General features: G+C 65.9%; 58 protein-coding genes and 1 pseudogene (1 of these 59 only partly in view). 39 read left to right on the forward strand and 20 right to left on the reverse strand.

Features of this window, described 5'->3' with window-relative positions; translation table 11 throughout:
* The first annotated feature begins 9 nt into the window (after positions 1-9).
* Positions 10-765, forward strand: a complete 756-nt coding sequence (gene aat / locus AC58EF_RS01395; protein WP_497273870.1) for a leucyl/phenylalanyl-tRNA--protein transferase — start codon at positions 10-12, stop codon at positions 763-765.
* A gap of 35 nt (positions 766-800) precedes the next feature.
* Here the strand turns inward: aat and AC58EF_RS01400 are convergent.
* From AC58EF_RS01400 to AC58EF_RS01415, 4 genes and pseudogenes are all read right to left on the reverse strand, one after another.
* Positions 801-1,238 (reverse strand): annotated as a pseudogene (locus AC58EF_RS01400) (DUF2155 domain-containing protein); the annotation flags it as partial.
* The gene (locus tag AC58EF_RS01405) at positions 1,217-1,615 is read right to left on the reverse strand and encodes an NADH:ubiquinone oxidoreductase subunit NDUFA12 (RefSeq protein ID WP_497273872.1); all 399 of its coding nucleotides are present in this window, start codon (positions 1,613-1,615) and stop codon (positions 1,217-1,219) included. The gene AC58EF_RS01405 and the pseudogene AC58EF_RS01400, both read right to left, overlap by 22 nt.
* Positions 1,616-1,804: 189 nt before the next feature.
* A complete protein-coding gene (locus AC58EF_RS01410; protein ID WP_497273873.1) occupies positions 1,805-2,341 on the reverse strand; it encodes a DUF192 domain-containing protein in 537 nt (178 codons plus the stop codon).
* A gap of 90 nt (positions 2,342-2,431) precedes the next feature.
* Positions 2,432-3,406: an extracellular catalytic domain type 2 short-chain-length polyhydroxyalkanoate depolymerase gene (locus AC58EF_RS01415; RefSeq protein WP_497273874.1), complete on the reverse strand. Its 975-nt coding sequence runs from the start codon at positions 3,404-3,406 to the stop codon at positions 2,432-2,434.
* 342 nt (positions 3,407-3,748) lie between these two features.
* On the opposite strand from AC58EF_RS01415, the gene AC58EF_RS01420 reads away from it, so the two are divergent.
* The 8 genes from AC58EF_RS01420 to cobA all read left to right on the forward strand — a co-directional run bounded on the left by AC58EF_RS01420 (position 3,749) and on the right by cobA (position 14,880).
* Positions 3,749-4,330 (forward strand): ANTAR domain-containing response regulator, encoded by a 582-nt coding sequence (locus tag AC58EF_RS01420; RefSeq protein WP_497273876.1) that lies wholly within the window; start codon positions 3,749-3,751, stop codon positions 4,328-4,330.
* A complete protein-coding gene (locus AC58EF_RS01425; protein ID WP_497273877.1) occupies positions 4,327-5,541 on the forward strand; it encodes a CmpA/NrtA family ABC transporter substrate-binding protein in 1,215 nt (404 codons plus the stop codon). The genes AC58EF_RS01420 and AC58EF_RS01425 overlap by 4 nt, the downstream gene beginning before the upstream one ends.
* A 247-nt stretch (positions 5,542-5,788) precedes the next feature.
* Positions 5,789-7,033, forward strand: coding sequence for a nitrate/nitrite transporter (locus AC58EF_RS01430; protein WP_497273878.1), 1,245 nt, complete (start codon positions 5,789-5,791; stop codon positions 7,031-7,033).
* 89 nt (positions 7,034-7,122) lie between these two features.
* The gene (locus AC58EF_RS01435) at positions 7,123-8,331 is read left to right on the forward strand and encodes a hypothetical protein (RefSeq protein ID WP_497273880.1); all 1,209 of its coding nucleotides are present in this window, start codon (positions 7,123-7,125) and stop codon (positions 8,329-8,331) included.
* 210 nt (positions 8,332-8,541) lie between these two features.
* A complete protein-coding gene (gene nirB / locus AC58EF_RS01440) occupies positions 8,542-11,049 on the forward strand; it encodes a nitrite reductase large subunit NirB (RefSeq protein WP_497273881.1) in 2,508 nt (835 codons plus the stop codon).
* Positions 11,050-11,054: 5 nt separating this feature from the next.
* On the forward strand, positions 11,055-11,390 hold the full coding sequence (gene nirD, locus AC58EF_RS01445; protein ID WP_497273882.1) for a nitrite reductase small subunit NirD: 336 nt from the start codon (positions 11,055-11,057) through the stop codon (positions 11,388-11,390).
* 111 nt (positions 11,391-11,501) lie between these two features.
* Positions 11,502-14,111, forward strand: a complete 2,610-nt coding sequence (locus AC58EF_RS01450; RefSeq protein ID WP_497273884.1) for a molybdopterin-dependent oxidoreductase — start codon at positions 11,502-11,504, stop codon at positions 14,109-14,111.
* Complete coding sequence (cobA, locus tag AC58EF_RS01455; protein ID WP_497273886.1) at positions 14,098-14,880, forward strand: uroporphyrinogen-III C-methyltransferase; 783 nt, start codon at positions 14,098-14,100, stop codon at positions 14,878-14,880. The genes AC58EF_RS01450 and cobA overlap by 14 nt, the downstream gene beginning before the upstream one ends.
* Positions 14,881-14,968: 88 nt before the next feature.
* Here the strand turns inward: cobA and mobA are convergent, their stop codons facing one another.
* Complete coding sequence (mobA, locus tag AC58EF_RS01460) at positions 14,969-15,493, reverse strand: molybdenum cofactor guanylyltransferase (RefSeq protein ID WP_497273888.1); 525 nt, start codon at positions 15,491-15,493, stop codon at positions 14,969-14,971.
* A gap of 61 nt (positions 15,494-15,554) precedes the next feature.
* Between mobA and AC58EF_RS01465 the strand changes: the two genes are divergently transcribed.
* The 6 genes from AC58EF_RS01465 (at position 15,555) to fdhD (ending at position 22,596) form a co-directional block, all read left to right on the forward strand.
* Positions 15,555-16,457, forward strand: a complete 903-nt coding sequence (locus AC58EF_RS01465; protein WP_497273890.1) for a LysR family transcriptional regulator — start codon at positions 15,555-15,557, stop codon at positions 16,455-16,457.
* 98 nt (positions 16,458-16,555) lie between these two features.
* Complete coding sequence (locus tag AC58EF_RS01470) at positions 16,556-17,008, forward strand: NAD(P)H-dependent oxidoreductase subunit E (RefSeq protein ID WP_497273892.1); 453 nt, start codon at positions 16,556-16,558, stop codon at positions 17,006-17,008.
* Positions 17,005-18,621 (forward strand): formate dehydrogenase beta subunit, encoded by a 1,617-nt coding sequence (locus AC58EF_RS01475; protein WP_497273894.1) that lies wholly within the window; start codon positions 17,005-17,007, stop codon positions 18,619-18,621. Before AC58EF_RS01470 ends, AC58EF_RS01475 begins: the two co-directional genes overlap by 4 nt.
* Positions 18,618-21,464, forward strand: coding sequence for a formate dehydrogenase subunit alpha (gene fdhF / locus AC58EF_RS01480; protein ID WP_497273895.1), 2,847 nt, complete (start codon positions 18,618-18,620; stop codon positions 21,462-21,464). The genes AC58EF_RS01475 and fdhF overlap by 4 nt, the downstream gene beginning before the upstream one ends.
* A 9-nt stretch (positions 21,465-21,473) precedes the next feature.
* Entirely contained in the window at positions 21,474-21,779 is a 306-nt protein-coding gene (locus tag AC58EF_RS01485; protein ID WP_497273897.1) for a formate dehydrogenase subunit delta, read from the forward strand.
* Positions 21,780-21,789: 10 nt separating this feature from the next.
* On the forward strand, positions 21,790-22,596 hold the full coding sequence (gene fdhD / locus AC58EF_RS01490; protein WP_497273899.1) for a formate dehydrogenase accessory sulfurtransferase FdhD: 807 nt from the start codon (positions 21,790-21,792) through the stop codon (positions 22,594-22,596).
* A 99-nt stretch (positions 22,597-22,695) separates the two neighbouring features.
* On the opposite strand, the gene AC58EF_RS01495 is transcribed toward fdhD, so the two are convergent.
* Positions 22,696-23,115: a GtrA family protein gene (locus AC58EF_RS01495; RefSeq protein ID WP_497273900.1), complete on the reverse strand. Its 420-nt coding sequence runs from the start codon at positions 23,113-23,115 to the stop codon at positions 22,696-22,698.
* Positions 23,116-23,158: 43 nt separating this feature from the next.
* Here AC58EF_RS01495 and AC58EF_RS01500 point away from each other — a divergent pair, with 43 nt between their 5' ends.
* Positions 23,159-25,057, forward strand: a complete 1,899-nt coding sequence (locus tag AC58EF_RS01500) for a hypothetical protein (protein WP_497273902.1) — start codon at positions 23,159-23,161, stop codon at positions 25,055-25,057.
* Here the strand turns inward: AC58EF_RS01500 and AC58EF_RS01505 are convergent.
* Both AC58EF_RS01505 and AC58EF_RS01510 read right to left on the reverse strand, forming a co-directional pair.
* Complete coding sequence (locus AC58EF_RS01505; RefSeq protein ID WP_497273904.1) at positions 25,019-25,477, reverse strand: nucleoside deaminase; 459 nt, start codon at positions 25,475-25,477, stop codon at positions 25,019-25,021. The genes AC58EF_RS01500 and AC58EF_RS01505 overlap by 39 nt on opposite strands.
* 38 nt (positions 25,478-25,515) lie before the next feature.
* Positions 25,516-25,737, reverse strand: coding sequence for a hypothetical protein (locus tag AC58EF_RS01510; RefSeq protein WP_497273906.1), 222 nt, complete (start codon positions 25,735-25,737; stop codon positions 25,516-25,518).
* A 147-nt stretch (positions 25,738-25,884) separates the two neighbouring features.
* On the opposite strand from AC58EF_RS01510, the gene rpmB reads away from it, so the two are divergent.
* Positions 25,885-26,178, forward strand: coding sequence for a 50S ribosomal protein L28 (rpmB, locus tag AC58EF_RS01515; protein WP_009822595.1), 294 nt, complete (start codon positions 25,885-25,887; stop codon positions 26,176-26,178).
* A gap of 186 nt (positions 26,179-26,364) precedes the next feature.
* On the opposite strand, the gene AC58EF_RS01520 is transcribed toward rpmB, so the two are convergent.
* Positions 26,365-27,360 (reverse strand): esterase-like activity of phytase family protein, encoded by a 996-nt coding sequence (locus AC58EF_RS01520; RefSeq protein WP_497273908.1) that lies wholly within the window; start codon positions 27,358-27,360, stop codon positions 26,365-26,367.
* A 191-nt stretch (positions 27,361-27,551) separates the two neighbouring features.
* Here AC58EF_RS01520 and AC58EF_RS01525 point away from each other — a divergent pair, with 191 nt between their 5' ends.
* A complete protein-coding gene (locus AC58EF_RS01525) occupies positions 27,552-27,986 on the forward strand; it encodes a hypothetical protein (protein WP_497273910.1) in 435 nt (144 codons plus the stop codon).
* Positions 27,987-28,037: 51 nt separating this feature from the next.
* Here the strand turns inward: AC58EF_RS01525 and AC58EF_RS01530 are convergent, their stop codons facing one another.
* Positions 28,038-28,307 (reverse strand): hypothetical protein, encoded by a 270-nt coding sequence (locus tag AC58EF_RS01530; protein ID WP_497273911.1) that lies wholly within the window; start codon positions 28,305-28,307, stop codon positions 28,038-28,040.
* 75 nt (positions 28,308-28,382) lie between these two features.
* On the reverse strand, positions 28,383-28,601 hold the full coding sequence (locus AC58EF_RS01535; protein WP_497273912.1) for a circumsporozoite protein: 219 nt from the start codon (positions 28,599-28,601) through the stop codon (positions 28,383-28,385).
* A gap of 214 nt (positions 28,602-28,815) precedes the next feature.
* Here AC58EF_RS01535 and AC58EF_RS01540 point away from each other — a divergent pair, with 214 nt between their 5' ends.
* The 9 genes from AC58EF_RS01540 to AC58EF_RS01580 all read left to right on the forward strand — a co-directional run bounded on the left by AC58EF_RS01540 (position 28,816) and on the right by AC58EF_RS01580 (position 38,612).
* Positions 28,816-29,787: an ArsR/SmtB family transcription factor gene (locus tag AC58EF_RS01540; protein WP_497273914.1), complete on the forward strand. Its 972-nt coding sequence runs from the start codon at positions 28,816-28,818 to the stop codon at positions 29,785-29,787.
* Positions 29,784-30,689: a methylenetetrahydrofolate reductase gene (metF, locus tag AC58EF_RS01545; protein WP_497273916.1), complete on the forward strand. Its 906-nt coding sequence runs from the start codon at positions 29,784-29,786 to the stop codon at positions 30,687-30,689. The genes AC58EF_RS01540 and metF overlap by 4 nt, the downstream gene beginning before the upstream one ends.
* A gap of 93 nt (positions 30,690-30,782) precedes the next feature.
* Positions 30,783-31,829, forward strand: coding sequence for a homocysteine S-methyltransferase family protein (locus AC58EF_RS01550; protein WP_497273918.1), 1,047 nt, complete (start codon positions 30,783-30,785; stop codon positions 31,827-31,829).
* A 118-nt stretch (positions 31,830-31,947) separates the two neighbouring features.
* Positions 31,948-34,545 carry a methionine synthase gene (gene metH / locus AC58EF_RS01555; protein ID WP_497273920.1) on the forward strand — a complete coding sequence of 866 codons (2,598 nt, stop codon included), beginning with the start codon at positions 31,948-31,950 and terminating at the stop codon, positions 34,543-34,545.
* A gap of 319 nt (positions 34,546-34,864) precedes the next feature.
* Complete coding sequence (locus AC58EF_RS01560) at positions 34,865-35,299, forward strand: DUF488 domain-containing protein (protein WP_497274176.1); 435 nt, start codon at positions 34,865-34,867, stop codon at positions 35,297-35,299.
* Between the two features lie 179 nt (positions 35,300-35,478).
* The gene (locus AC58EF_RS01565; protein ID WP_497273921.1) at positions 35,479-36,510 is read left to right on the forward strand and encodes a DUF2971 domain-containing protein; all 1,032 of its coding nucleotides are present in this window, start codon (positions 35,479-35,481) and stop codon (positions 36,508-36,510) included.
* Between the two features lie 226 nt (positions 36,511-36,736).
* Positions 36,737-37,051 carry a LysR family transcriptional regulator gene (locus AC58EF_RS01570; RefSeq protein WP_497273923.1) on the forward strand — a complete coding sequence of 105 codons (315 nt, stop codon included), beginning with the start codon at positions 36,737-36,739 and terminating at the stop codon, positions 37,049-37,051.
* 301 nt (positions 37,052-37,352) lie between these two features.
* The gene (locus tag AC58EF_RS01575; RefSeq protein ID WP_497273925.1) at positions 37,353-38,291 is read left to right on the forward strand and encodes a right-handed parallel beta-helix repeat-containing protein; all 939 of its coding nucleotides are present in this window, start codon (positions 37,353-37,355) and stop codon (positions 38,289-38,291) included.
* A gap of 126 nt (positions 38,292-38,417) precedes the next feature.
* A complete protein-coding gene (locus tag AC58EF_RS01580) occupies positions 38,418-38,612 on the forward strand; it encodes a hypothetical protein (RefSeq protein WP_497273927.1) in 195 nt (64 codons plus the stop codon).
* A gap of 110 nt (positions 38,613-38,722) precedes the next feature.
* Here AC58EF_RS01580 and AC58EF_RS01585 read toward each other — a convergent pair whose 3' ends face one another.
* Together AC58EF_RS01585 and AC58EF_RS01590 are read right to left on the reverse strand one after the other, a co-directional pair.
* Positions 38,723-39,742: a class 1 fructose-bisphosphatase gene (locus tag AC58EF_RS01585; protein ID WP_497273928.1), complete on the reverse strand. Its 1,020-nt coding sequence runs from the start codon at positions 39,740-39,742 to the stop codon at positions 38,723-38,725.
* A 195-nt stretch (positions 39,743-39,937) separates the two neighbouring features.
* A complete protein-coding gene (locus AC58EF_RS01590; RefSeq protein WP_497273930.1) occupies positions 39,938-40,444 on the reverse strand; it encodes an Lrp/AsnC family transcriptional regulator in 507 nt (168 codons plus the stop codon).
* 82 nt (positions 40,445-40,526) lie between these two features.
* Between AC58EF_RS01590 and AC58EF_RS01595 the strand changes: the two genes are divergently transcribed.
* The 8 genes from AC58EF_RS01595 (at position 40,527) to AC58EF_RS01630 (ending at position 46,369) form a co-directional block, all read left to right on the forward strand.
* Complete coding sequence (locus AC58EF_RS01595) at positions 40,527-41,486, forward strand: DMT family transporter (protein WP_497273932.1); 960 nt, start codon at positions 40,527-40,529, stop codon at positions 41,484-41,486.
* Between the two features lie 44 nt (positions 41,487-41,530).
* Entirely contained in the window at positions 41,531-41,929 is a 399-nt protein-coding gene (gene crcB, locus AC58EF_RS01600) for a fluoride efflux transporter CrcB (RefSeq protein ID WP_497273933.1), read from the forward strand.
* The gene (locus AC58EF_RS01605; RefSeq protein ID WP_497273934.1) at positions 41,926-43,266 is read left to right on the forward strand and encodes an RluA family pseudouridine synthase; all 1,341 of its coding nucleotides are present in this window, start codon (positions 41,926-41,928) and stop codon (positions 43,264-43,266) included. The genes crcB and AC58EF_RS01605 overlap by 4 nt, the downstream gene beginning before the upstream one ends.
* A 10-nt stretch (positions 43,267-43,276) precedes the next feature.
* A complete protein-coding gene (locus tag AC58EF_RS01610) occupies positions 43,277-43,885 on the forward strand; it encodes an FMN-binding negative transcriptional regulator (RefSeq protein WP_497273936.1) in 609 nt (202 codons plus the stop codon).
* Complete coding sequence (locus AC58EF_RS01615) at positions 43,882-44,541, forward strand: HAD-IA family hydrolase (RefSeq protein WP_497273937.1); 660 nt, start codon at positions 43,882-43,884, stop codon at positions 44,539-44,541. The genes AC58EF_RS01610 and AC58EF_RS01615 overlap by 4 nt, the downstream gene beginning before the upstream one ends.
* The gene (locus AC58EF_RS01620) at positions 44,538-44,798 is read left to right on the forward strand and encodes a hypothetical protein (protein ID WP_497273939.1); all 261 of its coding nucleotides are present in this window, start codon (positions 44,538-44,540) and stop codon (positions 44,796-44,798) included. Before AC58EF_RS01615 ends, AC58EF_RS01620 begins: the two co-directional genes overlap by 4 nt.
* Positions 44,795-45,490 carry an ATP12 family chaperone protein gene (locus tag AC58EF_RS01625; RefSeq protein WP_497273941.1) on the forward strand — a complete coding sequence of 232 codons (696 nt, stop codon included), beginning with the start codon at positions 44,795-44,797 and terminating at the stop codon, positions 45,488-45,490. The genes AC58EF_RS01620 and AC58EF_RS01625 overlap by 4 nt, the downstream gene beginning before the upstream one ends.
* Before the next feature lie 78 nt (positions 45,491-45,568).
* Complete coding sequence (locus AC58EF_RS01630; RefSeq protein ID WP_497273942.1) at positions 45,569-46,369, forward strand: hypothetical protein; 801 nt, start codon at positions 45,569-45,571, stop codon at positions 46,367-46,369.
* A gap of 56 nt (positions 46,370-46,425) precedes the next feature.
* On the opposite strand, the gene AC58EF_RS01635 is transcribed toward AC58EF_RS01630, so the two are convergent.
* From AC58EF_RS01635 to AC58EF_RS01655, 5 genes are all read right to left on the reverse strand, one after another.
* Positions 46,426-47,586 (reverse strand): mechanosensitive ion channel family protein, encoded by a 1,161-nt coding sequence (locus AC58EF_RS01635; RefSeq protein WP_497273944.1) that lies wholly within the window; start codon positions 47,584-47,586, stop codon positions 46,426-46,428.
* A gap of 34 nt (positions 47,587-47,620) precedes the next feature.
* Complete coding sequence (locus AC58EF_RS01640; protein WP_497273946.1) at positions 47,621-48,628, reverse strand: DNA topoisomerase IB; 1,008 nt, start codon at positions 48,626-48,628, stop codon at positions 47,621-47,623.
* A gap of 77 nt (positions 48,629-48,705) precedes the next feature.
* Positions 48,706-49,413: a hypothetical protein gene (locus AC58EF_RS01645; protein ID WP_497273948.1), complete on the reverse strand. Its 708-nt coding sequence runs from the start codon at positions 49,411-49,413 to the stop codon at positions 48,706-48,708.
* Positions 49,410-50,774, reverse strand: coding sequence for a putative O-glycosylation ligase, exosortase A system-associated (locus tag AC58EF_RS01650; protein WP_497273950.1), 1,365 nt, complete (start codon positions 50,772-50,774; stop codon positions 49,410-49,412). The genes AC58EF_RS01645 and AC58EF_RS01650 overlap by 4 nt, the downstream gene beginning before the upstream one ends.
* Complete coding sequence (locus tag AC58EF_RS01655) at positions 50,767-50,904, reverse strand: hypothetical protein (protein WP_497273952.1); 138 nt, start codon at positions 50,902-50,904, stop codon at positions 50,767-50,769. The genes AC58EF_RS01650 and AC58EF_RS01655 overlap by 8 nt, the downstream gene beginning before the upstream one ends.
* 91 nt (positions 50,905-50,995) lie before the next feature.
* Here AC58EF_RS01655 and AC58EF_RS01660 point away from each other — a divergent pair, with 91 nt between their 5' ends.
* Entirely contained in the window at positions 50,996-52,222 is a 1,227-nt protein-coding gene (locus tag AC58EF_RS01660; protein WP_497273953.1) for a TIGR04063 family PEP-CTERM/XrtA system glycosyltransferase, read from the forward strand.
* A 54-nt stretch (positions 52,223-52,276) separates the two neighbouring features.
* Positions 52,277-53,218 carry a hypothetical protein gene (locus tag AC58EF_RS01665; RefSeq protein WP_497273955.1) on the forward strand — a complete coding sequence of 314 codons (942 nt, stop codon included), beginning with the start codon at positions 52,277-52,279 and terminating at the stop codon, positions 53,216-53,218.
* A gap of 13 nt (positions 53,219-53,231) precedes the next feature.
* Here AC58EF_RS01665 and AC58EF_RS01670 read toward each other — a convergent pair whose 3' ends face one another.
* Positions 53,232-53,603, reverse strand: coding sequence for a hypothetical protein (locus AC58EF_RS01670; RefSeq protein ID WP_497273956.1), 372 nt, complete (start codon positions 53,601-53,603; stop codon positions 53,232-53,234).
* Positions 53,600-53,788, reverse strand: coding sequence for a hypothetical protein (locus AC58EF_RS01675; RefSeq protein WP_497273958.1), 189 nt, complete (start codon positions 53,786-53,788; stop codon positions 53,600-53,602). Before AC58EF_RS01675 ends, AC58EF_RS01670 begins: the two co-directional genes overlap by 4 nt.
* 116 nt (positions 53,789-53,904) lie before the next feature.
* Between AC58EF_RS01675 and AC58EF_RS01680 the strand changes: the two genes are divergently transcribed.
* Together AC58EF_RS01680 and AC58EF_RS01685 are read left to right on the forward strand one after the other, a co-directional pair.
* Positions 53,905-54,576, forward strand: a complete 672-nt coding sequence (locus AC58EF_RS01680; protein ID WP_497273959.1) for a S24 family peptidase — start codon at positions 53,905-53,907, stop codon at positions 54,574-54,576.
* An 86-nt stretch (positions 54,577-54,662) separates the two neighbouring features.
* Positions 54,663-55,213: the 5' portion of an XdhC family protein gene (locus AC58EF_RS01685; RefSeq protein ID WP_497273961.1), read on the forward strand. 367 nt of this gene lie beyond the right edge of the window; 551 of the gene's 918 nt are visible here — the first part of the coding sequence; its start codon is at positions 54,663-54,665; its stop codon lies beyond the right edge, outside the window.

Consider the following 55,213-nt stretch of genomic DNA (forward strand, 5'->3'; position numbering starts at 1 on the left):
TGATGGGGCATGATGATCGACCCGCTGATCCTGTTGCAGGCCTATTCCATCGGCGTCTTCCCCATGTCTGACGATCGCGACGCGCGGGAAGTCTATTGGGTCGAACCCAAATATCGCGCCATTCTTCCGCTCGACGGCTTCCACCTGTCGCATTCGCTGGCGAAGGTCATCCGGCGCGAGCGTTTCCATGTCACCGCCAACCGCGCCTTCGGGGCGATATTGGCGCTCTGCGCGCAGTCGGCGCCGGACCGCCCATCGACCTGGATCAACCATGAGATAGAGCGCGCCTATCGCGATCTCCATGCGCGCGGCTTCGCCCATTCGGTCGAGGTGTGGGAAGGGCAGGAACTGGTCGGCGGCCTCTATGGCGTGGCGCTGGGCGGGGCCTTTTTCGGCGAATCCATGGTGTCGCGCCGCACCGATGCGTCGAAAGTGGCGCTGGCCTGGCTGGTGGCGCGGATGCGCTTTGCCGGCTTCACCCTGCTCGACTGCCAGTTCATGACCGATCATCTCCGCAGCATGGGCGCGATCGAAATCAGCCAGCGCGACTATCTTCAGTTGTTGGGCGCGGCGGTCGGCGGCGTGCCGCTGGGCGTGGGGGCGGACCCGTTGTCGGCCGGCTCGGGCGTCGCCGCCGAACGGGCGTTCGCGCCGCTTGCGGGGGAGGCGTCGCCGGACACCGGTTCGCCCTTGTCGCCCAGCTTCACCGTGTCGGGGCCGGTTTCGGGCCACTCCATCGCGCAGCTCCTGACCCAGACGTCATAGATGGGGTGCTGCACGACATTGCGGTCGGGCCGTTCGCGGAACAGCCAGCCGGAAAAGGCGCGGCGCCATTTGTTGTCGGAACTGGAGCGCACGTCCAACTGTACGAAGGCGCCGGTTTCCTGGACATTCTCCCAGGGCGCGCTGGTTTCGCAGGCCTGGAGGCGGACGATCGCGTCGCCGACGCGCAGCGCCTCGCCCGGATTCATGGTCAGGTCGCGGGTCAGGCCGTTGCGCTTGTTGAGCAGGCCGATGACGGCCGTGCGCTCGGCCATGGGCGTGCCCTGCACAGAAGCGTTGGCACCCGTCTGGATCGGGCTGCCCTCGACCTTCACCGGGCCGGACTGATTCGCGGCCGGCAGGTCATTCTTCCCGCAGCCCGCCAGCGCCAGCGCGCAGGAGAGGACGGGAAGAACATGCAGGATCGGCGGGAAACCCCCCGCCGGACGCCGGGTCATGCCGCGTCGGGGCTCCATGCCTCATAATCGCCGGTCGCCTTCTGGCGCTGGCCGCCCTTTTCGAGCGCGCCCGACGGGCGATAGGCGTTGACGGTGCCGGTCGCGTTGGGGGTGGATTCCTTTTCCCAGATGCGCGGCGGCGGCAGGAAGCTCTCCGGCGCGCCCTCGATCGAATGATGCAGCCAGCCATGCCATTCGGCCGGCACGCGGCTCGAATCATTGGCGCCCTTGTAGATCACCCAGCGGCGGGTCAGGCCATTGGGATCGACGCCGCCCTCATAATAGACATTGCCCTGATGGTCTTCGCCAACCTTGGTGCCCTTGCGGGTCGTGAAGAGCCAGGTGCCGAAGGTGGCGCCATTCCACCAGGTGAAGATGTTAGCCAGGATTCCCATGGGTCCTGCGCTTAGCCGCTGCGAGAGGCGCGGGCAAGGCGTTTTGGGAATGCGCTGTCGTGCATTCCGCCGCACCAGCCCTCTCCCCCACCCGGCCACCCAACGGAAATATCATATGGGTGGCCGGGTGGGGGAGAGGGCTGGTGCGGCAACCAAAAGGCGCTCTTCCGCGCCTTTTGCAAAAGGCCGCTATGGTGCCGGGGCGGGACAGAAATTAAGGTCGGTCGCGACCTTGTCCTGCGGCACGGCGCAGCCGCCCCAGGCGATCCGGTTGCCCTCCTTGATCCCCAGTTCCGCCGCGCGGCCGCCGCGCAGTTCCAGCACCGCCGCCACCGGCACCCCGGCCGACACCGGGATGCGCGAATAAGGTTCGGCATTGGCCTTCAAGAAGGCGATGGTCCCGTCGGCATGGACGAACAGCATGTCGAGCGGGATCAGCGTGTCCTTCATCCAGAAACTGGCGGTGCGCGGCGGGTCCATGGGGAAGAGCATCCCGCTATCGGCCGCCAGTTCCTTGCGGAACATCAGCCCCTTTTCCTGCTCCTGCGGGGTGCGGGCGACCTCCACGTCGAAACGGTGCGCGCCCGTTGCGGTGCGGATGACGAGCGGGAGCGGGGCGGCGGCCTGCGGCTGCGCCTGAGCCTGAGCATTATTGTCGGTGGCGGCCTGTTGGCCCGAACAGGCGGCGAGAAGGAAGAGGGCGAACAAGGGGGCGATGCGGATCATGGCGCCCTGCCTAATGCGATTCGCGCCGCAAGGGGAGGGGCGCCGAACCCGCAAAATGGCCGCGCCCGGCACGGCGCGGCCACTGGGACGCTATTGGCTGATCAGTTGCTGCACCATGGCATGGACCGCCGACAGTTGCGGCCCGCCCTTGGTCTGGAAATTGAGGCCGCTATAGCCCCACCAGTCCCAGCAGCCCTGGGGGTTGAAGGGGATGCTGCTCTTGTCGACCTGCGGATAGAGGATGATGATATTGTTCGTATCCGCCCACTCATTGTAGCCGAGCTTGGCATAGACCGCGTCGCCGACCGTATCCGCGCTCTGTAGGCAGCCGTGGAAGACCACATGCAGGGCGCATTTGGCGGACGTCTTCTGGCAGCTTGCGGGAATATAGACATAGCCCGACGCCGCCATGCCGGTCAGCGCGCTGGCGAAGCGGCTCTGGTCGAAGGCGACCGGCTGGGCCGACAGGCTCTTGGCCTTGGGCTTCAGCGGGCCGTAGATCTGCGTCAATATGGCGCCCGGCTGGTCGTAGAGCGTGCCGTCGACCGTGCATTCGTTGACGAACGGTGCCTGGGTGATGTCGCAGCCATTGCCAAAATCGTCGGAAATGAAGGCATGTCCGGCGGAGGTGCCTTTCACATACTGGATGCTGGCGGCGGGCACCTGCGCGGCGCTGTAGAAATCATGCACGGCGTTCATCACCGATTGCTTGACGGTCGTGTCCTTAGTGCCGCTGAACAGATAGATTTTCTGCCCGGCGATATGGCTGACCGGATCGATCTGGCCGAGCGCGGCAAAGCCGATGGCGGCCTGATAGGAGGCTGCCCCCATGGGCGCGCCCTGCATACAGGTGTAGATGCCGCCGACATTGACATAGGCGCAATTATAGGGGCCGCCCGCGACCACGCCGACGCCGATGGTGCTGGCGGAAAAGGCCACGTCATATTGGATCGCCATGAAGGCGCCCGATGACAGGCCCGAAATGGAGATTTTGGCGGGATCGGCGCCCAGCGCGGGCAATTTGTCGCCAGCGGCGGACGCCGTGATCGGGGTCAGGATAAGCAAAAACGGAAGTAACGATCTGATTAGTCGGCCAATACGCATGATTGCCTCCTAAAGCGAACCTGTCACGGTCGCATTGAAATCCGAATCGCCTTTCATTTCCTCTCGATTATTATTTCGATATCGATAGCATTTTTCGCGAACGCGGCAAGAATATTAGGATAGTAACGGAAAGATTGTTCGATAGTTAATGCTGTCTAAATGAGCTAATTTATTGCCTTTCAGACGTTTATTATTTGGCAAAAGAAGCGCGCGCCAGGCACGTCGCAAACCCGCCTTCGTCGGCCATCGCGATTGACGCAGCGCAGCATCGCCGCCACTTACGGGACAAAAGAGGCAGGGTAGATGCGAATCGTCATCATCGACGACAGCGGGTTGCGCGCGACGGTCCTGGAGGAAGGGCTGCGCGAGGCGGGCTATGACGATATCCATATCGTTCCCCCGCGCGGCGCCTTCGTCGCGCGGCTGGAGCGCATGGCGCCCGACGTGGTGCTGATGGACCTGGGCAGTCCCAGCCGCGACACGCTGGAGGAGATGCTGACCGTCAGCCGCGCGCTCGCCCGGCCGATCGCCATGTTCGTCGACCAGTCGGACGACAGCATGATCGGCGCGGCGATCGACGCGGGGGTGTCCGCCTATGTCGTCGATGGCCTCCGCAAGGAGCGGGTGAAGCCGGTGCTGGAACTGGCGGTGCGGCGCTTCAACGCCTTCGCCAAAATCCAGACCGAACTGGATGAGGCGCGCACGGCGCTGTCCGACCGCAAGATCATCGATCGCGCCAAGTCGATCCTGATGAACCAGCGTTCCCTGAGCGAGCAGGACGCCTATGCGCTGCTGCGGTCGAGCGCGATGAACCAGGGCAAGAAGATCGTGGATGTGGCGCAGGCGCTGATCACCGCCAGCGACCTGCTGGGAGGAGGGATATGACGACCGAGTTGAAGATCGCCTTCCTGCCGCTGAACGACGCCGCCGTGCTGGTGGCCGCGCGGGAGAAGGGCTTTGCGGAGGAGGAAGGGCTGTCGCTCGACCTGATCCGCACGACCAGCTGGGCGACTTTGCGCGACCGGCTGGTGTTCGGGCAGGTCCATGCCGCGCAGATGCTGGCGCCGCTCGCCGTGGCGGTGACGTTGGGCCTCAGCCAGCAGCCCGCTGCGCTCGCCGCCCCCTACAAGCTGGGCGTCAACGGCAATATGCTGGTGATGGCCACCGACTTCGCCAAGGCGCTGGAGCCTGATGTCGCCGCGCGGCTGGCCGATCCGCTGGGCACCGCGCATGATTTTGCGGCCGCAATCGGCCTGTGGCGGCGCAAGCCGGTGATCGGCGTCGTCCACCGCTTTTCCAGCCATGCGCTGATGCTGCGCTACTGGCTGGCGAGCGCGGGCGTCGACCCGGACAGGGATGTGCTGCTGCGCGTGCTGCCCCCGTCGCTGACGGTGGAGGCGATGCGCGCGGGCGAGATTGACGGCTTCATCGCCGGCGAACCCTGGGGCAGCGCCGCGGTCGAGGAAGGGCTGGCCGAAACCGCGGCGATCGGCGAGCGCATCTGGCGGCGCGGGGTGGAGAAGGTGCTGGCCTTCCGCGAAGTCTGGCTGGAGGACAATCCCGATACGGTCGACCGGCTGCTGCGGGCGCTGGCGCGGGCGGCGGCCTGGTGCGACGATCCGGCCAATCATGCGGCGCTGGCCGACCTCTTGGCCGATCCGCGCTATGTCGACCAGCCGGCCGAACTGATCCTGCGGGCGCTGTCCGGTCAGATCGTCGCGCGCGCCGGGGAAGCGCCGATCGCCAGTCCCGATTTCATGCTGTTCAGCCGGGAGGCGACCCCCTTCCCGTGGCGCAGCCAGGCGCTTTGGATCTATTCGCAGCTCGTCCGCTGGGCCATGGTCGACCATGATGCCGCAACCGCAGCAAAGGCGGGCGCGGTGTTCCGGCCCGATATCTACCGCCGCGCGCTGGCCGACAGCAATGTCGCCATGCCGGGGGCGAGCATGAAGCTGGAGGGCGCCGTCAATCTGCCGCTCGCGGTCGGATCGCGCCGGGGCGAGCTGACCCTGGGGCCGGACCGCTTCTTCGACGGGCGGGTGTTCGACCCGGAAAAGATCGAGGAGTTTCTGGCGGGCTTTGTGCCGGTGCGGTGAGTTGCCAATAACTGGAAATTGCGCATCGCCTGAAACTGCGCCCTATTTTGTGCCTTGCAACATGAAGCGTTCTGCGTGATGATATAGGAGTCGCGCGACGAAGCGCGCTTATTCGGATGCGCCATCCCAAGGGTGGGATCGCCGTCCTCACCATATTCGCAGCAAAGCCGCTGACCGGGTTCACCCAAGGGTGATGTCCGGGCTGCGGCTTTTTTCATGTCCATTTCCGTTTATTGGGGGACGTATCATGGCAACCACTTTTTGGGATCGCGAAGGACAGGACGCCGCGCCTGCGCCCGCGACCAGCTTCTGGAAGGCCGGTCACACGCCGACCTTGATCGCCGCCTTTCTCTATTTCGACCTCGCCTTCATGGTGTGGGTGCTGCTCGGGCCGCTCGCGCCGATGATTTCCAAGACGCTGATGCTGACCCCGGCCGAAAAGGGGCTGATGGTCGCCACGCCGACGCTGGCGGGCGCGCTGCTGCGCGTCGTCAACGGTCTGCTGGTGGACCGGATCGGTCCGAAATTGTCCGGCGCGATCAGCCAGTTGATCGTCATCGCCGGCCTGTTCACCGCCTGGGTCATGGGCATTGACAGCTTCGCCGGCACGCTGGCGCTGGGCGTCATATTGGGCTTTGCCGGGGCGAGCTTCGCGATCGCGCTGCCGCTGGCCAGCCGCTGGTATCCGCCAGAGCATCAGGGCAAGGCGATGGGCCTGGCGGGCATGGGCAATTCGGGCACCGTGCTCGCCTCGCTCTTCGCCCCGGTACTGGCCAAGCTGTTCGGCTGGAACGCGGTGCTGGGCCTGGCCTGCATCCCGCTGTCGATCGTCTTCCTCCTCTACATGATCATGGCGAAGGACGCGCCCAACGCGCCCGCGCCCAAGAAGATGGTCGACTATTTCCAGCCGCTGAAGCAGGCCGACGCCTGGTGGCTGATGGCCTTCTACGCCGTGACCTTCGGCGGGTTCGTGGGCCTTGCCGCCTCGCTGCCGATCTACTTCACCGACCAGTTCGGGCTGACCCCGATCGTGGCCGGCTATTGCACCGCGGGCTGCGTCTTCGCCGGCTCGCTGGTGCGGCCGATGGGCGGGGCGCTGGCCGACCGGATCGGCGGCGTCAAGGCGCTGATGATCGTCTATGTCGTTGCCGCGCTGGCGCTGACGGGCGTGTCGCAGGCGACCGGACTGGTCAGCGCGCTGGGCTTCTTCGTGCTGGCGATGCTGGCGCTGGGCACCGGCAACGGTTCGGTCTTCCAGCTCGTGCCGCAGCGTTTCCAGGCGGAAATCGGCATCATGACCGGCCTGGTCGGCATGGCGGGCGGTGTTGGCGGCTTCTACCTCGCCAGTTCGCTGGGCCTCGCCAAGCAGCTGACCGGCAGCTTCGCGCCCGGCTTCCTGATCTTCGCGGGGCTGGCGATGGCGGCCTTTCTGGGTGTCGCGCTGGTCAAGACCAAGTGGCGCGCAAGCTGGAAGACCGGCGCGCGCATCTGATTTTGGAGAGGGAGGGCGGCGGCCTTTTTCAGGAACGCCGCCCCAACTCTGGTCGCAGACTCATTTCGTCCGAGGGGGGACGATTTCCCATGAAATATTATCTTGCATCGGCGGCCGTGCTGGCCGTCGCAGGGCCGGCTTGCGCGCAGGAGATCAGCCTCAAGCCCGTCGCCGAAGCCCGGCTGCGCTATGAACATGCGGATCAGGAAGCTCTGGCCGAGGAAAAATCCGACGCGCTGACCGTCCGTGCCCGCGCCGGCGTTACAGCCAGCAGCGGCGCGCTGTCCGCCACGGTCGTGGGGCAGGGGACGCTGGCCATCATCGACGATTATTATGACGGGGTGAACGGCGCCGCCACCCGGCCGATCATCGCCGACCCGCAGAATGTCGCGCTCTACATCGCCCAGCTCCAATATCGGACGAAGGCGCTGACCCTGACCGGCGGGCGGCAGAAGATCGCGCTGGATGACGAGCGGTTCGTCGGCAATGTCGCCTTTCGCGACAATGCCCAGACCTTCGACGCGGTGCGCGCCGAACTGGCCCCGGCCAAGGGGCTGAAGCTGGACGTCGCCTATGCCTGGTCGGTGCGCACAATCTGGGGCATTGACGGCACTGCCGTGCGGCAACAGGCGGTGAGCGGCGACAATATCCTCGCCAACCTGTCCTACGCCACGCCGGTCGGCACGCTGACCGGCTTTGCCTATCTGGTCGATCAGGATGAGGCGGCGGTGCAGGGGTTCCGCCTGTCGAGCCAGACCTATGGCGCGCGGCTGGCGGGCACGCAGACTTTGTCGAAGGCGGCGAAGATCGGCTACCAGTTCAGCTACGCCCGCCAGTCGGATTATCACCGCAATCCCAACGATTACAGCGCCGACTATTGGCTGGCGGACCTGTTGCTGGACGTGAAGGGCTGGAAGCTCAACGCCGGTTATGAGGTGCTGGGCGCCAGCAGCGGAGCCGCCTTCACCAGCTTCCAGACGCCGCTCGGCACCAATTTCAAATTTCAGGGCTGGGCCGACAAATTCCTGACCACGCCCGCCAACGGTGTTCGCGATTTCTATGTCGGGGGCGGCTATGGCTGGAAGCAGATGGGGCCGCTGACCGGCCTGTCGTTGCAGGCGGTCTGGCATCGTTTCGACAGCGACCGGCTGGACCAGCATTATGGCAATGAATGGAACCTCATCGCATCCGCGAAGGTGAAGAAGACCGCCCTGTCGATCCGCTATGCCCAATATGAGGCGAAGGCGATGGCCACCGACACGCGGAAATTCTGGGTGCAGGCCGACTGGGCCTATTGATGACGAAGCCGTGACGGAATCGCTTGAGCTGGTCTGCGATTCCGTTTATGGTGCAGTGCAAGGGACAAGGTTGTCCTCCTTTTCATAGCTGCGGCGGTTCAGGGTAGGACCGGCAAGGCGCATATGATGGCAAGGCCGCCATCCAGACTTTCGGGTTTCAAACCCCGGGGGTCTGGATGGCGGCCTTTTTCTTTTCCGAAAGGGACAGGCATGGAATTGCAGGTCAGGGACGAAAGCCGGACGGACGTAGAGGACGAAGTCCTGGTGCCGTTCGAGGATGTCCGCGAACATCTGGTCGTTGTCGGCAACGGCATGGCCGGCTGCCGCGCGGTCGAAGAACTGCTGGCGCGGGACGGGACGCGCTATCGCGTCACCATCTTCGGCGCGGAACCTTATGTGAACTATAACCGGATCATGCTCTCGCCGGTGCTGGCCGGGGAAAAGAGCTTCGACGACATCATCATCAACACCCGCGAATGGTATGCCGACAATGGCATCGAACTGATCGCGGGCGATCCGGTGACGGCCATCGACCGCGCCGCCAAGATCGTCACCAGCCGGTCGGGCCGCAGCGTCGGCTATGACAAGCTGCTGATCGCCACCGGCTCTGATCCCTTCATCATTCCGGTGCCGGGCAAGGATCTGCCCGGCGTCATCAGCTTCCGCGACATGAAGGATGTCGACACCATGCTCGCCGCTGCCGATGCCGGCGGGGACGCGGTGGTGATCGGCGGCGGCCTGCTCGGCCTCGAAGCTGCGCACGGCCTCACCCTGCGCGGCATGAAGGTGACGGTCATCCACCTGATGGACACGCTGATGGAGCGGCAGCTCGATGAAGCGGCGGGCTGGCTGCTCAAGTCCGCGCTGGAAGGGCGCGGCCAGACCATCCTGACCGGCGCCAACACCGACGCCATCTATGGCGACGGCAAGGTCGAGGGTGTCCGTCTGAAGGACGGCCGCGAAATCCCGGCGAGCCTCGTCGTCATGGCGGTGGGCATCCGCCCGTCGACCGCGCTCGCCCGCGAGGCGGGACTTGAGGTCAATCGCGGCATCAGGGTCGACGACCATATGGTGACGAGCGACCCGGACGTGCTGGCGGTCGGCGAATGCGTCGAGCATGACGGCAATGTCTATGGCCTCGTCGCACCGCTCTGGGATATGTGCCGCAGCCTTGCCGACGGCCTGACCGACCAGCATACGGGTTACAAAGGTTCGGTGACATCCACCAAGCTCAAGGTCGCCGGTCTGGACGTTTTCTCCGCCGGTGACTTTTCCGGCGGTGAAGGCTGCGAGGATATCGTCCTGCGCGACGCCTCGCGCGGCGTCTACAAGCGCGTCATCGTCAAGGATGACCGGATCGTCGGCGCCGTTCTCTATGGCGACACCGTCGATGGTGGCTGGTATTTCGACCTGCTCAAGAAGGAGGAGAATGTCGCGGATATTCGCGACCTGCTGATTTTCGGTCAGGGCTACGCCTCGGGAGGAGGCGCGCTGGACCCTAAGGCGGCCGTTGCGGCGCTCTCGGACGATGCCGAGATTTGCGGCTGCAACGGCGTCAGCAAGGGCCAGGTCGTCGCCTGCATATCGGCGGGCAATTGCAGTCTCGATGCGGTGCGCGGTTCTTGCAAGGCGTCGGCCAGTTGCGGCCAGTGCACGGGTCTGGTCGAAAATCTGCTCAGCGTGGTGCTGGGCGACGATGTCGCTTCGGGTCCGAAGACGATGTGCAAATGCACCAGCTTCACCCATGACGATGTTCGCCGGGAAATCGTGGCGCAGAATATGCGCTCCATCCCCGAAGTGATGCAACTGCTCCACTGGTCGACCCCGGACGGCTGCTCCTCCTGCCGCCCGGCGCTCAATTACTATCTGCTCTGCGCGCTGCCGGGCGAGTATCAGGACGACCAACAGAGCCGTTTCGTCAATGAGCGGATGCACGCCAATATCCAGAAGGACGGCACCTATTCGGTCGTCCCGCGCATGTGGGGCGGCCTCACCAACCCGCGCGAACTGCGCGCGATCGCCGATGTGGTCGAGAAATATAACGCGCCGATGGTCAAGGTGACGGGCGGCCAGCGCCTCGACATTTTCGGCATCAGGAAGGAAGACCTGCCCGCCGTCTGGGCCGACCTCAATGCCGCGGGCATGGTGTCGGGCCATGCCTATGGCAAGTCGCTGCGCACGGTGAAGACCTGCGTCGGGTCCGAATGGTGCCGCTTCGGCACGCAGGATTCGACTGGCCTTGGCGTCAAGATCGAGCGGATGACCTGGGGGTCGTGGATGCCCCACAAGTTCAAGATCGCGGCGTCGGGCTGCCCCCGCAACTGCGCGGAGGCGACGATCAAGGATTTCGGCGTGGTCTGCGTCGACTCAGGCTATGAACTGCATGTCGGCGGCAATGGCGGTATCCATGTCCGCGCCACCGACCTGCTGTGCAAGGTCGCGACCGAGCAGGAGGCGCTCGACTATTGCGCCGCTTTCATCCAGCTCTACCGCGAGGAGGCGCGCTATCTGGAGCGCACCGCGCCCTGGATCGAGCGGATCGGCGTCGACTATATCAAGCAGCGCATCGTCGAGGATGACGCAGGCCGCGAGGCGCTCCGCGCCCGCTTCCTCTATTCGCAGAGCTTCAGTCAGGATGACCCCTGGGCCGAACGCGCCGCCGGTGCGAATGCGGAACTGCACCAGCCGCTCGCCCCTATTGCCATCGCTGCGGAGTGAACGACATGACCGACTGGATCGACATCGGAACGCTGGCCGACATTCCCCAGCGCGGCGCCCGCACGGTTCGGATTGAGGGCGAAAAGGAAATCGCCGTCTTTCGCACCGGCGACGACCATGTCTTCGCGCTGGTCAACGAATGTCCGCACAAGAAGGGGCCGCTGAGCCAGGGCATCGTCCATGGCCACAGCGTCGCCTGCCCGCTGCACAACTGGAACATCGCGCTCAAGACGGGCGAGGCGCAGGGCAATGACGAAGGCTGCACGCCCACCATCGCGGTGAAACAGGAAGGCGACCGCATCCTGATCGCCCGCCCGGTCGCAATGAAGGCGGCGGCATGAGCTTATGGTTCCTGCTCTTGCCGGCGGGGACTGGGGTGGAAGGGATAAGCTGGGCATCCCTTGCGGCATATGCCTCCACCCACTTTTTCATTCATAATCAAGAGGTAGGGCATGACTGAGGCCATCCGCACCACCTGCGCCTATTGCGGCGTCGGCTGCGGCATTTCGGCCACGCCGACCGGGCCGCGCTCGGTCGTCATCAAGGGCGACGCGGCGCATCCGGCCAATGGCGGGCGGCTCTGTTCCAAGGGCACGCATCTGGGCGAGACGGTGGGGCTGACCGGCCGCCTGCTCCATCCGATGATCGGCAACAAGCGCGCCGGCTGGGACAAGGCGCTCGACCTCGTCGCGAAGAAATTCCGCGAAACCGTCGACCGCCATGGTCCCGACAGCGTCGCCTTCTATGTCTCGGGCCAGTTGCTGACAGAGGATTATTATGTCGCCAACAAGCTGATGAAAGGCTTCATCGGCTCGGGCAACATCGACACCAACAGCCGCCTTTGCATGTCGAGCGCGGTCGCCGGCCACAACCGCGCCTTTGGCGAGGACATCGTCCCCGCCAGCTATGCCGATCTGGAGGAAGCGGACCTGATCGTCCTCGTCGGTTCCAACACCGCCTGGTGCCACCCGATCGTCTATCAGCGTATCCAGGCCGCCCGCGCCGCGCGCGGCGCCAAGCTGGTCGTCATCGATCCCCGCCGCACCGAAACCTGCGAGGGCGCCGACCTGCATCTGCCGGTGAAGCCGGGCACCGACGTTGCGCTGATGAACGGGCTGCTCGCCTGGTGTGATGCGCAGGGCGTCACCGATCCCGCCTTCGTCGCGGATCATGTGAACGCCCCCGACGGCTTCTGGGAGCATATCCGCACCGGGCATGACCTCTGGACGACGGCCAAGACCTGCGACATCGCGCCCGCGCTGCTGGAGCAATATTACAAACTGTTCGCCGCGACCCCGCGCACCGTCACCCTGTTCAGCCAGGGCATCAACCAGTCGATCCGCGGCACCGATCAGGTCAATGCGATCATCAACGTCCATCTGGCCACCGGCCGCATCGGCAAGCCCGGCGCCGCCCCCTTCTCGATCACCGGCCAGCCCAACGCCATGGGCGGCCGGGAAGTCGGCGGCCTCGCGTCCACGCTGGCCGCGCATATGGACTTCGCGCCCGACAATGTGGAGCGCGTCGGCCGCTTCTGGGCCGCGCCGCGCATGGCGACCAAGCCGGGCCTCAAAGCGGTCGACCTGTTCCGCGCCATCAACGAAGGCCGGATCAAGGCGCTGTGGGTGATGGCGACCAACCCCGCCGTCTCGCTGCCCGACGCGAACCGGGTGCGCGAGGCGCTGGAGGCGGTTCCCTTTCTCGTCGTGTCGGACATCATCGCCGACACGGACAGCTCGACCCATGCCCATGTCCGCCTGCCCGCGGCCGGCTGGGGCGAGAAGGACGGCACCGTCACCAATTCGGACCGCACGATCAGCCGCCAGCGCCCCTTCCTGGCGCTGCCCGGCGAGGTAAAGCCCGACTGGTGGATCGTCACGCAGGTCGCCCGCCGCATGGGCTGGCGCAACGCCTTCGCCTATGATCGGCCCGCCGACATCTGGCGCGAACATGCGCGCCTCACCGCCTATCAGAATGACGGCGCGCGGCTGCTCAACCTGCGCAGTCACGCCACCATCGGCAACGACGCCTATGCTGCGATGGAGCCGTTCCGCTGGGGCGGCACGCCCTTTTCTGACGGCCGTTTTCCGACGCCCGACGGCAAGGCGCGGCTGGTGCTGACGAAGCAGATGGAATTGCAGGGGCCGCTCAAACAATGGCCCATGACGCTCAACACCGGCCGCTATCGCGACCAGTGGCACACGATGACGCGCACCGGCCTTGCGCCCAGGCTGGCGCGGCATCGGGAGGAGCCGCTGGTGGAAATCCATCCGCAGGACGCCGCGGAACTGGGCATCGCCGACCGCGATCTGGCGCGGGTGTGGACGGCGCAGGGCAACAGCATCTTCCGCGTCGCCCATAGCGAAGGCCAGCGGCGCGGTGAAATCTTCACCCCGATCCACTGGACCGACCAGATATCGAGCGGCGGGCGCACCGGCCTGCTGCCCCGGCCGCTGGTCGATCCCCATTCGGGCCAGCCCGGCTTCAAGTCGACCCCGGCCAGCGTCGAGCGCGTCGCGGCCGAATGGAAGGGCTTCCTGATCCTGCGCGGGCAGGAGCCGGTGCGGCTTCCCTGCCTCTGGTCGACGCGCGTCGCCGTGCCGGGCGGGGCGCTGTACGAAATTGCCGGCAATGGCGACGCGGCGCGGCTGGAAGCCTGCCTGCCCAAGGGCGATCGGGTCGAGGCGATCGACCTGACGCGCGGCAGCCGCCGGGTCGCCATCCTCCGCGACGGCAGGCTGGCGGCGGTGCTGTTCGTCACCCGCACCGGCCTGCTGCCCTCGCGCGACTGGCTGATCGGCCAGCTGGAGGCCGAAGAAGTGGGCGCCTCCGTGCTCGCCGCGCGCGGGCCGGGCAGCCAGCCCGACAAGGGCGTAACCATCTGCGTCTGCTTCGACATCGGCCTCAACCAGATCGTCGCCGCCATCCGTGACCAGCAACTGGTCGACGTGCCGGCCATCGGCAAGGCGCTGGGCGCGGGCACCAATTGCGGATCGTGCCGTCCCGCGCTCGCCAACATCCTCGCCCAAGCCACGCAGGAGACGCTCCATGCAGCCGAATGAGTTGATCGCCCCCGGTGACGTCTGGCTGGTCGGTGCGGGCCCCGGCGACCCGGACCTGCTGACCCGCAAGGCGGAAAAGCTGATCGCCTGCGCCGAGATCGTCTTTTACGATGCGCTGGTGGGGCCGGGCGTGCTTGACCTGATCCCGCAAGGCGTCGAGCGGATCAGCGTCGGCAAGCGCTCCGGCCGCCACAGCAAGGCGCAGGACAGCATCAACGACCTGCTGCTCGCCGCGGCGAAGGCGGGCAAGCGCGTCGTGCGGCTGAAGGGCGGCGATCCGTCGGTTTTCGGCCGGTCGGCGGAGGAGATGGCGCATCTGGCGGCGGACGGCGTGCGCTTCCGCATCTGCCCCGGCATCACCACGGCGAGCGCGGCGGCGGCGAGCGGCAGCGCGTCGCTCACCCTGCGCGGTGTCGCGCGCGGGCTGACTTTGGTGACGGCGCATCTCAAGGCAGGCGAGCCATTGAAACTCGACTGGGACGCGCTGGCGCGGCCGGGCGGCACGCTCGGCATCTATATGGGCCGGGCGGCGGCGGGGGAGATCAGCCGTCAACTGATCGCCGCCGGGCGCGACCCCGAAACGCCGGTGATGGTCGCGGTCAATGTCTCGCTGCCCGATGAGCGGCTGATTCGGGGCAAGCTGTCGGCGCTCGCCTTTCTGGTCGCGACAATCAGTGATGAGGACCCGACCCTGCTGCTGATCGGCGAGGCGGTGGCGGGGATGCATTGTCCGGCGGAGGTGGCGGCGGGGGAGGCTTTGGCCGTTTGAAAACATCCGTTCGTTTCGAGCGAAGTCGAGAAACGGATAGAACTGCGCTTCCCGTTTCTCGACACGCTCGAAACGAACGGAACTTTGGCTATTGCGCGAGGCTCGCCAGATCCTCCGGCCGGTTGATATTGGGCAGGACCAGCCCCGGCATCTCCACCACCCGCGCATGGACGCGGTCGAGCCAGCCATGGACCGATCGGTTATTCTCCTCGCCCAGATGGGCATCCAGCTCGAATGCCAGCGTGGCCGGCCACCAGCCCAGCAGTTGCTGGCCGTGCAGGACCGCGGCCTTGTCGCCGATCAGCGCGGCGGGCAGCTCGGCAGGGTAGAAGGGCATGTCGCAGCCGGTGGTGAGCACGCCGACAAAGTCATGACGCAGCGCATGATGGAGCGCGGCGTTGAGGCCGCCCAGCGGTCCCATGTCGGGATGCGGCCGGTCGGTCAGTCCGTCGTCGCGGCCGCACACCACCACCTCCGCCACATGGGGCGCCAGTCCCGCCCTGGCATGGTCCAGCAATGTCCTTCCGTCGAGCAGGGCCATCGCCTTGTCGCTGCCGAAGCGGCTGGAGCGGCCGCCGGCCAGCACCGCGCCCAATATCGGTCCCTTGCGCATATGCGCCTCCTTGATAGCTCTCCTCTATAAAGAGAGGGCCATCTCCCTTATAGCAGATTCGATGCAGACCCGCCTTGTCGAATATTTTCTGGCGCTGGAACGCGAAGGCCATTTCGCGCGTGCGGCGGCGCATTGCAACGTGTCGCAGCCGACGCTTTCGGCGGGCATCGCCGCGCTGGAGGGGCAACTGGGTAAGCGCCTCATCCGGCGGGACCGCAAATATGCCGGGCTGACGGCGGAGGGGGAGGCGATCCTGCCCTGGGCGCGGCAGCTGGTCGCGGCGGCCGATGCGCTGGGGCAGGCGGCGGAAACGGCGCGCGGCCCGCTCAGGGGGGAACTCAGGCTGGGCGCGATCCCCGCCGCCATGCCGGCGATCGGCTGTCTGGCGGCCGCGATGCTGGCGCGGCATCCTGGCCTCAATATCTCCGTCAGAGCGCTGACCTCCCGCCAGATCGAGCGGGAACTGGCGGCGTTCGAGCTGGACGCGGGCCTTACCTATCTCGACTTCGAACCGCCCGCCCATGCGCTGTCGGCGCCCCTCTATGTCGAGCGGACGATGCTGGTCAGCGCAGTCGATGGCGTGGCGATCCCCGATCCGCTCGACTGGACGGATCTCGCCCGCTTGCCGCTCTGTCTGCTGCACCAGGGGATGCAGAACCGGCGTATCCTCGACGCGCGGCTGGCCGAGCGCGGGTTGGCGCTGCGGCCGCTAGTGACGGCGGATTCCTATGTCGCGCTGCTCGGGCTGGTGCAGCAGGGGCGGCTCTGCTCGATCATTCCCGACAGCCATGCGAGCTTGCTGGACGGGCTGACCTGGGCGCGACTGCGGCCCTTGCCGCAAATGGGGGAAGGAAGCCGGGTCGGGGTGATCGTGTCGGACAGCGCGCCGATGGGGCCGCTGGCGCAGGCGGTGCTGGGGGTCGCGCGCACGCTGCGTCTGCCGTCCGGGTTCCGAGTCGATTGATAGAGATTGTCTATCAAATATGCTCGACTTCGATTTGACCCGATGGCGGTCCGCGCGCAGGATCATCGGCAAAATCGGCCGGAAAAGGCAGGGTAGTTATGGAAGAATTTATCGCCGGCTGGACCGCGCGCCATGGCGCGACGCGCGACCGGCTGTTGCCTCTGCTCCATGCGGTGCAGGAGGAGGCGGGATATATCGACGATGCGTGGGTAGCCATGATCGCGAAGGCGCTCAATCTCAGCCGCGCGGACGTGCATGGCGTCGTCACCTTCTACCATGATTTTCGCCGCGCCGCGCCGGGCCGCCATGTGGTGAAACTGTGCCGGGCGGAAAGCTGCCAGGCGCGCGGCGGTGCCGCGATCGAGGCGGCGGCGGCGCAGCGGCTGGGCGTGGCCATGGGTGAGACGCGGGCCGATGGGCAGGTCGCGCTGGAGCCGGTCTATTGCCTGGGCCTGTGCGCGATCGGTCCCAATGCTCTGGTCGACGGGCGGCCGGTGGCGCGGATCGACGCCGCCGCGCTGGAGCGGATCGCGCTGGAGGTGGCGGCATGAAAGTCTATGTCAGTCGCGACATGGCTTCGGTCGCGGTGGGCGCGGACGATGTGGCGCGCGCCTTTGCCGATGCGGGATGCGACGTGGTGCGCACCGGATCGCGCGGGCTGTTCAGTATCGAGCCGCTGGTCGAGGTGGAGACGGCGGAAGGCCGCATCGGCTTTGGTCCGATCGGGCCGCAGGATGTGGCGGCGGTGCTGGACGGCACCCATGCCGCGCGCTTGGGCAAAGTGGACGAACTGCCCTTCTTCGCCAGCCAGCAACGCTTCACTTTCGCACGTTGCGGCGTCATCGATCCGCTGAGCGTTGCCGATTATACGGCGCATGGCGGATGGACGGGGCTGGAGAAGGCGCGCGACCAATCGCCGCAGCGGGTGGTCGACATCGTCAGGGCATCGGGCCTGCGCGGGCGCGGCGGCGCGGGCTTTCCCACCGGAATCAAATGGCAGACGGTGCTCGATGCGCCGTCCGCCACCAAATTCATCGTCTGCAACGCCGATGAGGGCGACAGCGGCACCTTCGCCGACCGGATGCTTATGGAAGGCGATCCCTTCTGCCTGATCGAGGGGATGGCGATCGCCGCCCATGCCGTGGGCGCGGGCCATGGCTATATCTATATCCGCTCCGAATATCCCTATTGCATCGCCACCATGCGCGCGGCGATCGAGGCATCGGGGCATATCGTCGCGCCCTTCACGCTGGAGGTGCGGGAAGGCGCGGGCGCCTATGTCTGCGGCGAGGAGACCGCGTTGCTCGACAGTATCGAGGGCAAGCGCGGTCAGGTCCGCGCCAAGCCGCCGCTGCCCGCGCTGCAAGGCCTGTTCGGCCAGCCGACCGTCATCAACAATGTGCTGTCGCTGGCCGCCGTGCCCTTCATATTGACGGAGGGCGCGGAGACCTATGCGGCGGTCGGTTTCGGCCGGTCGCGTGGGACGATGCCGGTGCAGCTGGCGGGCAATGTGCGGCATGGCGGCCTCTACGAGATCGGTTTCGGCATAACATTGGGCGAACTGGTGAATGATATCGGCGGCGGCACGGCGAGCGGCCGGCCGGTGCGCGCGGTGCAGGTGGGCGGGCCGCTGGGCGCCTATTTCCCGCCGAGCATGTTCCATCTGCCCTTCGACTATGAAGCCTTCACCCAGGCCGGAGGACTCATCGGCCATGCCGGGATCACCGTCTTCGACGACAGTGTCGACATGGCGCATATGGCGCGCTTCGCGATGGAATTCTGCGCGGCGGAAAGCTGCGGCAAATGCACGCCCTGTCGGATCGGATCGACGCGCGGGGTGGAGATCATGGACCTGATCGTCGCGGCGCGGGATAACGCAATTTCCGTTCGCCCTGAGCCTGTCGAAGGGCTTTCCTTCTCTTCGACAGGCTCCGCCCGAACGGAGGCGGGCTATCTGGGCAAGGCGCTCTACTCCCGCGCGCCCGACCGGCTCGACGTGTCGATCGAAGCGCAGATCAGCCTGCTGCGCGACCTCGCCGACACGATGAAATATGGCTCGCTCTGCGCGCTGGGCGGCTTCACCCCCTATCCGGTGCTGAGCGCGCTTGACCATTTTCCCGAGGATTTCGGCGCAACTGCGCCCATCAAGGAGGCCGCGGAATGAGCTTCGCCCGCGAAACCGATCACGGCACGCCGGCCGCATTGGCGACCGGCAAGAGCGTCACCCTGACCATCGACGGCCAGAGCGTCACCCTGCCAGAAGGCACCAGCATCCTGCGCGCCGCATCGCTGCTGGGCGGCTCCATCCCCAAACTCTGCGCCACCGACAGCGTCGAGAGCTTCGGCTCCTGCCGCCTCTGCCTGGTCGAGGTGGAGGGGCGGAGCGGCTATCCCGCCTCCTGCACCACGCCGGTGGCGGAGGGCATGGTCGTGCGCACCCAGACCGAGCGGCTGAAACAGCTGCGCCGCGGGGTGATGGAGCTGTATATCTCCGACCATCCGCTCGACTGCCTGACCTGCGCCGCGAACGGGGACTGCGAATTGCAGGAACAGGCCGGCGCCGTGGGCCTGCGCGACGTGCGCTACGGCTATGACGGCGCGACCAATATGGGGCAGGCGAAGGACCAGTCGAACCCCTATTTCGACTTCGATCCCAGCAAGTGCATCGTCTGTTCGCGCTGCGTGCGCGCCTGCGAGGAGGTGCAGGGAACTTTTGCCCTCACCATCGAGAATAAGGGCTTCGAATCGAAGGTCGCGCCGTCGCAGGGCGAGGATTTTCTCGGCTCCGAATGCGTGTCCTGCGGCGCCTGCGTGCAGGCCTGCCCGACCGCCAGCCTGATCGAGAAGAAGGTGGTGGAGACGGGCACGCCCGATCGCGCCATCGTCACCACCTGCGCCTATTGCGGCGTCGGCTGCACCTTCCGCGCGGAAATGCGGGGCGAGGAACTGGTGCGCATGGTGCCGTGGAAGGAGGGCAAGGCCAATCGCGGCCATAGCTGCGTCAAGGGCCGCTTCGCCTGGGGCTATGCCCAGCATCAGGACCGTATCCTCAACCCCATGATCCGCGCATCGGTGGACCAGCCGTGGCGGGAGGTATCGTGGGAGGAGGCGATCACCCACACCGCCAGCGAATTCCGCCGCATCCAGGCCCAATATGGCGCGCGCAGCATCGGTGGCATCACCTCCAGCCGCTGCACCAATGAGGAAACCTTCCTCGTCCAGAAGCTGATCCGGCAGGGCTTCGGCAATAACAATGTCGATACCTGCGCGCGCGTCTGCCACTCGCCCACCGGCTATGGCCTCAAGACCACCTTCGGCACATCGGCGGGCACGCAGGATTTCGACAGTGTGATGCAGTCGGACGTGATCCTCGTCATCGGCGCCAATCCCACCGACGGGCATCCGGTGTTCGCCAGCCGCATGAAGAAGCGCCTGAGGCAGGGCGCCAAGCTGATCGTCATCGATCCGCGCCGCACCGATCTGGTGAAATCTCCGCATGTGGAGGCGGAGCATCATCTGCCGCTGCGCCCCGGCACCAATGTCGCGATGCTGACCGCGCTGGCCCATGTGGTCGTGACCGAGAAGCTCTATGATGAGGCCTTCATCCGCGAACGCTGCGACTGGGACGAGTTCATGGACTGGGCGGCGTTCGTGTCCGAACCGGCGCGCTCGCCCGAAGCGATCGAGCCGCTGACCGGCGTAAGGGCGCAGGATGTGCGCGCCGCCGCCCGGCTATACGCCACCGGCGGCAATGCGGCCATCTATTACGGTCTGGGCGTCACCGAACATAGCCAGGGCAGCTCGACCGTCATGGCGATCGCCAATCTCGCCATGGCGACCGGCAATGTCGGGCGCGAAGGCGTGGGCGTGAACCCGCTGCGGGGCCAGAACAACGTCCAGGGCGCCTGCGACATGGGCAGTTTCCCGCATGAATTTTCCGGCTATCGCCATGTGTCGGACGACGCCACCCGCACCCTGTTCGAGCGGGCATGGGGCGTGACGCTGGACCGCGAGCCGGGCCTGCGCATCCCCAACATGCTCGACGCCGCGACCGACGGCAGTTTCAAGGGCATCTTCATCCAGGGCGAGGATATTCTGCAGTCCGATCCCAACACCCATCATGTCGCCGCGGGCCTCGCCGCGATGGAATGCGTGGTGGTGCAGGATCTGTTCCTCAACGAAACCGCCAATTACGCCCATATCTTCCTGCCCGGATCGACCTTCCTGGAAAAGGACGGCACCTTCACCAATGCCGAGCGGCGCATCCAGCGCGTGCGCAAGGTGATGGCCCCGCTGAACGGTTACGCCGACTGGGAGATCGTCCAACTGGTCGCCAACGCCATGGGCCTCGACTGGACCTACGACCATCCCGCTCAGATCATGGACGAAATCGCGGCGCTCACCCCGACCTTCGCGGGCGTTCATTATGACCGGCTGGAGGCGGAAGGGTCGCTGCAATGGCCGGCCAACGATGCCGCGCCCGACGGCACGCCGACCATGCACATCGACGGCTTCGTGCGCGGCAAGGGCAAGTTCGTCGTCACCGACTATGTCCCGACCGACGAAAAGACCGGGCCGCGCTTCCCGCTGCTGCTGACCACTGGCCGCATCCTCAGCCATTATAATGTCGGCGCCCAGACGCGGCGCACCGCCAACACCGCCTGGCACCCGGAGGACCGGCTGGAAATCCATCCCAGCGACGCGGAAAATCGCGGCCTCAAGGATGGCGACTGGGTGACGTTGCGCAGCCGGGCGGGGGAGACGACCTTGCGCGCGCTTATCACCGAGCGGGTCGCGCCGGGCGTGGTCTACACCACCTTCCACCACCCGGAAACACAGGCCAATGTCATCACCACCGACTATTCGGACTGGGCCACAAACTGTCCCGAATATAAGGTGACGGCGGTGCAGGTGTCTGCCAGCAACGGCCCCAGCGACTGGCAGCGTGACTATGCCGCGCAGGCGCGGAACAGCCGCCGCATTGCCCGGCTCGAAGCGGCGGAATAGGATGGCTGCATGAACGACGACACCCATGTCATGTCCACCACCGACCGGCTGGTCTATATGGCGCATCAGATCGCGCGCAACCTGGCCTCGATGGGCGAGGAGCGGGCGGTCGTGGCGGTGGCCGATCATCTCGCCAGCTTCTGGGACCCGCGCATGAAGGCGCAGATCATCGCGATCGCCCGCGACCAGCCCGATCGCCTCACGCCGCTGGTGGCGGCCTCCGTCGCGCTGCTGGCCGACGGCGCGCCCGCGCACCAGACCGGCGCGACCCGGTTCAACGCGGTGGATGAGGCGGGGCATTGCGACGCTGGTTGAACGCTCCCCCATGACCAACCCGGAGAATGAGGACGCCGCGCCGCTCGCCAGCCTGTCGTTCGATCGGTTGACGCCCGACGGCGCGACGCAGCCGGTCGACCGCCCGCTGGCCGAGGAGGTGCCGATTGCGATCGAATATAATGGCATCGGCTATGCGGTGCTGATGGCGACGCCGGCCGATATCGGCGACCTGGTGCTGGGCTTTGCGCTGGCCGAACGCCTGACCGGACCGGCAGATGCGCCCTTCGACGTCGATGTCCATCGCACCGCGCAGGGCATCGTCGCGCGGGCTACCCTGCCGCCCGAGCGGACCGAGGCGCTGCTGGCGCGGGTGCGGCATCGGGCGACCGACAGTAGCTGCGGCCTGTGCGGCATCGAAAATCTGGAACAGGCGATCCGGCCGCTGCCCCGCGTCACGGCGACCTCGGGGGCGGATCGCGCCGCGATCTTTCGCGCGCTGGCGGCGCTGGGCGATCACCAGCCGTTGAATGAAGCGACGGGCGCCGCGCACGCCGCCGCGCTTGTGGGCGCGGACGGCGCGATCCGGCTGGCGCGCGAGGATGTCGGGCGGCACAACGCCTTCGACAAGCTGATCGGCGCGATGGCGCGAACGGACGCGGGCTGGGATGGCGGCTTCGCGCTGCTCTCCTCGCGCTGCTCCTATGAGCTGGTGGAAAAGGCGGTGCTGGCGAACTGTCCGCTGCTCGTCACCATCTCCGCGCCGACCCGACTGGCGGCGGAACGGGCGGCCGAAGCGGGATTGTCCCTGGTGGTGCTGGCGCGACGCGACGCCCTGCTGGCGCGCGATCCGGGGTAAAGCCACCGCCGTTCGCTTCGAGCGCAGTCGAGAAGCGCCTGCTCTAACCGTGTCTCGACGTCGCTCGACACGAACGGGACTTGGTTTGCCCGACTCGTATCAACGAAACACCCACTTCCTGTTCAGCACGAACACCACCGCCGGCGTGACGAAGACCATGGCGGGGATGGGCGACCATTCCGGCCAGCGCATATGGGTGACGCAGAGCCACACCCACAGCGCATTGAGCGCATAGCTGACCAGCGACGCCGCGACGAACTTAGCGCCGCGCGTGGCATGGCCCTGTTCGCCCTGCCCATGGCCGCGAAAGGTGAAGGCGCTGTGGGTGACATAGCCGACGCAGACCGCCGCGCCATAGCCGATCAGATTGGCGATCTGCACATGCAGTCCGGCCAGCGCGGCAAGGCTCCAGTAGATCGCCGCCTGACAGGCGGTGACGAACAGGCCGGTCAGGCCATAGCGGACGATTTGCCAGAACAGCGCCCGATGATCGGGCGACAGGCGGGAGAGGATTTTCATATGGCCCCGTTGCGCTTTGATGCGGAGCGTCTAATCGACGCCCATGACCTTGCATAGCGGCGAAACCCTGCGCGATCGTGCCGGCCGATGGGCGGCCCTGCTGTCCGTCCATGCGGCGCGACACTGGAAATGGCTCACCTTCCTGATCTGGATCGTGATCGCGGTGTCGATGATCGTGTCGCGCTGGGCGGCCGTCCACTGGCTGGTGCTCAGCGATACCGACGACAATATCCGCTATGTGCAGGTGAAGGACTGGTTGGCGGGGCAGGGCTGGTATGATCTGCGCCAATATCGGCTCGATCCGCCGGGCGGGGCGAACATCCACTGGTCGCGCCTCGTCGACATTCCGATCGCCGGGCTGATCCTCTTCTTCCGCGCCTTCGTCGATCAGGGGCTGGCCGATCGCCTCGCCTGCGCCATCGCGCCGCTGCTGCCCCTGTTGCTGCTGATGCTCAGCCTGGGCTTCATCGGCCGGCGGCTGGCGGGGCCGAATGGCTGGTTCCTGGCCATATTGGCGCCGCTCGCGGCGCAGATGGGCCTTGGCATGTATGCGCCGATGCGCATCGACCATCATGGCTGGCAGCTTGCGCTGGCGCTGACCATGCTGGCGGGCGTGATCGACGGCAACCGCCTGCGCGGCGGGGTGATGGCCGGGGTGAGCAGCGCGCTCTCCATCGCGATCGGCATGGAGATGATCGTTTATCTGGCGGCGGGCGGGGGCCTGATCGCGCTGCGCTGGGTGTTCCGGCCGGGCGCGGAGCGGCGGATGCTGCCCTATGCGCTGAGCCTCGCGGGCGCGACCTCGCTCCTCTACCTGCTCTTCGCCAGCTACGCCAACCGGGCCATGGTCTGCGACGCGCTCTCGCCCATCTGGGTGTCGGTGTTCGGCGCGGCGGGCGCGGGCATGGTGATCCTCTCGCTGGCGCCCCTGCGCGGCTGGCCGGCGCGGCTCGCGGCGGGCGCGGTCGTGGGCGGGGCGGTGGCGCTCTTCTTCTGGCTCAACTGGCCGCAATGCCTCAGCCCCTATCAGATTTCGCCCGAGTTGCAGCGGCTCTGGCTCGCCAATATCCGCGAAGCCAAGCCCATCACCGTGCAGGCGCAGAGCCTGGTCGTGCCGCTGCTGGCGGTCCCGGCGGCCGGCCTCATCGGCCTGCTCTGGGCGCTGTGGGATTCGCGGCGCGACAGCGAACGGCTCTGGGCCTGGGCGACGGTCGGGCTGATGATGCTCTTTTCGACCGCCCTGCTCTTCTGGCAGCTGCGCGCGGGACCGGCGGCGCAATTGCTGGCGATCCCGCCCGCCGCCTGGGCCGCGCACCGGCTGGTCGTGGCGGTGCTGACCGGCACGCGCCGGGTGCGGATCGCGGCGGGGGCGGGCGTCGCGCTGCTCGCGGCGATCGCCTGCGCTTATCCGCTCTATCCGCAGGTGGTGAAATTCTATCAGGACGCGACCGGCGACAAGCCCAAGCCATGGCGTCCTTCGGCCGTCGCGCGGACCGAGGCGATCAAGAAGGCCAATGGCCGCTGCCGCACGCTGCCGGCGCTGGAATTGCTGAACCAGCTTCCGCCTGCAACCATCTTCACCATGGTCGACCTGGGACCGCGCATCCTGGCGACGACCCATCACAGCGCGCTCGCCGGTCCCTATCATCGCAACGGCGCGACGATCCTCGACATCCATCACGCCTTTGACGGCCCGGCGAGCGGCTTCCGCGCGATCGCCGCGAAGCATCATGCGACCTATTTGCTGATCTGCCCCAATTTCCCCGAAGGGACCATCTACCAGTCGCGCAGCCCGCGCGGCTTCTATGCCGGCCTGATGCGGGGCGAGCGGCCCGACTGGCTGGCGCCGGTGACGCTCAAGACAGCGATGACCATGCCCTATCAGGTCTACCGGATTCTCTATTCAGCGCCGGACGACAAAAAAACCGCGCAGCAGCGCTGAGGCTTCGGCCTCGGCGATGCCGCCATAGACCTCCGGCCGGTGCAGGCATTGCGGCTGGGTGAAGAGGCGCGGTCCCTGTTCGATCGCGCCACCCTTGGGGTCGGCCGCGGCATAATAGAGCCGCGCGATCCGGGCATGGGAGATGGCACCCGCGCACATCGGGCAGGGTTCCAACGTGACCCACAGGTCGCAGCCGGTCAGGCGGAAGTCGCCCAGATGCACCGCCGCCGCGCGCATCGCCACGATTTCGGCATGGGCAGTCGGATCATTGTCGCGCCGGTTGCGATTCTCGCCCTCGCCGATGATGGCGCCATCCTTCGTCACCACCGCGCCGATCGGCACTTCGCCCGCCGCCTGCGCCGCACGGGCAAGGTCGAGCGCGCGGCGCATCGGCGCGGGCAGGGGAAAGGGTGGAGCCATGCCCCGCCGTTACAGGATCATGGCATCCGACGAAAGGATCAGGGCTTCTTCACGTCCACCGTGGGCACATCGACCGTTTCCTTGCGGCTGCCGACCTCGACCTTCGCCACGTTCGCCTCATATTTGGGCAGCGCGCCTTCCTTCACCGCAATTTCGGGCAGGCGGCCCTCCTGCGTCTTCTGCACGTCGATGAAGCCGGTGGCGATGCCGCCGGCCAGGACGAGCAGGATGATGAGCAGCAATCCACCAATGATTCGCATGTCCGCCTCCTTTGGGCTAGTTGGCCTTTCAACGCGCGGGATTGCCAAGGGTTGCGATCCCGCCTTGCTTCGGCTTGACGGGGACAGGGAATCCCGTTATCGGCGCGGCTTTCCGAACGAACCCGAATTTTCAAAGGTTGATTGACTATGTCGCGCATTTGCGAGCTGACCGGTAAGGGTCGCCAGGTGGGTCACAATGTTTCCCACGCCAATAACAAGACCAAGCGTGTGTTCCTGCCCAACCTGCAGAACGTCTCGCTGATCTCCGAAGCGCTGGAAACCACCGTGAAGCTGCGCGTGTCGACCCATGGTCTGCGCTCGGTCGAACATAATGGCGGCCTGGACAACTGGCTGGTCAAGACCAGCGATGACAAGCTGTCGCTGAAGGCGCGCCGCCTGAAGCGCGACATCGTCAAGAAGAAGGCGGCCGCTGCGGCCTGATTCGCTTCGATTCGTTTCGGTATAAGGAGCGGCCCCTCACTGGGCCGCTTTTTTGCGTGTGCGTCGTTCGTTTATGGACTGAGGGGACGGTTTCGGGGTGGCTTGCAGCCCGGCCGCTTTTTCATCCTCCGCTTGCAGGGGAGGATTTTAGATCCGCTCGTGGCCGCGACCCGACCATCCCTTTCCTCACTCCACGCCGTCGGGCAATTCGAATTTCAGCAGCAGCGTGCGCTGGAAGAATTCATGATTGTCGTCCGACACGACCCAGAGGATCGGCCGCCCTCTTGCGCGCGTTACCGCCATCCCCTCGAAATTGTCCGCCAGCAACGGCGGCGCGAGCCGGGCCAGGGTTCGCGCCTCCAATAGCGCGCCCGGTTCCAGACGCTCCGGCAGGTCGACGATGGCGATCGTCGCGGTGAAGAGTTCCTGCAAGGTCAGACGGCGGTTCAGCACCAGCAGATGCCGCGCGTCCAGCGCCACCGCATCGGTCGGGCGATAGCCTTGTGGCGGGGCATAGCGAAGATGAATGGGATTGGCCGTGCCATGGTCGGCCGGGTCGCCCGGAAACAGCAGCACCTCATGCCGGCCATCGGGCGTCATGCCCATTTCCCCGATCGCCAGAAAGCGGCCGTCGGGCAGGCGCGCGAGCGATTCGATCGATCCGGTTTCGGGCCAGGCGAACATCTCGGGCCAGATCCGGCAGCCCTCGACATGGGCGAAGCTGGGGGAGTAGCGGCAAATGGCCTGCTGCAATTCGAACCCCACCCAATAGCGGTCGGTTTCGGGGTCATGGGTCAGCGATTCGGAATCCCAGGCCCACCAGGGGCGATGGCGGTCCTGCGGGCGCACCGGCAGCGGCGCGATGAAGGGGCGCCGCCGCGCTTCGCTCTCCCCGACGTGGAAGCCCATCAATATGCCGGAATCGCTGAGGCCCAGAATGTCGCCCGACGGGGAGGCAAGCAGCGCGGAAATGCCGCCGAACCCGGCGTTGCGGCTCCGCAATTCCCAGCCGCCCAGATAGGCGAGGTCGCCGGCGCGGCGCAGCGTGGGATCGCCGGCGCTCAGCGCCAGGGGCCGGGCCGTGACCAGAAGCGCGCCGGGATGGACGATTTCCGGCTTGCTTGGGGGCGGAGCTGGCAGCAGCAGGATGGCGAGCGCCAGCACGATCAGGATTCGCGTCATCGCGAATGGCCATAGGGGATTATCCGGCAGGACGCAGCAAAGCAGTGCCGAACCGTTTTCAGGTGAACGGCGGCTGACAGCCCTATTCAGGACCCGCTCAAGGCGAATCACTCATAAGGACGTCAATCAATGGCGAATCCCGTCCTTTCGGATCTTCGCCCATGATGATGGCTTTATGAAGGAGCACCGCCATGAAGATGAAGTTTCTGGTGAACATGGGAGCCGCTCTGGCGATGGGCGTTGCTTCCTTGGCCGTGACCGCGACGCCGGCCATGGCCCGCGACCATTATCGCGGCTATGATCGCGGCGATCATTATCGCGGCTATCGTGGTGATCGCGGCTGGCGCGGGGATCGTGGCTATCGCGGCGACTATTATCGCGGCTATCGCGGCGACCGTTACTATCGCAACAACTATTATCGCGGCGACCGCTATTATCGCGGCGGCTATCGCTGCCGGGACAATGGCACGGGCGGCACCATCATCGGCGCGATTGCCGGTGGCCTGCTCGGCAATGAGGTCGGCAGGGGTTCGGGCCGCTATGGCCGTGGCGATGGCACCACGGGCGCCATCATCGGCGCCGGTGTGGGCGCGCTGGCCGGCCGCGCGATCGACCGCAACTGCTAATATTGAAACGTCGATCACCAAAGGAGGGCCGTTCCGAAAGGGGCGGCCCTTTTATCGTGCGTCCGCCTCATTCGCGGTCATCGTCGGCGCAATGCGCCCACGGTCCGCGGCCGCAGCCGTCCTTGCTGCGGGATTCAAGCCCTCCTGCGCGTCTTGCGCCGTGCCGGTCCGGGCGTCGAGCGTCGCGGCCGCTTCATTCAGGGCGCGCGCCTCGCCCGCGCTGACACCGCCCACGCCATCGTCCGATCCCGACCCGCAGCCGGCCAGGCCGAACAGGGCGGGGGCCAGCAGGACCGGCAGGATCGCCAGACGAGCAGCCATGCCTTTTCTCCCAATGAAAAAGGGTCGCGCCGTTGCCGGTGCGACCCTTTTCCGAAATCTTCCCGTAAACGGGACTTACATCGCGTTCGCGACGTTGTTGGTCGCGTTCGACGCGGCGTTCGCAGCGTTGTCGGCGGCGTTCAGCGCGGCGTTCATGGCGTTGTCGGCAGCGTTCGAAGCGTTCTCGGCAGCGTTGGCGGCATTGTTCGCGGCGTTTTCAGTGTGACCGCCCTGGCAGGCGGCGAGGCCGAGCGAAGCGGCGAGAACGAGCGAAAGAGCAATCGACTTGGTCATGGGCAACAACCCCTCTCTGAGAAAAAAAGATGCAGACCACTCTCGGAGAAAAGCTCACCCCCCATTGCGTCTGCGCCGCGATTCGTAATGCTTTGGAAAGAGCAAGGCAATCCCAATCATGCAAATGCGGGCGGTTACGCTACTCCCTATGCCTCTGCGGCGGCGGAAATGAGGAGCATTGACGCATATAAAGATTTCTTTATATGATCGCGTCATGCTGTCCGCCCTCGACATTTTTCGTGCTTTGGGAGACCCGACGCGGCTGCGGATCGTCCATCTGCTGCGGGCGATGGAACTGGCCGTGGGCGAGATCGCGCAGGTCGTGGGGCAGAGCCAGCCGCGCGTGTCGCGCCACGTCCGCATCCTGGCGGAGGCCGGGCTGGTCGAGCGGCGCAAGGAAGGCAACTGGGTCTTTCTGCGGTTGGGCCGGAGCGTGGAAGTCGCGCCCTTTCTCGACCTGTTCGACCGGCTGACGCCATCGGACGGCGAGAAATTATGGCAGGCGGCGGACCTTGCCCGGCTGGCGGCCGTGCGCGCCGATCGCGCCAGCGCGGCCGAGGCCTATTTCGCCGAACATGCGGAGGAATGGGACGCGATCCGCTCCCTCCATGTGCCCGAGGCGCAGGTGGAGACGGCGATGCGTATGCTGCTCGCGCGCGAGCCGATCGGCCATCTGCTCGACATCGGCACCGGCACGGGGCGGATGATCGAATTGTTCGGCGCCGCCGCCGATCAGGTGACGGCGCTCGACCGCAGTCCCGACATGCTGCGGCTGGCCCGCGCCAAGCTGCCGCAGGATGCCGGCGACAAATATGCGTTGCTGCTCGGCGATTTCCTGGACCTGCCGCTGGCGCCGGGCAGCGCCGATACGGTCGTGCTGCATCAGGTGCTCCATTATGCGCAGGCGCCCGAGGCGGTGATCGCCGAAGCCGCGCGGGTGACGACTGCCAATGGCCGGGTGCTGATCGCCGATTTCGCGGCGCATGAACGGGAAGAGCTGCGGTCGCGCGACCAACATGCGCGCCTGGGCTTTGCCGATGAACAGATTTCACGCTGGTTCGCGGATGCGGGCCTGGACCTGGAACAGGTGGAAACGCTGCCCGGCCAGGAACTGACGGTGCAACTCTGGCTGGGACGGCGCAAGGGCGCGCGTATCCTGCGACATGAAGGACGGATTTCCGCATGACCCTCAATGATCCCGCCGCACCGCTCTATGCGGATCTGGCCGGCGACTGCCATGTCAGCTTCGAATTTTTCCCGCCCAAGACGGAGAAGATGGAAGCGCAGCTCTGGTCCGCGATCGAGACGCTGACGCCGCTGGCGCCCAAATTCGTCTCCGTCACCTATGGCGCGGGCGGCTCCACGCGCGAGCGCACCCATAATACGGTCGCCCGGATCGCGCAGGAAACGCCGCTGGCCGCCGCCGCGCACCTGACCTGCGTTGCGGCGAGCAAGGACGAGATCGCCGAGATCGCCGATGCCTATTGGGACGCGGGCGTGCGCCATATCGTCGCGCTGCGCGGCGATCCGCCCGAAGCCGGCGGACGGTTCGAACCGCATCCCCAGGGTTATAGCGGCGCGGCCGATCTGGTCGAAGGGCTGATGAAGCGCCATCCGTTCGAGATTTCGGTGTCCGCCTATCCCGAGGTCCATCCCGAAGCCGCGAGCGCCGACAGCGATCTCGACAATCTCAAGCGCAAGCTGGACGCCGGGGCGACCCGCGCCATCACCCAATTCTTCTTCTCGCCCGAAACCTATTTCCGCTTCCTCGACAAGACGGCGGCCGCGGGGATCAGCGCGGACATCGTGCCGGGCATCATGCCGGTCAGCAATTTCGCCGCGACCCAGCGCATGGCCGCCATGTGCAATACCGATGTGCCGGCCTGGATGGCGCGCCTGTTCGAGGGGCTGGACGATCATCCGTCCGCGCGTCAGTTGGTTTCGGCGACGATCGCGGCCGAACTGTGCCGCAAACTCTATGAAGGCGGCGTGCGCGACTTTCATTTCTACACGCTCAACCGGGCGGAACATAGCTATGCGATCTGCCACCTTCTGGGTTTGAGGCCCAAGGTCATGGCGGACGCCTGATACGGACTAACTCCCTCCGTTCGGTTCGAGCTTGTCGAGAACCGTCGCGCGAGGGTTCTCGACAGGCTCGAACCGAACGGGGAGAGGGAATTTATGACCGCCGAAGACCAATTGCGTAAACTTGCCGCCGAAAAGATCCTGATCTTCGACGGCGGCTATGGCACGTCGATCCAGAAACATGGCCTGACCGAAGCCGATTATCGCGGCGACCTGAATCTGGAAAAAGACCAGAAGGGCAATAACGACCTGCTCTGCCTGACCCGGCCGGACATCGTCGAGGGCATTCACACGGCCTATCTCGACAATGGCGCCGACATGATCGAGACGAACACGTTCAGCTCGACCAAGATCGCCATGGCGGACTATGGCTGCGAGCATCTGGTGTGGGACATCAACATCGCCGCCGCGAAACTGGCCCACGCCGCCTGCGAGAAGGCGACGGCGAAGGACGGCCGCCCGCGCTTCGTCTGCGGCTCGATCGGCCCGACCAACAAGACGCTCTCCATCTCGCCCGATGTCAACGACCCCGCCTATCGCGAAGTGGATTATGACACGCTCAAGGCCGACTATCGTGAACAGTGCGACGCGCTGATCGCGGGCGGGGTGGACTTCCTGCTGGTCGAAACCTGCTTCGACACGCTGAACGCCAAGGCGGCGGGCATGGCCGCGCGTGAGGCGGAGGCAGCGGCGGGCCGCCCGGTACCGCTGATGCTCAGCTTCACCATCACCGATATGTCGGGTCGCAACCTCTCGGGCCACACGATCAACGCCTTCTGGTATTCGCTGCGGCACCTGAAGCCGCTGACCATCGGCGTGAACTGCGCCTTCGGGGCGGACCTGCTGCGCCCCTATCTGGCCGAACTGTCGAAAAATGCCGACACGCTGATCCTGGCCTATCCCAATGCGGGCCTGCCCAACGAACTCGGCCAATATGACGAGCTGCCGGAAACGACCGCGAGCCTGATCCGCCAGTGGGTGGACGAAGGGCTGGTGAACATGGTCGGCGGCTGCTGCGGCACCACCCCCGCCCATATCGGCGCGGTGGCGAAGGCGCTCGACGGCCACAAGCCGCGCGTGGTGCCCGACTTGCCCGTAGTGACTCGCCTCGCCGGCCTCGAACCGATGCACATCGCGGCGTAAGATATAAATCTGTCATTCCCGCGAAGGCGGGAATCCATCTCCGGCCCTCGCCTCTGGTGCTAAGGTGGGAGATGGATCCCCGCCTTCGCGGGGATGACGAAAGGAAGAGAAGCAGGGAATGACCCAGACCACCGCCACCTTCGTCAATATCGGCGAGCGCACCAACGTCACTGGCTCGGCCAAGTTCAAGAAGCTGATCATGGCGGGCGACTATGCCGCGGCCATCGACATCGCGCGCGAGCAGGTGGAGAATGGCGCGCAGATCGTCGACGTGAACATGGACGAAGGCCTGCTCGACGCGGTCGAGGCGATGACCACCTTCCTCAAGCTCATGACCTCGGAACCGGACATCAGTCGCGTCCCCGTCATGATCGACAGCTCCAAGTGGGAAGTGATCGAAGCCGGCCTCAAATGCGTCAGCGGCAAGCCGGTGGTGAACTCGATCAGCATGAAGGAGGGCGAGGAGGCTTTCCTCCACCACGCCCGCCTCTGCATGGCCTATGGCGCGGCCGTGGTCGTCATGGCCTTCGACGAGACGGGGCAGGCTGACACCCAGGCCCGCAAGGTCGAGATTTGCGAGCGCGCCTACAAGCTGCTGATGACCATCGGCTTCCCGCCCGAGGACATCATCTTCGACCCCAATATCTTCGCCGTCGCCACCGGCATCGAGGAGCATAACAACTACGGCGTCGACTTCATCGAGGCGTGCAAGGAGATCAAGAAGCGCTGCCCCCACGTCCATATCTCGGGCGGCCTGTCGAACTTCTCCTTCTCCTTCCGCGGCAACGAACCCGTCCGCCGCGCGATGCACAGCGTCTTCCTCTACCACGCCATCCCCGCCGGCCTCGACATGGCGATCGTCAACGCCGGCCAGCTCGACGTCTATGATGCGATCGACCCCGCGCTGCGCCAGGCGTGCGAGGATGTGCTGCTGAACAGCGACGCGCAAGCGGGCGACCGCCTCGTCGAACTGGCGGAAAGCTACAAGGGCAAGGACGCCGCGTCGGAAAAGGCGGCGCAGGAATGGCGCGGCTGGCCGGTCGCCAAGCGGCTGGAACATGCCCTCGTGAAGGGCATCGACATGTATGTGGTCGAGGATACGGAGGAATGCCGCCTCGCCGCCGCCAGGCCGATCGAGGTGATCGAAGGCCCGCTTATGGATGGCATGAACGTCGTCGGCGACCTGTTCGGCGCGGGCAAGATGTTCCTGCCCCAGGTCGTCAAGTCCGCCCGCGTCATGAAGAAGGCGGTCGCCCACCTCCTCCCCTATATCGAGGCCGCCAAGGAGCCCGGCGCCAAGGGCAAGGGCAAGATCATCATGGCCACCGTCAAGGGCGACGTCCATGATATCGGCAAGAATATCGTCGGCGTCGTGCTCCAGTGCAACGGCTTCGAGGTGATCGACATGGGCGTGATGGTCCCCTGGCAGGACATCATCAAGGCCGCGAACGAGAATGACGCCGACATGATCGGCCTGTCCGGCCTCATCACCCCCTCGCTGGACGAGATGGTGACGGTGGCGCAGGAAATGCAGCGCGCGCAGATGACCATGCCGCTCCTCATCGGCGGCGCCACCACGTCGAAGGTCCACACCGCCCTGCGCATCGACCCCGCCTTCACCGGCCCGGTCGTCCATGTGCTCGACGCCAGCCGCGCCGTCGGCGTCGCCACCGCGCTCGTCTCCGAAACGCAGAAGGCCGATTTCGTCAGCAAGACCAAGGACGATTATGAGCATGTCCGCAAGGCGCGCGAGGGCAAGGGCCAGAGCCAGCTGCTCAGCATCGAGGATGCCCGTGCGAACGCCTTCGAAATCGACGAAAGCCTCAAAGCGCCGCGTCCGCTGCTGCCCGGCGTCCATCGCTTCCCCGACTGGGACTTGAAGGATCTGGTCCACTATATCGACTGGACGCCCTTCTTCCGCGCCTGGGAACTGGCGGGCAATTATCCCGCCATCCTGGAGGACAAGATAGTCGGCGAAAGCGCGACCAGCCTGTTCGCCGACGCGCAGAAGATGCTCGACCGGATCGTCAATGAAAAATGGCTGACCGCGCGCGGCGTCGCGGGCCTGTGGCCCTGCCGGCGGGAGGGCGACGACATCGTCGTCCATGTCGAGGATGAAAAGCATTATCGCCTCCCCATGCTGCGCCAGCAGATCGCCAAGCGCGAAGGACGGGCCAATATGTGCCTCGCCGATTTCATCAGCCCGAACGGCGACTGGATGGGCGGTTTCGCGGTGTCGATCCACGGCATCGAACCGCATCTCGCCCGCTTCAAGAACGCCATCGACGATTATTCGGACATCCTGTTGAAGGCGCTGGCCGACCGCCTGGCCGAAGCCTTCGCCGAGCGGCTCCACCATTATGTCCGCACCGCGCTCTGGGGCTATGCGGAAGGGGAGCAGCTCACCAATGAAGCGCTGATCAGGGAGCAGTATCGCGGCATCCGCCCCGCGCCCGGCTATCCCGCCTGCCCGGAACATAGCCTGAAGCCCATCCTGTTCGACATGCTCGACGCCCATCACGCCACCGGCGCGACGCTGACCGAAAGCTTCGCCATGCTGCCGACGGCGGCGGTCAGCGGCTTTTATTTCGGCCATGCCCAGGCCGAATATTTCGGCGTCGCCCGCGTCGGCCGCGACCAGCTCGAAGACTATGCCCAGCGCCGCGGCATCGACCTGGACACGGCGGAACGCTATCTGCGGCCCAATCTGGACTGATCCCTCTTTACGCCCCTCCCTTCCAGGGAGAGGCAGCGAGACTTAGGTCCGCAGAGCGGGCCTTAGTCGCAGCGGGGTGGGTGGCGAGCGTAGCGAGCCTTGGATATGGTCCGGGTCATTACATTCGTTCGCTGCGAGCGAGGTCGAAACCCCTCCCTCCGTTAGCGCCGCGCTCCCTGTAGGCGGAATGACGTCATAGTGCATCGTCATTGCGAGCGCAGCGAAGCAATCCACGGGAGCGACTTTGGATTGCGTCGCTGCGCTCGCAATGACGAGACAGGCGATTGGCGTTCCGCCCTCCAGGCCCTATCTTGGTCGGATGAAGATCTTCACCATCGGCTATGAAGGCGCGACGCAGGCGGACCTGATCGCGACGCTCCAGCGCGCCGGCGTGCGCCTCCTCGCCGACGTGCGCGCGGTGCCGCTGTCGCGGCGGCCGGGTTTCTCGAAGAACATCCTCGCCGCCGGCCTCAAGGAGGCGGGGATCGCCTATGTCGGCCTCAAGGCGCTGGGCACGCCTGCCGAAGGGCGGGAGGCCGCGCGCAAGGGCCATCACGCCCGCCTCGCCGAAATCTATGCCCGCCAGCTCGACCTGCCCGAAGCGATCGTGCAGGCGGAGCAATTGAAGGACATGGCGGCAGAGATCCCCACGGCCCTGCTCTGCTTCGAACGCGACCCCTCCGGTTGCCACCGCTCGCTGCTGCTGGACGCGGTGCTGCCGGAGGCGGAGCGGGTGGATTTGTTTGTGGGGTAGGGGAGATGGCCGGTAACGGACTGGCAGCTCACCCCACATGAGGTTTGTATAGCTGCCGTTCGTCCGAAACAGCCCATGATGGAAACGCGCTCCCCCGCCCGGTCTCCAGATCGTTCGTTCGAGATGGTTGCAGAAGCCGCAAAGCTGAATACATCTCCAGCATAGCTGGGGGAAGAGATATGGCTGAAGACGAAATCATTGCGCTGCTGACCGAGGTCATATTCGCTGACGGCGCGGCGATCATTGAGCATGCCAAGCAGAATCACCGGAAATTTGTTCACTACACATCAGCGGAAGCGGCTCTTTCGATCATAACCAAGAAAGAAGTCTGGCTGAGAAATAGCTCAGCAATGAACGACTATTCCGAAATTGGTTATGGTGAAATGCTGTTCCGCAATGTTTTTCATTCTGATTCTGACGCGACGAGAATGTCTCGTAGCGTCCTCGATTCCATTAATCCGGGCCTGCACGATAGACTGGCGCAGTTCTTTGAGCAGCGCGCTGCCCAACGTAGGCATTTTACTTACCTGATTTCTGTCTCCGAGCACGGCCCCCACGAGGTGAAACCGGGCATGATCCCTAACCAAGGCGAAGAAAAATATGGTCGTCTGTCAATGTGGCGCGCTTACGGGCGGGATCGCGTCGGCGTGGCAATGGTGTTCAATTCGCAGGCGCTCATGGCTCCGTCCAATGTCATTGGCGCCTACACGAATCCTGTCGCCTATGTTGAGCAAGGCGACTTCAATCATCTTTATTGCTCCATACTGCTGCGGGCGGAGCGACATGCAGAAGCCTTGAAGCAATTGCCCGACGGCTGGTTTGAGCAAAATCTACAGCGGTTTATCGACAATGCGGCCTTGGCGCTGAAACATCCCGGTTTCAGCGAGGAGCGCGAATGGCGAATTACCTATAGCGCCAATCCTGATGCCGAGCATATCAGCGACGAAATTTTCAACGCTGAAAGCCGGGTAAAGCGGGAGTTCGTTTGCACAAATGGCTTGCCGCAGAGGATTTATAAAATCCCGCTCAAGGATTATCCCGAAGAAGGATTCGTTGGTGCCGAACTCAATTCACTGGTGGAAAAAATTATTATCGGACCATCGCAATATCCGGTCATGGTCGCCGACGCGATCATTATGGCGCTGAGAAACGCGGGTGTCGAGAATCCTGAGCAGCGAATTGCTATCTCGAATATTCCTCTGAGAACCTAGATCGTGAGTTGCGGCGATAACTTTCATGCAGTTAGCCGGAGGGGTCATGTCCTGTTTTCGTCGTGAGCGGACACCGGTATGAAATATGAACGAAAGACGGATTTCGGTCATCTGGAGCGGCATGCCAGATGACCGAAAATGGCGCTATCTGTCACTTCGCTCCCCAATCTCCCCCAAAATCCTATTCCTCTTCCAAAATAGGATTTCCTCTGATCTACCCTCAAAGATGGACCAGCCCCACACCCCCAATCCGCCCGCGCCCGCCGCGCCGCTCCCCACCAACCCCGCCCGCTGGACGCCCGACAAGCAGCGCCTTTTCCTCACCACCCTGCTCGCGACCGGCAATGTCACGCAGGCGGCGCGGGCCGCGGGCATGTCGCCGGCCAGCGCGCATCGGCTGCGGCGGCGGCTGGCGGGGACGCCGTTCGACCGGACATGGACCAATGCGCTCGCGCTCCATGCCCAAAGCCTCGCCGATCCCTTCGCCGCCGATCCGGCCCGACCCCCTGTCCAACCCGTGACCCGACAGGCGCGTCGCTGATGCGCGGGTGGCGCGTCAGTGTGACCCGGATGGCGCGCCGCTGTGACCCGACCGGCGCGTCGGCATGACCCGGGGAGCGCGTCGCGGGCGCGTCGGCGGCGCATCGGCCGCGATTTCGCTCGCTGGAAAACAGCAGCGACGCTGTGAACTTCGGAGGGATGACCCGATTATGACCCTGCCGACCCTCCGGCCCGGCCCCGCCATCAACCTTCAAAGGCGCACCTGTCCCATAGCGGGGCAGCGCCGGATCGACTCCATTCATGCCTTGGTCGCGCAACCTGCGCGGCCTATCGTCCGCGCCATGCGCATCCTTTCCACCAGCCTCCTCGTCTCCGCCGCGATCGCCTCGACGGCGCTCGCGCAAGGGGCGCCCGCCGCCTTCACCGTCGTCGAATCGGGCCGCGCCTTCGGCTCGCTGGCCGACGCCATCGCCGCGATCGGCGACGGGCGCGGCACGGTCATCGTCGCGCCGGGCACTTATCATCAATGCGCGGTGCAGCAGGGCGGGGACGTCACCATCCGCGCCGCGACGCCGGGCACGGCGATCTTCGACGGCGTGCCGTGCGAGGGCAAGGCGGCGCTGGTCCTGCGCGGCCGGTCGAGCACGGTCGAGGGGATCATCTTCCAGAATATCCGCGTGCCCGACGGCAATGGCGCGGGCATCCGCCTCGAAAGCGGCAATCTTTCGGTCAGCAACAGCCTGTTCCGCAACAGCGAGGAAGGCATCCTCACCGGCGACTATGCCGGCGGGCAGGTGGCGATCGACAAGTCGACCTTCCGCAAGCTCGGCCGCTGCGACCGCGACCTCGATTGTGCGCACGGCATCTATATCGGCCGGCTCGCCAGCCTTTCCGTCACCAACAGCCGTTTCGACCAGGGCGATGGCGGCCATTATCTCAAGACCCGCACCGCGCGCGTCACCATCACCGGCAACAGCTTCGACGACAGCGGCGGCCACCTCACAAATTACATGATCGACCTCAGCAACGGGGCGAGCGGGGTGATCCGCGGCAATGAGATGGTGCAGGGCAAGGACAAGGATAACTGGTCCGCCTTCATCACCGTCGCGCCGGAAGGCCGCGAGCAGGACAGCGCCGGGCTGGTGATCGAGGGCAACAGGGCGGGCTTCGTGCCGGGTGTGGCGCGGGGGTCGACCTTCGTCGCCAACTTCACCGACGATCCGGTGCGCATCGGCGCGAACGAACTGGCGCCCAGCATGAAGGTCAAGGACAGGCGTTAGATTATGATGATCTCACATTGATCCACCCGTCATTGCTTCGCTTCGCTCGCAATGACGATTCTGACTGATGTCATCCGGCTATAGAGGGGCGCTGACTTGGCCGGGCGAAGATGGTAGGGAAGGGGGATGCGAACCACCTATGACAGCGCGACCGTCCGCCTCTACCATCTGGGCGACGACGGGGCGGCCATGACCATCATGTATGGCCCTTTGAGCGAGGCGCTCCACGTCGCCGAACAGCAGCCCGCCGAAGTGCAGGACGGGCTGTTCCTGGCGACCGACAATGACGTGGTCGCCTATCTCGACCTGATCGAGGGATAGGGGAAGAAGCGAACGGTCTGTCAAAATCTCCGTTCGCTTCGAGCGAAGTCGAGAAGCGGATAGAGCGCGCTTCTCGTTTCTCGACATGCTCGAAACGAACGGGAATTAAATCAGGCCGCGACCTGTTCCTCCCGGCCATAGGCGACCACCGCCTCGACTTCGGCCTTGTCGCCCAGCACCACGCCGACCCGCTGGTGCAGCCCTTTGGCCGCCACGTCCATGATCGGAATGAAGCCGTCGCTCGCCGCGCCGCCGGCCTGTTCGATCAGGAAGCTCATCGGATTGGCTTCGTACATCAGCCGCAATTTCGCCTTGCCGGGGGTGCGATGATCATAGGGATACATGAAGATGCCGCCGCGCTTCAGGATGCGATGCACGTCCGCCACCATGGATGCGGTCCAGCGCATGTTGTAATCCGCGCCGCACGGCCCGGCCGCGCCAAGGACGCGCTCGTCGACATAACGGGTGATGGCCGGCGACCATTGGCGGCGATTGGACATGTTGATGGCGAACTCGCACTTGCCCTGCGGCATCTTCATGTCCGGGTCGGTCATGACCCACATGCCGACTTCGCGGTCGAGCGTGAATTCATAGACGCCGGTGCCGACGCTCAGCACCAGGATCGTCTGCGGGCCGTAGATGGCGTAACCGGCGGCGACTTGGCTACGGCCGTCCTGGAGGAAATCCTCCTCCGTCACGTCGCGTCCGGCGCAGCCCTCGGGGGCCTTGAGCACCGAGAAGATGGTGCCGACCGACAGATCGACGTCGATGTTGCTGGACCCGTCGATCGGGTCGAACAGCATCAGATATTCGCCCTTGGGGTAGCGGTTGGGGATGGGATAGATGGTCTCCATCTCCTCCGACGCCATCGCGGCGAGGTGGCCGCCCCACTCATTGGCGTCGAGCAGCAGTTCGTTGGCGATGACGTCCAGCTTCTTCTGCACCTCGCCCTGCACATTCTCGCTGTCCAGGCTGCCCAGCACTTCGCCCAGCGCCCCCTTGCCGACCGAATGGCTGATGGTCTTGCAGGCGCGGGCGACGGTTTCGATCAGCAGGCGAAGCTCGCCGGGCAGGGCGTTGGCCGTGCGCTGCTGTTCGATCAGGAAGCGGGTGAGGGTGGTGCGAGCCATGAGACGCCTTTCGCGAAAGGGACGGAAGATCGCGGCCGGGGCCGGATTCGGAAAAAGGATGACGCATCATCGCTAGGGGAGAGCCAGGCCCTAGTCCAGCGGGCCGCGACGTCCCGAGTATATGCTAGCGCTGTCATGTTACAAAGCATGTATGGCGGAACCTGGCGTCGCGCGCGCGCCTCCCGCCCGCCCTTTTCACGGAATGACCAGTTCCATTCCCGCCTTCACCCGGTTGAGCGCCAGATAGCTGTGATAGCTCGCCACGGACTCATTCTCGGCGAAGAGGCGGCGGGTGGTGGCTTCGTAGCTGCGCATGTCGGGCGCGACGATCAGCATGATGAAGCTGCGGCCGCCGGTGACATAATAGCATTGCTGCACGTCGGGATCGTCGCGGAACAATTTCTTTGCCCGGTCGACCGTCGTCGCCTTCTCGTCCACCAGATTGACCTCGACGATCGAAGTGACGCCCAGGCCCACGGCATCGGGATCGACGATCGCGACGTTGCGCGCGATGACGCCGCTCTTCTCCATTGCCGCGATGCGGCGCTGGACCGCGGCGGTCGACAGGTTCACCGCCTCGGCAATGGCGCGCTGGGGTGTGCGGTTGTCGCGCTGGAGGATTCGCAGGATCGCTTTGTCGAACGCGTCGAGCAGGCGAGGAGATGAACCATGATCCGGCATGTCCGCGAGTAATTGTTGCATTCATCCCCGCAATCAAGAGCGCATTTCCCGTATGTGCGATGATATTGCCCGTCGACCAGGCTAATCGGGAAGGCGGCAGGCGATGGACAGGGGATCGAACGGCGCCACGCTGGCGGGCATATTGTTCGGCGCGGGCGCGGGCGCGCTCTGGGGGCTGGTGTTCCTGGCGCCCGAAGTGGTGCGCGGTTTCAGCCCGCTGGAGCAGGCGGTCGGCCGCTATCTGGCCTATGGCGCCATGTCGGCGCTTTTGATCGCGCCGCGCTGGCGGACGCTCGCGGCGCTGATGACGCCGCGCATCCTGTGGGCGCTCGCCTGGCTCGCGCTGGCCGGCAACCTCTTTTACTATGTGTTGCTGGCGAGCGCGGTGCAGATGGGCGGGATCGCCATGACGTCGCTGGTGGTCGGCTTTCTGCCCGTGGCGGTGACGATCGTGGGCAGCCGTCAGGCGGGCGCAGTGCCGCTGCGCCTGCTGGCGCCGTCGCTGCTGCTGTGCATGGCGGGCGCGCTCTGCATCGGCTGGCAGGCCGTGGCGATGCCCGGATCGGGGTCTGTCATGACGCGGCTGGCGGGCTTTGTTTGCGCGGTCGGGGCGCTGATCTCCTGGACCCTCTTCGCCATCGGCAATAATCACTGGCTGCGGCGGATGGGCGACATGCGCGCGCAGGACTGGAATTTCCTGATCGGCCTGGCGACGGGAGTGCAGGCGCTGCTGTTCCTGCCGGTTGTTTTCCTGCTGGGCATGGGCCAGCATGACGGAGCCGCCTGGAGCCGCTTTGCGGGCGTGACGATCGGCATCGCGCTGCTGGCCTCGATCGTCGGCAATGCGCTGTGGAATCGGATGAGCCGGCTGCTCCCGCTGACCATGGTCGGGCAGATGATCCTGTTCGAAACCGGCTTTGCGCTGATCTACGGCTTTCTGTGGGAACGGCGGTTGCCGACCCCGCTGGAAGGCTTGGCCTTCGTGCTGGTCGTGTCGAGTGTCGTCACCTGCATCGCCGCGCATCGCCGGCCGGTGGCGGCGGACGCGACGGTCGCGGCCTGATTGCGACCTTTCCCCCTTGGCGGATTCGCTATAGGGCGGATTGCATGACCAATATGTTTCTTGTGATGGGCGGCGGCGCGCTCGGCGCGGCGCTGCGCTATCAGCTGGGCCGCTTCGCCGGGCAGATGACGCCGGGCGCGGCCTGGCCCTGGGGCACCTTCGCCGCCAATCTGATCGGCGGTTTCGCCATGGGGCTGCTCGCCGGATGGCTGGCGCGGGGCAGCGCCCCAATCGGAACAGCGTCGGGTGAGCCGATCCGGCTGCTGCTGGGGGTGGGCGTGCTCGGTGGCTTCACCACCTTTTCCGCCTTCAGCCTGGAGACGATGCTGATGATCGAGCGCGGGCGGATCGCGCTTGCGTTGGGCTATGTGCTGGCGTCGGTGATCGGTGCGGTGGCGGCGCTGGCATTGGGGCTCCAGCTCGCGCGGAGTGTCGCGGCATGAAGGGGCGTCCTCCCGGCAGGGACGGCGCGCGTTCGCGCAGCGTTGGTGGCAAGCCTTCGGGCGGCCGCACTTCGGATCGCAAGCCGACCGGCGCGCCCGGTCGCGGCAAGCCATCCGGCCCGCGCAAGGGGGACGGGGAGAAGCCGGCCTTCAAGCCCAAAGCGCCGGCCGCGGCCAAGTCGGCTGCGGCTAGGCCCGCCGCGCCCAAGCCTGCGGCGGTCAAGGCCAACCCCGCCAAGGGCGTCTCGCTGGACGTGCGCCAGTTCCGGGTGAGGGCGGACGATGACGGCATCCGCCTCGACCGCTGGTTCCAGCGGCATCTGCCCGATGTGAGCTTCAATCTGGTGTCGCGCTGGTCGCGCACAGGCCAGCTGCGCGTCGACGGCGCGCGCGCCGCGCCGGGCGACCGCATCGCCGAAGGCCAGATGATCCGCGTTCCCCCCGCCGAGCAGAAGCCGGAGGCGGCCGAGAAACCCAGGCGCGTCCGCCTGATCGACCTGACCCCGGACGAGATCGCCTATGCGCAGGAGATGGTGATCCATCGCGACGCGCAGGCGATCGTCATCAACAAGCCGCCGGGCCTGGCGACGCAGGGCGGGACCAAGACCGACGAGCATGTCGACAAGCTGCTCGACGGCCTGCTGTTCGACGCGGAATCGCGCCCCAAGCTGGTCCATCGGCTGGACAAGGACACGTCGGGGGCGCTGCTGCTGGCGCGCACCAGCCGCTCCGCCGCCCATTTCGCCAAGGCTTTCTCCAGCCGAACGGCCCGGAAAGTCTATTGGGCGCTGGTCATGGGCGTCCCCTCGATCGAGGACGGCATGATCGAACTGCCGCTCGCCAAGCAGCCGGGCACCGGCGGCGAGAAGATGCATGTGGACGAGGAGGAAGGCCTGCCCGCCCGTTCGCGCTATCGCGTGATCGAGCGCGCGGGCAACCGCGCCGCCTGGGTCGAGCTGCAACCCTATACCGGCCGCACCCACCAGTTGCGGGTCCATATGGCGGCGATCGGGCATCCGATCGTGGGCGACGGCAAATATGGCGGGAAGGAAGCCTTTCTGTCCGGCACGATCAGCCGCAAGATGCACCTGCACGCCCGCCGCATCCGGGTCGACCATCCCGATGGCGGACGGGTCGACGTGACGGCGCAACTGCCCACGCATTTCGCCAACAGCCTCACCGACCTCGGCTTCGACCTCAGCCTGGGGGACCTGCCGCTGGACGATGAGATCGACCGCACCCCGACCCGCGAGGATGAAAAGAAGGCCGCGCGCCAGCACGCCAAGCAGATCCGCAAGGGCCGCAAGGGCGAACGCCGCGCGCGCGGGTCGCGCTGAGGGGTAGCGGGTGCATCCCGATCCCAAATTCCGCTGGCGGGATGAGGGTGAACTGCGCGCCTTCGTCGCCGCCCGACGGTTCGGTATGCTCTTCGCGCAGACAGCGGACGGACCGGCGGTGGCGCATGTGCCGGCGGTCTGGCTGGACGAACGGCGGATCGGCTTTCACCTGTCGCGGGGCAACCGGCTGGCGGCCCATATCGACGGGGCGCGGGCGTTGTTCGTGGTGAACGGGCCGCATGGCTATGTCAGCCCGGACTGGTATGGGCTGGAGGATCAGGTGCCGACCTGGAACTATGTCGCCGCCGAACTGGAGGGCGACGTGCAAGCGCTGCCGGTCGAGGCGCTGCCCGGCCTGATCGACGCTCTGTCGCTTGACAGCGAGGCGCGGCTGGCGCCCAAATCGGTCTGGACCCGGAACAAAATGGCGCCCGGCCTGTTCGATCGGATGACGGGGGCAATCATCGGCTATCAGATGACCGTCACGGATTGGCGCGGCACACGGAAGCTGGGCCAGAATAAGCCGGCGGCCGCGCGCGCCGCGGCGGCTGACGGAATGGCGGCGGCAGGTGAACAGCCCATTGCCGCCCTGATGCGGGGGGCATTGGACGGCGGATGAGCAATCACCTTGTGGTTTTCGACTGTGACGGGACGCTGGTGGACAGCCAGCACAGCATCTGCACCGCCATGGTGCGCGCCTTTGAGGAGGCGAAGCTGACCCCGCCCGAGCGGCTGATGATCCTCTCGGTGGTGGGATTGTCGCTTCCGGTCGCGATGGCGCGGCTGCTGCCGGAAGCGGAGAGCGATTTCCACGATCATCTGGCCGATCGCTACAAGAGCGCCTTTCACGCCTTGCGTCAGGAAAATGCGGTGTCGGAACCGCTCTATCCCGGCATCGCCGATCTGGTGCATGAACTGGATGCGGCCGGCTGGCTGCTGGGCGTGGCGACCGGCAAGTCCGACCGCGGCCTCCATCTCTGCCTTACCCATCATGGCATCGTCGACCGGTTCGTGACGTTGCAGACCGCCGACCGGCATCCGTCCAAGCCTCATCCCTCGATGCTCCAGACCGCCATGGTCGAAGCGGGCGCGGTCCCCGAAACCACGGTGATGATCGGCGACACCAGCTTCGACATCGACATGGGGCTGGCGGCGGGCGCACGCACCATCGGCGTCGGCTGGGGCTATCACGCACCGGCCGAGCTGGTCGCGGCGGGCGCCCATGCGGTGGCGATGGACAGTTTGGAATTGCGCGGCCATATCGGCGCGCCATGAACCAGCTTCCTCCGCCACCTCCGCCGGCCGACCCCGACAAGGTCGCGCGCCAGCGTTATTTCGCCATCGGCCTGTTCCGCCTGTCGGGCGCCTTCATCGTCATGTTCGGTTTCCTCGCCATCATGCAGCGGTTCGATTGGGTGCAGGGCGACAAGGCGAAGGCGTTCGGCGCGATCATGGTCGTCACCGGCCTGTTCCAGTTCATCGTCGTTCCGCGCCTGCTGCTGGCGCTGTTTCGCCAGAGGCCGCCGCAATGAAGCGTTTCTACAAAAATGTGACGATCGTGCAGGCCGAAGGCGGCTTCGCGATCCAGCTTGACGGACGACCGGTGCGCACTCCCGCCCGCGCCTTGCTGGCGCTGCCGACACAGGCGCTGGCCGATGCGGTCGCGGCCGAATGGCGGGCGCAGGGCGAGACGATCGATCCCGCCGCCATGCCGATGACCGGCCTTGCCAATGCCGCGATCGATCATGTCGCGACCAACAAGGCGGACTTCGCCGCCGGGGTGGCGCGCTATGCGCAGAGCGACCTGCTCTGCTACCGCGCCGATGGCCCCGATACGCTGGTCGCGCGACAGGCGGCGGCGTGGGACCCGCTGCTCGATTGGGCGCGCGCGCGCTATGACGTGACCTTCGCCGTAACGCAGGGGATCATCCCGGTCGCGCAACCGGATGAAACGGTGGCCCGACTGGAGGCGGCGGTGGCGGCGCTCGATCCCTTCACCCTATGCGGTCTGTCGACGCTGGTGACATTGAGCGGATCGCTGGTCTGCGGGCTGGCGCTGATCGAGGGCGGCCATGAGCGCGACGCCATCTGGCAGGCGGTCGAGATCGACGAAGCCTGGCAGGTCGAACAATGGGGAGAGGATGCCGAAGCGTCCGCGCGGGCAGCCCACCGCCGCGCGGAATTTTCCATGGCCGGAGCCTTTTGCGCGATGAGCCGAATATGAAAGATCGGGAACCGGGTTATTCCTTCGTTCATTGAAAGAGTTGGGCCGCGCGAAATTCACGTCGGAGCGACTTTTTCGATGCAACCATGCAAGGAGACCCTGACATTGGCTCAATTTGCCAAGTTTTTTCTGATAACTGTGTCGGCGCCGCTGGCGCTTGCCGCGCCCGCGCTGGCGCAGCAAGCCCCAGCCCCCCAGAGCGCCCCCCCGAGCGCTCCAGCCGAAGCGCCCCCCGCTGAAGCCCCCCCCGCCGCCAGGGAAATGACCCCGGATCAGATCGCCGCCTTCAACCAGGCGGTGACGGACTTCACTGCGGGGCAGAGCGCGCAGCAGAGTGGCGACAATGCCGGCGCGGTCGCCAAATATGATGTGGCGCTCCCCGCCATCCGCACCGCCGTGGAGGTCGATCCCACCAAGATCGACAATGTGAACTTCCTCGCCAACGCCCTTTATGCCGATGCCGCCGCCTATGGCGCGCTGGGCCAGATGGACAAGGTGATCGCGCTTTATGGCGAATCGCTGCCGCACTGGCGCAAGGTGGTGGAGGCGAAGCCGACCGATATGGCCAGCCGCAACATCCTCGCCGGCATCCTGATCCAGTTGGGCAATCAGAAACTGGGCGCGAGCGACACCAACGGGGCGGACCCCTATTATCAGGAGGCGCTACCCCTGGCGCGCAAGTCGGTCGCTGAGCAGCCGGCCGACGCGGTCAGCAAGAATATCCTGCTGTCCGCCCTGATCGGCGCCAGCCAGACATCCATGACGGAAGGGCTGCGCGACGAGGCGATCAACATGGGCAAGGCGATGACGGCCGACGGCACGATCGACGCGACGAACAAGCCCTCGATCGCGGCGCTGACCGGCGCGAATGCAGGGTAAGGTCGACCTTTGATGCAAGGGGACCGGGCCGGGGCGATGCTCCGGCCCTTGTGATGTCACCCCTCCGCCCGTCGGACTGGCTGCACATCGGCATAGGGCATGATCATCCGTCCGTCGGGCGCGGCGGTGAAGGTCGTCTGGGTGGGGTAGGCGAATTCGATGCCGCGCTGGTTGAACTGGCGCAATATGGCGAGGCCGATCTTGTGCCGTATCACATAGATGGCGTCCCAGTCGGGCAGGTAGACGTCGAATTCCAGTTCGAAATCCAGGCTCGACGCGCCGAAGCCGATGAAACCCGACCGCACGAAGCGGCCGCCCAGATCGTCGACGATCAGCTTCAATATGTCGGGGATCTGCTCGGCCATATCGGGCGGGGTCTGGTAGATGACGCCGATCGCGAACTTGATGCGGCGATGATCGAGCACGAGATAGGATGTGATTTCCTTCTGCAGCAGATTGGCGTTGGAAATCACCTTCTTCTCGCCCGTCACCGCGCGCAGGCGGGTGGATTTGAGGCCGATCTTCTCCACCGTGGCGGTAGTGGTGTCGTAGGTGATCGTCTCGCCCCGCCGAAAGGGCTTGTCGAAGATGATCGACAGCGCGGCGAACAGGTCAGAGAAGATGCCCTGCGCCGCCAGGCCGATGGCGATGCCACCGATGCCGAGGCCCGCGACCAGGCCGGTGACGTTGACGCCCAAATTGTCGAGCACCACGACGGCGGCGATGGCGAACAGCGCGAAGCTGACCAGCACGCGGATGAGGCCCATGGCGTTGGCCAGCGTCTCGCCCCCGCCATCCTCCGCCAGCGTCTTGCGCTCGATCAGGCCCAGGATGATCTCCCGTGCCCAGATTGCCGCTTGCAGCACGGTGGCGATGGTGAAGAGGAAAGTGACGGTCCTGGCCAGCGCGGCGGGCGCATCGGCATAGCCGACCACCAGCTGCGCCGACACGAGCAGCATGAAATAATGGGTGGTGCGCGCCGCCGCGCGGCCCAGCACATTGGTATAGCCGAGCGGATCGCCGCGCTGCCCCCGGTGCCGCTTGCCCAGTTCGCGCAGCGCGGCCAGCGCGAGATAGATGATCGTCGCCGCGCCGATGGCGATCAGGATCTGCACATAGTGGAGCTGGAACCAGGCGATGGTGGAATGCCACATTTCGCGCAGGTTCGGGGGCGTCACATGGATGTCGGGAAGCGTGGGGTCTTTCTTGTCGGCCATGCCTGTCCTGTTCTGGGGGAATAGCGTGAAGGGATCAGGCCGCCGCTGCAAGCGGGGCGCAATCGGCGATACTGTCGAGGAAGGCGATCAGGCCGCGCTCCTCGCGCGAAAGATAGCGGGTCCGGCGCGGCAGGCGAAGCCCTTTGCGCCATTCATCCTGTCCGTCGCGGCAAAGCGCGATCAGGGCGGGATGGATGTAGCTCTTGCGGCTGATGGCGGGGGTGTTGCCCAGCGCCTGCGCCACCGGGGCGATCATCTCCTTGAGCGACACATGAGCCGTCGCGAGCGCTTCGAAGGCGATGGTCGACGCGCCCCAGGTGCGGAAATGCTTGGCAGTGAAGGGCGCCCCCATGGCGTCGGCGATATAGGCGTTGACGTCGCTGGAGCAGATCGGCCGCGCCTCCCCATCCTCGTCCAGATATTGGAAGAGATGCTGGCCGGGCAGATCCTGCACCTGGCGCACGAAGCGCAGCAGGCGGCTGTCGGTCACGGTCAGCTGATGCTGCTTGCCCGACTTGGCGCGGTAGCGCAGCGTCAGCGACCTGCCGTTGAGATCGAGATGGCGGCGGCGCAAGGTGGTCGCGCCGAAGCTCCTGTTGGTGGTGGCATAATGTTCATTGCCGACGCGCAGCTTGGCAAGGTCGAGCAGGCGGACGACGGCGGCGACGGTGCGATCCTTGCGCAGGCCGCGTTTCGACAGGTCGGCCTCCAGCCGCTCACGCAATTTGGGCAGCGCGCGGCCGAAATCGGGGCAGCCGGCATATTTTTCCGCCTCCCGCGCGGCGCGGAAGTCGGGATGATAGCGATATTGTTTGCGGCCCCGGTCGTCATAGCCGGTCGCCTGGATATGGCCGAAGGGCGAAGGGCAGAACCAGCAGTCGCGATAGGCGGGCGGCAGCGCGACGGCGTTCAGCCGGTCGATCTCGTCCCGGTCGGTGATGCGGTTGCCATCTGCGTCATGATAGGCCCAGCCGCGCTTCAGCGCACGCCGCGTGATGCCGGGGATGCTGTCGTCCGCATGGACGATGGAGGGTTGGGCCATATTTTCCTTCTCATGGCGCAAACCCCCGGTTCATCGCTTCGTTCCTAAACGGCGCCCCTGTCCACGCCTTCATGTCTTCAGGACAGCGGCGTGCGAAGCGCGGCCGGCCGAAGCCTGATCGGCGGGGCGTCCAGGCGCCAGGGAAGCGGCCGGCGGCGCAGCGCCGACAGATGCGCCAGCCCCCATGCCGCACAGACGGTGGCGACCGGCGCGGCGAAGGGCAGGGCGGCGGGCAGGAGCAGCGGCGTCAGCGCCGCCGTCGCGCCGCCCCCCAGCGCCAGCGCCAGCGCGCGCGGCTCGCCGTCCGGCCCGCGCATCCAGACGAGGCAGGCGGTGAGCCCGGCGGCGAAGCAGAGCAGCGCCCGCACCAGACCCGGCTCGCTCACCCCCGCGGCGATCAGCAGCAGGGCCAGTACGCCGGCGCTGATGGGCAGGCGGCTGCGGCCGAGCAGCAGCGTGCCAAGCGGATAGGCCGCGCCTTCGCACAGCAGGGCGGCGAACAGGATCGATCCCGCCTGCCCGCTGTCGCCCGCGATCAGCGCGACCACCGCCGTCGCGCCCCAGCGCAGCAGCCGGGCGGGCGCCATCCTGATGTGGCTGATCCAGTCCTTTGCATCCCCGCGCAGCGCGAAACGGCGGTCGGCGAGGCGCAGATGGAAACCGGCAAGGACGAACAGAGCCTCGATCCCCCAGGACGGCATGGCGGGCGTCACCAGCGGCGAGGCAAGCAGCAACCCCAGCAGCAGGCCATGGGCCAGGCCCAGCGCGCGCAATTCCCCGCTCATGCCGGCAATCCCCGCTGCACCGCGAGCGTCGCGGCGAGGCTCCTGCGCGCCGCCTCCTTGCGCTTGCGGGTGAGATAGGTGTCCAGCCCGATCTGAAGCGCGAGCATCATGAAGATGAAGGGTTGATAGGCGATGCCCACAAACAGCGACCCGATCATGTAGATGATATGTCCTTGTTGCAGCGCCACCGCGAAGGGCGCGATCCAGGCTTCATCGGGTCCGTCGCGCTTCCGATACATGCGGCGGATCGATTCGGTGCGGATGAAGCAGATGAGGTGGAGCAGCGCCCAGATGGCGAAGCCGAAATAGCCCTGTTCGCCCAGCAGCTCGAAATAGGCGCTGTGATAGGCGCGGCCCTTGTCGGTGACGAGCCGCCGCTCGATCCGGGTGCCGCCGCCGTCGGTGACGGTGCTCTGGGCGAAATAGGTGAAGCTGTTCTGGAGATAATTGTCGAAGCCGCCGCCGCCAGGATGCTGCTTCACATAATCGAGCGTCCACATCCACACGGCGACGCGGGTGGAGGCGCTTTCGTCGCCCTGGTGATTCTCGATCGTTTGCATCCGCTGGGTGAAGCTGGCGGGCAGGAAGGGGATGGCGGCGAGCGCGGCGAAGGCCATCAGCGGGCCGTAGACGAACTTGCGCTTCGACCGCATCAGCATCATCCCCGCCAGGATGACGAGGCAGACGAGGCCCGTGCGCGCCTCCGTCCCCACCGGCATCAACATGCAGGCGAGGCAGAGGCAGTAGCAGAAAAGCTTCACCTTCCAGTCGCGTGGGAAGATGGTGCCGTGATGGGCAACCCAGAGGATCAGCGGTATGAGCGCGATGGCGACGCAGCTGATGATGCTGCCTTCATACAGGCCGCTGTTATTGTCGACCATCAGGTTGAGCACGCCATAGCCGCCGCCCGACAGCGCGGTCTTCAGGCCGCCGTTGATGATGATGGTGCTGGCGCACAGGATCATGAAAACGGCCAGCGCCTCGATCCGCAGGCGCGTGCGCAGGACCAGCGGCAGGAAGACGCCGGCGATGATCGCCTTCCACACCCAGTTCCATTTGGTCAGCGCCTCGACCGGGAAGTCGGCGGTCATGGTGGTGTAGCCGCACCAGGCGACGAGAAGGAGCATCAATCCCTGCCGCGCGGAAAACCGGCAGTCCTTCTTGTCGTCCACCAGCAGCCAGGCGCCGACCATCGCGGCGAAGGCGATGAAGGAAATGGGGATGGAGTTGAGCAGGAAATAGGAGAGGCGCTGGGGCGAGACGATATCGATATAGGCATAGACCGCGACCAGCAGGAACGGCCGGCGGAAACCCATCAGGAAGAAGAGGCCGAGAAAGGCGACGAAGAAGAGGTCACGCATCGCGGTGCGGCTCCGCCGTTTCCGCAGCTTGCGAATCGGGATCGCGATCAAGGTCCGCACGCGACAGCAGCCGCCAGGCAGCCAGCAGGATCGCGCCATGGCTGATCAGCAGGGACAGGGTGTCGATCATCGTGAGAGAAGGATAAAGCTGGGCACGGTCCTCTTCCTAGCGCGACAGAGTTGACGGGCCGTTAAACCTTTTGGCGCACACAGGGCGTGTCATGACTCGCATTCTTCATGTGCTGGACCACAGCCTCCCGATGCACAGCGGTTATACGTTCCGCACAAGGGCGATATTGCGTGCGCAGATCGCCAAGGGCTGGGAAGTGCGCGGCATTACCGGCCGCCGCCACGGCGCGGGCGGGCCGCCGCTGGAAATGGTGGACGGCCTGACCTTCCACCGCACGCCGGGGGAGTCGGCGAAGGGCAATGCGGTGCTGCGCGAATGGCGCGACATTTCGGCCCATGCCGATGCGATCGACGCGCTGGCGCGGCAATGGCGGCCCGACGTGATCCACGCCCATTCGCCGGTGCTGAACGCCATCGCCGCGCAGCGTGTGGCGAAGCGTCACGGCATTCCCCTGATCTACGAGATTCGCGCCTTCTGGGAGGATGCGGCGGTGGGCAATGGCACGGGGACGCAAGGCAGCCCGCGCTATTGGCTGACGCGGCAGCTGGAAACCCGCGCGGTACGCCATGCCGATGCGGTGGCGGTGATTTGCGAGGGGCTGCGCGGCGACCTGATTGCGCGCGGCATCGACCCGGCGAAGATCATCGTGTCGCCCAATGGCGTCGACCTGGAACAGTTCGGCGTGCCCGTGCCGCGCGATCCCGCGCTGACCGCCAGGCTGGGCCTGGAGGGCGCCGACGTGGTGGGCTTCATCGGCAGCTTCTACGATTATGAGGGGCTGGACGATCTGATCGCCGCCATGCCGCGACTCGTGCGCGCCCGGCCCAGCGCGAAGCTGCTGCTGGTCGGCGGCGGGCCGATGGAGCAGGCGCTGCGCGATCAGGCGCGGGCTTCGCCTTTCACCGACCATATCGTCTTCGTCGGGCGGGTGCCGCATGATCAGGTCGAAAATTATTATGCGCAGGTCGACGTGCTGGCCTATCCTCGCAAGGCGATGCGGCTGACCGATCTGGTGACGCCCTTGAAGCCGCTGGAAGCGATGGCGCAGGGCCGGCTGGTCGCCGCGTCGAGCGTCGGCGGGCATCGCGAACTGATCGAGGATGGCGTCACCGGCTCCTTGTTCGCGCCCGACGATCCGGCGGCGATCGCGCAAGCGCTGGAGGCATTGTTTGCCGATCGAAGCGGCTGGGACCAACGCCGCGCTGTCGCGCGCGCCTTCGTCGAACGCGATCGTAACTGGTCGTCAAACATTTTGCGTTACGAACCTGTTTACCAGCGGCTGTTGGCGCGCGCCGTCCGGGCGCGGGCGGCGGCCTGAACCAGAGCGAAGGTCGAGCTATTGACAGGCCCTCGGATCGGACGCGGCGCGATAATGGCGGGGCTGGCCGGCGCCGCCGCCGCCGCCGCGCTGATCGCGACTCCGGTCGGGCTGCTGGAGACGATCGTGGCGTCGAGCGGCCTCAGCGAGGCGCTGCCGGCCGCCGCGCCGCCGCTGGGGTTGACGGCGCGGCTGTCGATGGCCGGCTTTGCCGGGCTGCTGGCGGTGGGATTGGTAAGCATATTGCGCCGCGATTCGGCGCGCGAAAACGAAGAGATTGAAGACGAGGGGCGCGACGATCGCGCCCAGGGAGCAAGAAAAATGGGTTTCGCCTTCTCCAAGTTGACTGCCCTGGCGCGGGGGCGCGCCACGCCCCTGATCGAAACCGAAGCGCCGGTGCTGCGTCGGGCCGACGCGCACCCGGACGCGCCGCCGCGTCCGCCCATCTTTGCCAGCCGCGATTTCGACGGCGTCGAGATTTTCGCGCGACGCGAAGCGGGCCGTCGTCCGCTGGTCGTCCATAGCGAGCCGGAACCCGAATCGGTCCGGCCCGCCCCCGGCTTCGCTGCACCTCCTGCGCCGGGGGAGCAGGAGGTGCAGCCGCAACCGGCCTTCCTGCGGCCGGCCATCGCCGAACCGACGGCCGAATCGGTCGCGGAATCGGCCCCAGAATCGGCCGACGCGCCGGTGGATGAAGCCCGGACATATTTCGACGCGCCCGAAGATGCAGGGGAGGACGCCGAACCCTTCGCGCCGGAGACGCCGAGGCCGCTCCCCCTGCCGACCCATGGCCTGTCGATCGCACAGCTGACCGATCGGCTGGAACGCGGCCTTGCCTCGCGCCGGCGCAGCCTGTCGGGTCGTTCCACCGGGGTCCTGGCCGACATGCCGGTCGCAGCGCGCGTGCCGGTGCGCGAGTCGGTCGCGCCCGACGCGGACGAGGCGCTGCGTGCGGCGCTGGGCGCGTTGCGCGCCATGACGGCCCGCCCGCGCTGACAGATCGCTTGCCTCACCAGTCGCATATCGTCAGCGCCGACAGCTCGATCCAGAGATTGTCGGTTTCTTCCCCCTGCGCGTCGACGCAGATGTCGGCGACGAAATGGTGAGGCAAGGTCCACTCCGCTTCTTCCAGCCCCTGGGCCAGCAGCGCGCGGCGCGCAGGCGCATCCTCCCCTTCCAGCTTCAGCCGGATGACATGGCGGCGGCCTTCGAACAGGGCGCTGGCCCAGGGACGGCTGGTGGCCCGTTCGATCGCGGTCGGCCCGCCGGCGCGCGCGACCAGCTGGGCCAGCAGCCGGGGCAGCGGATCGGCTGAGCGATTTCCTATTGCATGGGAATGGACGAGATTCGTCCGCGCGAAAAGGGGATCCATGCTTGTCATTGGCCGGCGCTCCTGCAATAAGTGTTCATGAAATGTTCTATTCTTCTCTGCACGCGTGGGCCCGGCTCGCGGCCGTTACGCAGGTCGAAGACCAGCCGTGGATCGCGCGCGCATTCGCGGCCGAACCTGGTGGGGGGCATGGCATGTCGGCGCAGGAATTTTTCGATCGTCACCAGCAGAGGCATCGGTTCACTTCTCCCCGTTCGATGCGACTCGCTCGCTGCGAGTCGATAGGTATATTCCTATCTCAACCTCGATTTCCTACTTGTCTAGGAAAAATCTTATCGGTAATGGATTGGATATGGATGAATCGCAGAACGCCCGGACCGCGCTGGATCGGCTGATCGCCGACCGGGGCGAGAATTATGCCGATCTGTCGCGGCTGATCGGTCGCAACCCGGCCTATATCCAGCAGTTCATCAAGCGCGGCACGCCTCGCAAGCTGGACGAGGACGACCGGCGGGTGCTGGCGCGCTATTTCGGCGTGGCCGAAACGATGCTGGGCGGCGGCGCGTCGGCCGAAGCCGCGCCGCCGCCGCGCCTGCGCGCCGCGCCCGCCGTCGTCGCCGTGCCCCGTCTAGCTCTGGGGGCGTCGGCGGGCGGCGGCACGCTGGACGAGGATGAGCGGGCGGCGGGCGTGATGGCGTTCGACGCGCGCTGGCTGCGGCATCTGGGCGTCCGGCCGCAGCGCGTGTCGATCATCCGGGTGGACGGCGAATCGATGGCCCCGACCCTCAGCGACGGCGACGACATCATGGTCGACCATGATGATGACGCGCAGCGGCTGCGCGACGGCGTCTATGTGCTGCGGCTCGACGGGGTGCTGATGGTCAAGCGGATCGCCATGGGGCCGCTGCGCGGGCGGTTCAGCGTAGTCAGCGACAATCCCCATTATCCGGACTGGACCGATATCGATCCCGCGCTGGTGGACATTGTCGGGCGCGTGGTCTGGACCGGTCGCCGCTTGAATTGAGCGCATGGCCTCCCCATTGCCGTCATGCGGATGTTCCCGGCCGCGCCGTGCGCGGGACAGCCGGGACGGCATGAAGGAGTTATGTGGTGAACGACAATGGCGCGGTGATCCGCAAGGCGATCGCATGGCGTGGCGCGCCGATGGCGCTGGCGACGGTCATTTCCACCTGGGGATCGGCGCCCCGTCCGCGCGGCAGCCATATGCTGGTCCATCAGGACGGCCGGCTGGAGGGCAGCATTTCGGGCGGCTGCGTCGAGACGGACGTGTTGCAGCGCGCCGCCGAGGTGATTGCGGGGCGCCCTGCCCATGTCCAGCGCTATGGCGTGGCCGATGGCGACGCCTGGGAGGTGGGGCTGCCCTGCGGCGGTGAGATTGCCGTGCTGGTCCAGCCGGTGGACGACAGCGGCTTTGCGCCGGGCCTGTTCGATCGCATCCTGACCGAAAGCGGAAAGGGGCGGGCGCTGACCCTGTCCACCGACCTGGAGAGCGGCATGACGCGGGAGGGTACGGAGGAAGGTGCGTTCCTCAACCGTTATGATCCGCCGCGCCGGTTGCTGATCGTGGGCGCGGTGCAGATCGCCCAGTCCCTCGTGCCGCTGGCGCAGGCGATCGGCGTGACGCCGGTGGTGATCGATCC

The sequence above is a fragment of the Sphingobium sp. WR1 genome (assembly GCF_059693745.1).

Coding starts and splice junctions, on each gene's coding strand:
- aat (WP_497273870.1), top strand. CDS start 10: ATGATGATCGACCCGCTGATCCTGTTGCAGGCCTATTCCATCGGCGTC.
- AC58EF_RS01405 (WP_497273872.1), bottom strand. CDS start 1,615: ATGGGAATCCTGGCTAACATCTTCACCTGGTGGAATGGCGCCACCTTC.
- AC58EF_RS01410 (WP_497273873.1), bottom strand. CDS start 2,341: ATGATCCGCATCGCCCCCTTGTTCGCCCTCTTCCTTCTCGCCGCCTGT.
- AC58EF_RS01420 (WP_497273876.1), top strand. CDS start 3,749: ATGCGAATCGTCATCATCGACGACAGCGGGTTGCGCGCGACGGTCCTG.
- AC58EF_RS01425 (WP_497273877.1), top strand. CDS start 4,327: ATGACGACCGAGTTGAAGATCGCCTTCCTGCCGCTGAACGACGCCGCC.
- AC58EF_RS01430 (WP_497273878.1), top strand. CDS start 5,789: ATGGCAACCACTTTTTGGGATCGCGAAGGACAGGACGCCGCGCCTGCG.
- AC58EF_RS01435 (WP_497273880.1), top strand. CDS start 7,123: ATGAAATATTATCTTGCATCGGCGGCCGTGCTGGCCGTCGCAGGGCCG.
- nirB (WP_497273881.1), top strand. CDS start 8,542: ATGGAATTGCAGGTCAGGGACGAAAGCCGGACGGACGTAGAGGACGAA.
- nirD (WP_497273882.1), top strand. CDS start 11,055: ATGACCGACTGGATCGACATCGGAACGCTGGCCGACATTCCCCAGCGC.
- AC58EF_RS01450 (WP_497273884.1), top strand. CDS start 11,502: ATGACTGAGGCCATCCGCACCACCTGCGCCTATTGCGGCGTCGGCTGC.
- cobA (WP_497273886.1), top strand. CDS start 14,098: ATGCAGCCGAATGAGTTGATCGCCCCCGGTGACGTCTGGCTGGTCGGT.
- mobA (WP_497273888.1), bottom strand. CDS start 15,493: ATGCGCAAGGGACCGATATTGGGCGCGGTGCTGGCCGGCGGCCGCTCC.
- AC58EF_RS01465 (WP_497273890.1), top strand. CDS start 15,555: ATGCAGACCCGCCTTGTCGAATATTTTCTGGCGCTGGAACGCGAAGGC.
- AC58EF_RS01470 (WP_497273892.1), top strand. CDS start 16,556: ATGGAAGAATTTATCGCCGGCTGGACCGCGCGCCATGGCGCGACGCGC.
- AC58EF_RS01475 (WP_497273894.1), top strand. CDS start 17,005: ATGAAAGTCTATGTCAGTCGCGACATGGCTTCGGTCGCGGTGGGCGCG.
- fdhF (WP_497273895.1), top strand. CDS start 18,618: ATGAGCTTCGCCCGCGAAACCGATCACGGCACGCCGGCCGCATTGGCG.
- AC58EF_RS01485 (WP_497273897.1), top strand. CDS start 21,474: ATGAACGACGACACCCATGTCATGTCCACCACCGACCGGCTGGTCTAT.
- fdhD (WP_497273899.1), top strand. CDS start 21,790: ATGACCAACCCGGAGAATGAGGACGCCGCGCCGCTCGCCAGCCTGTCG.
- AC58EF_RS01495 (WP_497273900.1), bottom strand. CDS start 23,115: ATGAAAATCCTCTCCCGCCTGTCGCCCGATCATCGGGCGCTGTTCTGG.
- AC58EF_RS01500 (WP_497273902.1), top strand. CDS start 23,159: ATGACCTTGCATAGCGGCGAAACCCTGCGCGATCGTGCCGGCCGATGG.
- AC58EF_RS01505 (WP_497273904.1), bottom strand. CDS start 25,477: ATGGCTCCACCCTTTCCCCTGCCCGCGCCGATGCGCCGCGCGCTCGAC.
- AC58EF_RS01510 (WP_497273906.1), bottom strand. CDS start 25,737: ATGCGAATCATTGGTGGATTGCTGCTCATCATCCTGCTCGTCCTGGCC.
- rpmB (WP_009822595.1), top strand. CDS start 25,885: ATGTCGCGCATTTGCGAGCTGACCGGTAAGGGTCGCCAGGTGGGTCAC.
- AC58EF_RS01520 (WP_497273908.1), bottom strand. CDS start 27,360: ATGACGCGAATCCTGATCGTGCTGGCGCTCGCCATCCTGCTGCTGCCA.
- AC58EF_RS01525 (WP_497273910.1), top strand. CDS start 27,552: ATGAAGATGAAGTTTCTGGTGAACATGGGAGCCGCTCTGGCGATGGGC.
- AC58EF_RS01530 (WP_497273911.1), bottom strand. CDS start 28,307: ATGGCTGCTCGTCTGGCGATCCTGCCGGTCCTGCTGGCCCCCGCCCTG.
- AC58EF_RS01535 (WP_497273912.1), bottom strand. CDS start 28,601: ATGACCAAGTCGATTGCTCTTTCGCTCGTTCTCGCCGCTTCGCTCGGC.
- AC58EF_RS01540 (WP_497273914.1), top strand. CDS start 28,816: ATGCTGTCCGCCCTCGACATTTTTCGTGCTTTGGGAGACCCGACGCGG.
- metF (WP_497273916.1), top strand. CDS start 29,784: ATGACCCTCAATGATCCCGCCGCACCGCTCTATGCGGATCTGGCCGGC.
- AC58EF_RS01550 (WP_497273918.1), top strand. CDS start 30,783: ATGACCGCCGAAGACCAATTGCGTAAACTTGCCGCCGAAAAGATCCTG.
- metH (WP_497273920.1), top strand. CDS start 31,948: ATGACCCAGACCACCGCCACCTTCGTCAATATCGGCGAGCGCACCAAC.
- AC58EF_RS01560 (WP_497274176.1), top strand. CDS start 34,865: ATGAAGATCTTCACCATCGGCTATGAAGGCGCGACGCAGGCGGACCTG.
- AC58EF_RS01565 (WP_497273921.1), top strand. CDS start 35,479: ATGGCTGAAGACGAAATCATTGCGCTGCTGACCGAGGTCATATTCGCT.
- AC58EF_RS01570 (WP_497273923.1), top strand. CDS start 36,737: ATGGACCAGCCCCACACCCCCAATCCGCCCGCGCCCGCCGCGCCGCTC.
- AC58EF_RS01575 (WP_497273925.1), top strand. CDS start 37,353: ATGCGCATCCTTTCCACCAGCCTCCTCGTCTCCGCCGCGATCGCCTCG.
- AC58EF_RS01580 (WP_497273927.1), top strand. CDS start 38,418: ATGCGAACCACCTATGACAGCGCGACCGTCCGCCTCTACCATCTGGGC.
- AC58EF_RS01585 (WP_497273928.1), bottom strand. CDS start 39,742: ATGGCTCGCACCACCCTCACCCGCTTCCTGATCGAACAGCAGCGCACG.
- AC58EF_RS01590 (WP_497273930.1), bottom strand. CDS start 40,444: ATGCAACAATTACTCGCGGACATGCCGGATCATGGTTCATCTCCTCGC.
- AC58EF_RS01595 (WP_497273932.1), top strand. CDS start 40,527: ATGGACAGGGGATCGAACGGCGCCACGCTGGCGGGCATATTGTTCGGC.
- crcB (WP_497273933.1), top strand. CDS start 41,531: ATGACCAATATGTTTCTTGTGATGGGCGGCGGCGCGCTCGGCGCGGCG.
- AC58EF_RS01605 (WP_497273934.1), top strand. CDS start 41,926: ATGAAGGGGCGTCCTCCCGGCAGGGACGGCGCGCGTTCGCGCAGCGTT.
- AC58EF_RS01615 (WP_497273937.1), top strand. CDS start 43,882: ATGAGCAATCACCTTGTGGTTTTCGACTGTGACGGGACGCTGGTGGAC.
- AC58EF_RS01620 (WP_497273939.1), top strand. CDS start 44,538: ATGAACCAGCTTCCTCCGCCACCTCCGCCGGCCGACCCCGACAAGGTC.
- AC58EF_RS01625 (WP_497273941.1), top strand. CDS start 44,795: ATGAAGCGTTTCTACAAAAATGTGACGATCGTGCAGGCCGAAGGCGGC.
- AC58EF_RS01630 (WP_497273942.1), top strand. CDS start 45,569: ATGCAACCATGCAAGGAGACCCTGACATTGGCTCAATTTGCCAAGTTT.
- AC58EF_RS01635 (WP_497273944.1), bottom strand. CDS start 47,586: ATGGCCGACAAGAAAGACCCCACGCTTCCCGACATCCATGTGACGCCC.
- AC58EF_RS01640 (WP_497273946.1), bottom strand. CDS start 48,628: ATGGCCCAACCCTCCATCGTCCATGCGGACGACAGCATCCCCGGCATC.
- AC58EF_RS01645 (WP_497273948.1), bottom strand. CDS start 49,413: ATGAGCGGGGAATTGCGCGCGCTGGGCCTGGCCCATGGCCTGCTGCTG.
- AC58EF_RS01650 (WP_497273950.1), bottom strand. CDS start 50,774: ATGCGTGACCTCTTCTTCGTCGCCTTTCTCGGCCTCTTCTTCCTGATG.
- AC58EF_RS01655 (WP_497273952.1), bottom strand. CDS start 50,904: ATGATCGACACCCTGTCCCTGCTGATCAGCCATGGCGCGATCCTGCTG.
- AC58EF_RS01660 (WP_497273953.1), top strand. CDS start 50,996: ATGACTCGCATTCTTCATGTGCTGGACCACAGCCTCCCGATGCACAGC.
- AC58EF_RS01665 (WP_497273955.1), top strand. CDS start 52,277: ATGGCGGGGCTGGCCGGCGCCGCCGCCGCCGCCGCGCTGATCGCGACT.
- AC58EF_RS01670 (WP_497273956.1), bottom strand. CDS start 53,603: ATGACAAGCATGGATCCCCTTTTCGCGCGGACGAATCTCGTCCATTCC.
- AC58EF_RS01675 (WP_497273958.1), bottom strand. CDS start 53,788: ATGCCTCTGCTGGTGACGATCGAAAAATTCCTGCGCCGACATGCCATG.
- AC58EF_RS01680 (WP_497273959.1), top strand. CDS start 53,905: ATGGATGAATCGCAGAACGCCCGGACCGCGCTGGATCGGCTGATCGCC.